The following is a 57,671-nucleotide window of genomic DNA, read 5'->3' as shown; positions in this document are numbered from 1 at the left end:
ATGGTTCCGACTGTCACAGTAACGACAATGAAAGCGGCTTCTGCACCAGGTGAACCCAGGAAACCGAGTCCCAGCACAGACAACAGCCCAATAGCCGCGCCAGTAAGGAGACAATGCACAGCACAAACCGCACTTGCAAAAGCTCCCACCTTATCTAAATTCACACGACTTATCTTGGACACAATCACAATATACCCAAGGGGGGTACCCCTGGCAAGGTCTTTTTGGATATTTGGCTCTCTTAATCCTACGCAAAACCGTAGCTGGGTATGTTGAACAAACGAAAATGATTGCGATCGCCCTCCTGAGCCTCTATCTTCAAACCAAGGCAGTGAACGTTCCTATCACACATGCCACCCAGCCTGTCAACCACGTAGTAGATGACGTTGCCGTATGGGTGAACCCAGTGGACTCCGCCCAGCTGCGCATCTATGGAACTGACAAACATGTAGCCCCCGAAGGAGCCGTCGTTGTCTTCAGTCTGGAAGGAAAAATCCTACAGCGACTAACTGGACTCAACCGACCTCATGATATTGCCGTTGAGCCACAATTTCGTAAGGGGACTCTACCGATTGCCGTGGTTGCGGAGAGCAAAGCTGGCCGGCTGCGAATCTTTGGAATCAATAAAAAGACTGGACTTCTCCGGGATATGACTGGAAATACAGCGGTAGCCATGTCCGGTCAAGGTGGCTATGGTGAACCGACGGGTGTCGGGCTATATCGGCGATCCGACGGAAAGGTCTTTGCAATCGTTAGTCCCAAACAGGGCCTCTCCGAAGGCTATTTAGAGCAATACGAGCTTCAGTACAATTCCAAAACCGAAAAGATCGACACTCAGTTCGTACGTCGCTTCGGAAAGTTCAGCGGCAAGAAGGGTGTCGTTGCCATATGTGTAGACAGTGAATTGGGTTATGTCTACTACAACGACGAAATCGCCTGTACACGCAAGTACAAGGCCGATCCCGACGCCATTGACTGCGACAAGGAGCTCGCTACGCTAAATATAAACGGCTTTCAAGGAGATCGAGAGGGGATGTCTCTCTGGAAGCGTCCCGATGGAACGGGCTATCTGATCTGTACAGACCAGAGACCTGACAACAGCCAGTTTCACGTGCTAGAACGCCAAGGAAATAACCGAGAGATCGGTATCTTCCAATGCGGCAGCGACAGCACAGACGGAATCGCCGCCGTCACTCAGTCTGCTGGCAAATTTAACTGTGGACTCTTTATCGCATCGGACGCAGAAAATAAACGATTCGTGATCGTTGATTGGCAGAAGATTGAAGTAGCCCTAAAACTCCATTCCTGAACAAAACCTTAGAGTTGCTTAAGCTTCATAACGATGATTTAACATTCGCCCGAAAGAATATGGCTTCAGCGTTATCGAACCTGGAGCAATATTCATGAAAAGAGCCTTCACCCTCATTGAGCTTCTCGTAGTCATTGCGATCATCGCGATTCTTGCCGCCATTCTCTTCCCTGTCTTCGCTCAGGCCAAACTTGCAGCAAAGAAGTCCGCCGACCTAAGCAACTGCAAACAAGTCGGCATTGGCTTGCACTTGTATCTCACGGACTCAGACGACTTCTTCCCTCCCAGCAACCACCGCATCAATAGCGACGTTCAAGAAGTTCACTGGAGCTGGATGGTGCTTCCCTACATGAAGAGCGAACAGATCTTCGTGAGTCCAGCGGATAAGATCGGAGGGTGGGCACCAGGTTGTTACGATGCGTCGACAAACAACCGAGGGTTCGGAGTCCCTTCCATTCAGCAGAACGGTTGCACCCAGCAAGGCTATCCTGCCGGGGTCTACACGCTGCAGGTTGGCCGCATCTCCTACGTAGCAAACCAATCTCTGATTGGTAGAAAGCGAGCCGACAGCGACACCGCAAACGTAGTAAGCGCAACCGCAGTCGACGACGTGTCTGGCACGATCCTCTTGGCCCCAGCCACCGAGAGTCAGAACTGCATGCGAAAGACCATTGGTGGCGAATACCGATCCTATCGCCCCGCATTCGGAATTGGAGGAAAAGGGCAGAAGACCCTGAGTGGCAGCTCTCTACCGTCGGCTTCTGAAACACCTCTCGAAGCACTTACGGCCACAACAGTTGCCAAAGTTTTTGCTTGCGACAAAGCGACTGATCCATCGACTGTTCCAGACTTCACGCTCCGTTACACCAACTCGGGCCGATTTGACAAAGGAAACAACTATGTGTTCGGTGATACAAGTGCGAAGTTCAGAACAACTTCATCGACATTTGACGTCAACCGATACGCCTGGGGCAAAAGCGCCTACTCACTGGGCGGTCTCCCAGTCGTAGATCCTGCGACCGGTCAGCAGGTTCGATAATTACACTGGAGGCAGTTCAGATCAATCTGAACTGCCTTCAAATTCACTGTCCTTGACCGAGGGAGTAACCAGCAACTCCGTCGAAGGTACAGAGATTTTCCGTCTTAATAAAGTCAATCCCTGCTTCCAAAAGAGACTGGAGCAAACTCAGAACTTCCTGGTGCTTGGTCGTTTCTTTGGCCATGAATCGACATCTCCAATGATCAGTGCAGAACGTCTCAGGCATACCGTGTGGCCAAACTTTAACACCCCGATTGGTGATCATGGAGAGTTCAAGAGAAGCGCTTTTTGCAGTCTGGATTCGATTGGCTAGACTGTCAACATCTCCATTCCAGTGAACGAACACGTCTACTCCGACGAGTTCTTTCTTGAGCGGAGCCGACCTCACAGGCACCTGAAGCGCGCGCTCCAGATCCATGGGTGTCGAGTATTGCACGGGGTTCAATCGTGTCGGGATGCTGCCAAGACGGAGAATCACTTCATCTGCAAACTCAGATGTGCCCACTAGCCTGCGACTTACTCCCTTGGTAAAGATGTCCTGAGTGTGAATGCCGTCCTCAATGGTGTTGAGCCAGGCGTTATGAACCTTCTCTGCCACATCAGCCTGACCGATATGTACCAGCATCATGACTGCTGCGAGTAACAGTCCACTCGGATTCGCGATATCCTTGCCAGCAATATCTGGAGCGCTTCCATGAATCGCTTCAAACATCGAGCAATGGGTTCCGATGTTGGCACTTGGCGCAAGGCCGACCGAACCAGCTACCTCTGCCGTTACATCACTAAGGATGTCTCCATAAAGGTTAGGAGTCACAATCACATCAAACTGTTCAGGATTACTCGCAGCAGACGCCATTCCGATATCAATGATCCGGTGCTGCTTTTCGATCTGCGGATACTCTGCACCGATCTCATCGAAAACCTGATGGAACAGGCCGTCAGTGAGCTTCATGATGTTGTCCTTGGTCATGCATGTCACCTTCCGGCGTCCGCTTGCAATTGCGTATTCAAAAGCGTATCGAATGATCCGCTCACAGCCAGGTCGACTCACGATCTTCAGACACTGAAACACCTCGTCGGTCTGTCTGTGCTCAATTCCAGCGTAGAGATCCTCTTCATTCTCGCGAACCACCACGAGATTCATCGCAGGAAAGTTCGTCTTCACAAACGGTGCATACGCTACACACGGTCGTACATTCGAAAACAGGCCTAGCGACTTTCGAATCGTAACGTTCAAGCTCTTAACTCCGCCACCCTGCGGAGTAGTAATCGGCGCCTTGAGAAAGACCTTAGTCGTTCGGAGGGAGTCCCAAGCTTCGGGTTCGATGCCAGAGGAAAAGCCGCGCTTGTATACAGCCTCCCCAATTTCGATCTGTTCTATGGCTAAACGAGCCCCCGCTTCTCGCAAGACTTTAAGCGTTGCCTGCATAATTTCCGGGCCTATTCCATCGCCGTAGGCGACGGTAATTGGCGTAAGAACGACATCTTTGGCCTCAACTGGGCTATGATTGGGTGAGATCGCGCTAACCATGACGCGACTATTATTACACGAAATTCATGTCGCATATCACTCATTCAGAAAAATTGCCCCATTGGACCTTCCTGAGTAACCACTCTCACGTGCTGATTTGCCTCGCCGGTGATCCAACGATGAGAATGCGCGACGTCGCCGCAAAGGTAGGCATCACCGAGCGGGCGGTTCAACGCATCGTAGCGGACCTAGAAGTCTCGGGAGTCCTGTCACGGGAAAAAGTGGGGAGACAAAATCGCTACCAAGTAAACCGACAATCCCCACTGAGGCATGCTCTTGAAGCACATTGCAGCATTGGAGAAATCCTCGATCTCGTCTTACCTGAGAAAAACAGCTTAGGTTAACTGATCCCGCAGCTTGCCATCACCAATTGGCGCATGCCGGAACAGCTCTTACAGAACCATGTAAGACGAGTTACTCGTAGCTGTAGCGATCCAAAATGGTACCGATCCTTTCTGGATAGCATGAACTTTGGCCAGAATTCCATCAAGACTTCATCCCGGAAAACGGCAAACTTCTAAGCAACGCTAAACTTTGGCTTCTTCACCAACCACATTAATTTCAAACACACAGATCGTTGCGATAAATCTCTTCCTGATTTCGCTTGGTCCTGTTTTAGCGTTGTCTACTACGGGCGATGCACCGTCTTGGTTAAAAGACACCACCGCATGTATGTCGTCCTCGACGGTGTAATCAAAATAGTAGAACTCGATAGACAGCTCGATGAGCCCGGTCATTTCACCTAGAGGAACTCGGACCTCATCGTTCTCATCTTTATTGATCACTATCCTCCGATTTCCATCAGCCTCTTTGACAGAAGCAATGAACGAATGACACGGCGGTTTCCGCTCACTTGGGTTACGGAAATCGGGGACCGATAGCGAGACGATGAGATCTTTAGATAGATCCGCAATCAATGTATGCATTTGTGGGTATGGACACCCGTTTTCTGATCTGGGTTGCAGACAGATTCTGCGAATCACAAATAAAGAAAGCAGGGAAAACTTCCCTGCTTTCTTTATTCTTAAGTTTGGCGCGCTCGAGAGGACTCGAACCTCCGACCCTCAGCTCCGCAAGCTGATGCTCTATCCACTGAGCTACGAGCGCGTGAGTTAGTAGTTATACCCTAACATTCTCCGACCGTGTACCTTCTGACAACATGATCCGAACAACCAACCGTGAGTTCATCCCCAGAAGGCGTGAAGGCGATGCTACAAACTCCCGCGTCCGCCACCGAAATCCTCTGACTGACCGACCCCGAATAATCCACAAAATAGGCTCCGCTCGCATTGGAAGCCGCGATCATCTGTCTGTTCGGGTGAAACGCTACAAGTGGCAATCCAGGCTCGACGGGTGACTTCATAAGCACTTTTCCACTGACCTGATCCATGACGAGCACATCGTGCAAAGTTCGTATGGCAAAGAAGGCCTCCTTGGGAGCTACGGCCATGCCAAATGCTCTCTCCTCTAGTCTAAATCTGTTGGTGCGCTTGCAAGTCACGCTGTCAAAAACACTCACGCCAAAACTATCCGTTCCAATGAGTGTCTGCCCGTCTGGCAGAAAGACAAGTTGCCTCTGAACATCGACATCCCGCCAAGTGCCAAGCTTCTCTCCGATCGGACTCCAAACTCCTACTGTCCCATTGTCGAATCCAACGGCAAGGTTTCCGTTCGCTGCCACGCTTAAACACATCGGGGAGATAATCAAGAATCCGAAAGACCTTGGGGCAACGTAAGACCAGGCCTCTTCTCCGTTCGAAAGGGAAAACGTTGAAACTTTCTCACCGGCGACAACGTGCAAGAGATCTCCCCTCGGGGAAAAAGAGATCCCCCGAATACGCTCGGTTGGACGGACTTTGTCGAGAGTACTCCCTACGGCAAATGTGTGCGTCTTCGTTCCATCGCGGAACACTTCAATATCCATGGCCACATCAGCTGTCGCCATTAACGATCCATCGCCGCTAAACGCGATATGATTAATACCTAGCTGGTGACGAGACGGAAATGGTTTACGAATTAAGGATGCGGACATATCGTTCACAAAGTTGATCAATCAAATCAGTCAAACTCAAACTATCATGGAAGAACTCGTACAAACTCTGATCACCAAACGATCTGTTCACCAGTTTCCTAGTCGAGTTCGCTCCAAGGCTCGCGACTTTGCGAAATCCGTGCTGGCAGTTCTCTTCCCTCACTTCTCGGATACGCTCAGATGTGACACCGACGAAGTTGCTGCGGAAATATCGTTCATCAAAGCCCAACTCACAGGCCTCATGTCCTCACTACCGGACATTCACACCATCCCACCTAAGGCTTCCGCAGATGAGTTCCTAACCAAACTCCCTCTACTTTACGAAACTCTTATTCAGGATGCAAGAGCAATTTATCGGGGCGACCCCGCAGCCTCAAGCGAAGATGAAGTAATCATTGCCTACCCGGGCTTCTATGCGATCGCCATTTATAGGATCGCCCATGAGCTTTATCAGCTGGGCTATCCACTTCTTCCCCGCCTTCTGACTGAACACTCTCACGAAAGAACCGGCATCGATATCCACCCAGGTGCCACCATCGGGCGATCCTTCTTTATCGATCACGGCACAGGTGTAGTCATTGGGGAGTCAGCCACTATCGGAAACGGCGTTAAGATTTACCAGGGTGTAACGCTTGGAGCGCTTTCAGTGGAAAAGGCCAGCGCCAATACAAAACGGCATCCAACCTTAGAAGATCATGTAGTGGTGTACGCCAATGCCACCATTCTCGGCGGAGACACAGTCATCGGTCACGACTCGGTGGTTGGAGGAAACGCATGGATCGTTCGATCCGTCCCACCATTCTCCAACGTAGGAAGATCCAGTGAAGTAAGACCTAGACGAGAGAACGATGACTCCTCGGTTGAGTTTCACATTTAGTAGTAGACAAATATGATAAACTTCTATCCTTCTTGGGAAATACATGGAAGTAACGTCGCCTTTCGGAGCCAAAACGCGATGAAGGGAATCCATGTCACCGGAGCTATACAGTGCGAGTAAACAATATTCTAGAAACGATTGGAAATACCCCTCACGTGCGGATCAACCGCCTCTTCGCCCCAGGCTCTGAGGTGTACATTAAGTTGGAAAGAAGCAACCCAGGGGGAAGCATCAAGGATCGTATCGCCCTCAGCATGATCGAGGATGCAGAGAAAACTGGCAAGCTGAAACCAGGCGGAACCATCGTAGAACCCACTTCCGGTAACACCGGCATTGGGCTCGCCATGGTTGCAGCAGTTAAAGGCTATCCCATCATCCTGGTCATGCCAGAGTCCATGTCCATCGAGCGCCGAAGGCTGATGGCTTCCTACGGAGCCAAGTTCGAATTAACACCAAGAGAACTAGGCATGAAGGGTGCGATCGCAAGAGCCAACGAACTACTGGCAGAGATTCCTGGAGCATTCATGCCCCAACAGTTTGAGAACCCTGCAAACATCGACGTCCACGTTCGCACCACAGCACAAGAGATCCTAAAGGACTTTCCAGAAGGCGTTGACTACGTAATCACAGGTGTAGGCACGGGCGGACACATCACCGGCGTAGCTCAAGTTCTTAAGGACAGATTCCCCAACACGAAGGTGTTTGCAGTCGAGCCCGAAAAGTCACCCGTAATCTCAGGTGGCGCCCCATCTCCTCACAAGATCCAAGGAATCGGTGCCGGCTTTATCCCTGCCAACCTCCACAAAGACCTGCTCGATGGTGTGATTCAAGTCTCCGAAGAAGAGGCATTCGAATACGCCAGAAGAGCGGCGAGAGAGGAAGGAATCTTCCTGGGAGCATCATCAGGCGGTTCACTGGCCGCTGTCGCCAAGAAGCTGCCAGAGATTCCAGCAGGAAGCACGGTTCTAACCTTCTGCTACGACACCGGCGAGCGATACTTGTCGGTCGAAGGTTTGTTCTAAACAACTGAAAGGGAGAAGCAGCACGCTTCTCCCTTCGATTATTTATGCGCTCTCGTCAGCAGCCCAAATAACAGCCCGAGAGGTGTTGACCGAGCGTTCCCAACCGTCCTTTCGGTTCCCCACTACGCGATGCTGGAGCGCATCGACAAGACCTTGCAATATCCGATTGTTAGGATAGATCTGAAGCCACTCTTTCGCGATCACGTACGATTCCTCGTATCGCTGAAGCCGGTCATAGCACTGCGCCAGTTTCACAGCAGCATCGCAAAAATTGGGATCAAGCGCCGTCGCACGCTGAAACGACTGTGCCGCCAGCTCAAACTGTGATTTGCGGAAGTGGCAGATTCCCACGTATCCGTGCAAACGCGCGTTGGTGGGTTGGTCCATCAAGGCTTGATTACAAGCCTCTATCGCGTCGTCCCATTTACCCTGCTGAAGGTGTGCCTCTATGACTCCAGGTTGCATTTGTGTTCTCCCTCACAAGCTTTAACTGTTTTGTGACGTGAACGTTTCGTTACGTTCACCACTTTTAACAAAATACTACAGGTTTTGGGTCTTTTGACCGAGGATTCCAATTGCGCCACTGTGCGTTTCATCGGAATGCTCACTCTGCAAAAACTGCTCAAACACACCGACCTAATCGTTGGTCTGGGTCTCCTAGTCATCGTCGGCATGCTCATGCTTCCATTGCCTCACTGGGCATTGGACACGGGCCTTGTCTTCGCGATGACAGCTGCTGTTGTCATCTTCCTGATGGCAGTGAACATCACAGACCCGTTGCAGTTCAGCACATTCCCGTCTGTCCTGCTCATGACGACCCTGTTTCGGTTAGCACTCAGTATTGCTGCTACCAAGCTGATTCTAGGTACTGGGCAAGCCGGACACGTTATCCAAACCTTCGGCGACTTCGTCATGGGTGGAAACGCTGTGGTAGGTTTCGTTGCGTTCCTTATCCTGGTCATCGTCCAGTTCATGGTCATCACCAATGGTGCTGGACGTGTTTCTGAAGTCGTAGCTCGCTTTACCTTGGACGCCATGCCAGGTAAGCAGATGGCAATCGACGCCGATCTTGCGGCAGGTCTTATTGATGAGGACCAAGCCAGAACCCGACGAAAAACCATCAAGCAAGAAGCCGACTTCTATGGCGCAATGGATGGTGCATCCAAGTTCGTCAAAGGCGATGCAGTCGCTGCAATCCTGATCATCGCCGTCAACATAATTGCCGGATTCGTCGTGGGATTCATGAAAGGCAACTCCGACGCCCTCAGCATTCTCAAGCAGTACACGATGCTGTCGGTCGGTGAGGGCCTCGTCTCTCAGATGCCTGCCTTGCTCATCTCCACCGCAAGTGGTTTGATGGTCACCCGCGCTGGACAAGAGAGGAGCATGGGCGGCGAAATGGCCTCCCAAGTATTCGGCCAACCAAAGGCGCTCGGAGTCGCCGGAATTGCACTCGGAGCCATGGCGTTGGTCCCAGGTTTTCCCGCCACCATCTTCCTGGCCGCATCTGGCATGTGCCTCGGCCTGTACAAGTTCTTGAAAGACACTCCCAACGCTGCAAAGGCTTTTGATGTGGCTCCAGATAAAAAGCAGGCTCCAATGGCGGCTGCTCCTGGACACGCTGGAGCACAGCAGCAAGCGGCACCTGCAGGACCTGAGTCGGTGCTCCCTCTCCTTGCCGTCGACCCCGTGGAGATTGAGGTGGGCTATGGCCTTACCAAACTCGCCGATAGCCGAGTAGGCGGAGACCTACCAGACCGAATTACGGCAACGAGACGACAGATAGCCCTGGAACTTGGCTTTGTCATGCCCACGGTCCGTATCCGCGACTCGGTGCATCTTGAGTCAACTCAATACGTCATCAAAGTCCGCGGTGAAGAGATCGCAAGAGCAGAAGCCTATCCAGGGGCGCTGCTCGCAGTCAGTAGTGGCATGATCACCAACTCGATCCCTGGAACACCCACGAAGGATCCCGTGTTCGGCCTAGACGCACTGTGGATCGACACTTCAAACCAGGAAGCAGCCGAGAGAGCTGGTTACACAGTTATTGAGACCAGCGCAGTAATCTCAACACACCTTGCCGAAGTCATCAAGTCGTACGCCTCCGAGCTGCTGACCAGACAAGACGTTCACACGCTCATTGAGAACGCAAAGCAGATGAACGAAACCGTCGTTCGAGAACTGGTCCCAGACATCCTCACTGTAGGAGAAATCCAGAAGGTTCTACAGCATCTCCTTCGAGAGCGCGTTCCCATTCGCGACCTCGTAACGATCTTCGAGACGATGGCCGACTTTGGCCCACGAATCAAAGAGCCGGATCAACTGGGTGAACTGGTTCGCGCAGCGATCTCAAGAACGATTACGCGCCAATATGTGGACCACGACAACAAGCTGTACTGCATCACACTAGATCCAGCCCTTGAGCGAGAGCTAGGTGACTGCCTCAACATCTCCAGCTACGGCAACACGTTGGTCTTGGAACCCGGCAAGCAGAACACTCTCGTAGACAAACTCCAAAAGAGTGTGGATCATGCAATGGCCCAGGGTTACCAGGCGGTGCTCATCTGCTCAACCCAACTCAGGTTGCCGCTCAGGAGAATAGTTGAGCGGCACCTACCCAATCTTCACGTGCTTGCCTACAACGAAATCGCAGCACGCGCTGATGTCGAGTTTGTAGGACAAGTCCAGGCAGCCTAACGGATCAGAAGGAGAACCGCTGAACCGTGAGGGAGGAGCAACGGAGCTTCAGATGTGGCAACAGGAACAACCCTAGTCTTAGGCTTCCAAGGATTCTTGGGACCAACGATCGAGTCCCCAAAAGTGATTCCTTTAGTAGCTTCCAAAGACGGCCCAGTTAACCACCATGCCTCCATCTTCTCAGCTCCGACACCCTTGAGAACCACATTGGCGTCTGCTTTGAGATCTTTGTTGATCACAGCAACCAATATTCCCTTCTTGGTCTTAGCCGAGTAGGCGTTAACATTGGCTGCCCCAGCTTCTACCTTGGTCCAAAGCATGTCCGACCCTGCAAACTGCTCGGCAAGCAGCATCCCATAAAAAATCGGACGAGCCGTAAAGCCAGATTCTCGATTACCCGCAATCGGAGAATAGAACGACCCCAACTTCGCTTCCGCTAAGTCGTCATCATTTCGAGCACCAGGCAAATGGTCGCCCAGTGAAGCCCCAATATGCGCACCGCCACCACCATGGAGATTCACCCCGGCCCCACCATGAGACGCCATTTCAAGGATGTAGTCGGCTCCCCACAGTGCTCCAGCCAGTGCATTGCTCACTCCTGCCTGCCCCCCACGGTAGCAGCTATTCCCTTCAGTCATCCGATAAGTAGTGCCCAACTTCTTGGCAGCCTCCCCAACCTGAGTCATCGTCTCCGCAACCCGGTTTTGACGACTAAGCAGATGGGCGATGGTGCTGCTTTTCGCCCCAGCCGGCCCCATCGCGTAGTAATGCCCGCTCAGACAGGCGAGGCGTGTTTCCAAACCAGGGCCGACCGCTTGCCCAAATCTGACGACCCAGTCGGAACTGCTGGCTACATCCGGTCCACCAAAACGTGCACTCTTCACCTTGGTCGAAACCGCATCGGCAATGGCGAGCCACTCCCGCACATAATCGTCGAAGCCCCAACCGTTCGGCCTGCCACCGTTGTCAGCAGTGGTGTACAGATCAGGTTCATTGCCGATCTGGAAATACTTCAGCCTAGACCCAACCTTCTTCGCAACGTAAGCTGCCTCTTCCGCATCCCGTTCTGGGGTGCCAGCGCCGAAGTTCAAGCCGTAGATGAGAGTCCAGCCCGTCGCTTTCAAAAATCCGGCCAAATTATCGATGGCACGTGGCGAGATGCTGTATACCGTTCGATTCGTCCACTTTCCAGCTCGACGCGAAGCAGCCTCCACCTCTGGTGGAATCTTAGAGTCCTCAGTCGGCTTCCACCAACTGAGTTCACTCGAATTACCTCCAAGCCTAAGAACTCCGTGAGGACTCAACGCCTTGAAAAGCGCCACCAGTTCCTTGTTCGATGGAGAGAAGAAGTCAGGATCAGTCAACTGCATCGACTCGTAACTGAATCCATTGGTGTCACGCGGGACAGACGCGATTACACGGCTGGCATCGACTTTGATTGAGACTGGGAATGGCCCTTGCTCAACCGAAGAAAATAGTGACGGGATTATGAACATCTGTAACACCTTCCTGGACTATGAAGACTACCTACACGCCGGAAGTTCACCACGCAAACCTACATCATCCAACTGACCTAATCTAGTCGAACTTCCCTGAGCATCTCGGTGGCTGACGCCATTGCCACCCGTGCCTATGAAAGGGCAGTCTATCAAGCAAAAAGGTCCTGAGGGCGCACCTTCAGGACCCTTGATGGTTACTTGATCTGCTTAAGCAACGCGTCAATCGCGGCATCAAGCTGAGGGTCCTCACCCGCAAAGAACTGCTCGGGAGTGATATCGACCTTAAGATCGGGCTGCTGTCCCATATTCTCCAATGGAGAACCATCGAGACGGAAGACGCCGGTTCCAGGCATTCGAGCAGAGGTTCCATCTACTAGGTTGAACCCGCCCGTATAGATCACGTATCCGGGCGTCGCCATCCCAACCAGCTTAGCAAGTCCGCGCGCCTTCATAGCTGACGGGAACATTTCGGCATTCGAGAAGCTCGTTTCACCCATCATCACGACCATAGGCATGTCGAGCGCCTGGCCAGGTCCCAGGATGGGATCCTCATCGCGCAACTGGTAGTAAGAGTTGGGCTTCCGCTCAAGAACATCGATGATCTTATCCGAAGTGTTTCCACCCCCGTTATTTCGAACGTCGATGATCAGAGCCTTCTTGCCCTCTGCAAACTGCCAAACCTGTTGGTTGAACTTGTCCAACTCACCTTGGCCCATCCCTGCGATGTGGACATAGGTGAGCTTGCCACCAGACTTGGCCTCCACATACTTGCGTCGAGCCGTGAGGAGGTTCTGGAACACTAGGTTGTTAAACTCGCCACCGCTAAGAGCACGATACTTGACAACGCGTTCCTTTCCGTCAAGCCCCTTCACATCAAAGGTAAGTTCGCGGCCCACTTGGTCGTTGAGAACATCTCTATAGAGCGCTTCATCCGTGGTAACGGGCTTGCCATTAATCTTCAGAACGATCTCACCCTTGCTAATCTTCGTCTTGGCGTAGCTTCCTGGAGCCCGATTTGGAACCAGATCAACCTTGATTCCAGGTCCATCGTAGCTGTAGTCGAAACTAAATCCAACATGTGCCGTCGTCTGAGAACTCGGGTTACCCGCTGCTGGTCCTACCTCGCTATGGCTCGACTCCAATTCGCCAACCATCATATTAAGAACGATGGCCATCTCATTACGGTGGCCTACCGAAGGCAGATACTTTTGGTACTTGGTCTTCAGAGCTACCCAATCACGGCCGTGGAAATTAGGGTCGTAGAATCCTCGGTTATAGGCACGCCAGAACTGCTCATAAGCAGCTTTGTGCTCCAAGCGAAGGTCATGAACCCACTCAGCTCGGAACCCAATGGCGCTTTGAGGGTTCCCTTGAGCCCGATGCGCCATTGTTGTCGGAATCCCGCCGCGTAGGAACACCAACTGGCTCTTGTCCTGACTAAAATCAAAGTCTCCAATTCCACCACCGCCCGTGATTCGGTGGGAACCTTCTCCTGAGTAGCTGGCCTTCCAAATGTCGCCTTCACTGAGGAAAATGATCTCTCCATTCTCGGGGTCAACCTGAATGTTTCCACCAGGCGCCTGGCTGATGAGTTTCCGAATACGATCTTCGATCCCGTCAAAGTCGATCTCAACCTTGACCTTATCTTTGGGCTTCTCGTATTTCAGCTCCAGCTCCGTAGGTTGGGCATCCTCCGCCTTGAGCGGAATGGTATAAATTCCATCTCCCTGCCGGTTACTGGCAATCAAAAGATACTTGCCGTCTGGAGTGAATCGAGGAACGGAGTGCTGCGCATTGAGCTTGGTAACATTGACGCTCTTACCAGTTTGGGTATCGAGAATGTGGACGTTCCGTCCCGAGTCCCAGAAGTAGTAGCCGCTGCGTTTGAGGACATCTCCGTAGGCTAAGTATCGGCCGTCTGGCGACCAATCATAGGCCAACGTAGGATCCTGCTCGTACTGACCACCCCGGACCAAAATTTGTGTCGGGTTGCCACCAGCAACAGGCACCGTGAAGAGTCCACCCTTTGGACCGGCCTCCCAATAACTGAATCGTGTCTTATCAGGAGTCAGCTGAAGAGCCGTGACGTCTTCGCCATGGGATACTTCCGTGACCTGCTTGGTCTCAGTATCCATCTTGAACAATCGAGCCGGACCATTTCGATCACTCACAAAGAAGAGTGTCTTATTGTCCGGAGACCAATAAGGCGATTCGTCCAGTCCAGCCCAGTCCGTTAATTGGATGGCATCGTCTGCATTCGGCCCCTTCCCTTTCTTGGTAGGCACCATCCAGATCTCGCTTCGCACCACAAAAGCAATCTTGTCGCCCTTGGGACTCAAGGACACATCTGTCGCGCCGCCAGTGAGCACGAGATGCTCTTCCTGAGTGGTCTTGTCATCAATGTTCGCGTACAGCTCAATCTTCTTCGGCTTTGAGCCGAAGGACATCGTATAAACGTCTCCGTCGTTTTCAAAGGCAGCAACGGGTGCTGAACGTGCAACGGAAAGGAAACGAACCCCAGATCCCACAAAGTTAGTCAGGCGCTTACCGGTGTTGTCGTAAACGTTTGGGGTTCGGGCAACGTTGTCCACATTCTTCCCGATCGATTTGTTCAAGTAGCTGCTACTGGGAGTCTTCTCAGATACCGTCACAAAGAGCGTCCGACCGTCGGGAGACACATTCGGCCAGAGGTTCTGAAAACCTGTATTGCGTACAACGGTCCGTTTGCCGGTTGCAATGTCATATCGCCATATCTGCGAAGCAGCCGATCCTTGATAGCGTGCCCGATAGTACGGAAAACCGAAACGCGTATAGATGATGCTTTTGCCGTCAGCCGAAAACTTCGGGTTGTTAACCGACATCATGTCCAGCATGATTTTCTTGGTCTTGCCGGTCACCACATCAATGGTGTAGAAGCCGTTGTAAGCAGTGTCCTTCTGCGCCCGTTCGATGATCGTCTTACCATCGGGTGACCAGTCACTCGGCACATCCGCACCACTGTGCCAAGTCAGTCGTTTCGTCTGACCACCATCTGCTGGAACAACAAAGATGTCGTTGTTGCCAGTTCGGTTACTGGTAAATGCGATGTACTTCCCATCTGGCGACCAGATAGGTAGGTCGTCCATCTCAATGTGGTTCGTTAAGGGAGTCGCCTTGCCACCCTCCGCCGAGCCCACCCAGATATCGCCTTGATAGTTGAAAGCAATACGCTTACCATCAGGACTCAAGGCAATGGAACGAGCACCGACCAACGGAGTTGGAGTCGGCGTGGGCAGCTGCGCTCCGGCAAAAACCGGCGCTGCAAACACGAACAAAGATAAGTGCTTCATGACAACCAAACCAACTATACCGACCTATAGCGGAAGTAAACTTCTTTCGTGGACCGTCTAAACTCCGAAGGCATTCCTCTAAGCGAATTGATGCTCACCTTGAAAGACCCAAGCAAAGTCATGACCGCGCGAAGAGTGAACAGCTGCTTTCTGTGCAAGCGACGCGGGGTCAACCTAGCGGGGCTCTGCGACGTCTGTTACGGCCTGCTCAACGGAGAGGAACTCAAGATGGCGACGCGTTGGTTTACGGGCGAGGGACCATAAATTGCTCTACATGATCGTGGGAATGTGTTTGGGCTTTGCCCTGGGTTTCGCAATCGTCTCACGCCTTAACGCTCGACCGAAATTCCTAGCACATACCGAGTTCTGGGTCTACCTCCCCACCGAAAAGCTTCCGCCACAAGAGGAGATCATGGACCGCATGATCAGAGACAACCCTTACTCGAAGGGGGCCAAAGCAGCAATAGGTCCATCCGAAGGCATTCTCTTTGCAGATATCCGACTCGATATCGCGCTCGTCCTAAGGTCAAAAAATGCACTGCTTTTTCGACCAGATTTAGCCGAGAGCCATGTCCTCCCCACAGCTCAAAAACTAGAGGCTCTAGCCAGCGCCAAGTCGTTCGCCAAACTGCGCTACATCAGTGAAGAACCTCTCAAAGATAAAAGGCATCTTCAATTCCTAACCCATGCAATCGGCGCGATCACGGGCCTGACAGATAGCAAACTCTACTACGACGTGTCCGCCGAAAAACTGGTCGACACGAGCGAGCTTCACACTTCCCTCACTGAAAACCCGGACGCAACTCGACCAGAACTCCACATTCAAGTCCTGTGGACTCAAAACGAAGAAGGAGACTATGCGGAAACAAAAGGGCTCGCCAAACTTGGTCTCAACGAAATCCGGACGGAGCGAGTCGAGCCTGATTCGCGAATCCTAGTAACCGAAATTCTAACGGAAGCTGCGTACCAAGCATGGTTTCAGGGTTCAATGCCTTTGAGCATGGAAGTTCAGGCGTTCGAAGACCAGTTTGTGATAAGCCTCCTACCCCAACGAAAAGAGCGAGTCTCCGTTGCAAGAATCGGGCGAATGGGGTCCGCATGAGCAGCATTCGGCTCATCCCCTGTCTAGACATCAAAAATGATCGCGTCGTAAAAGGCGTCAACTTTGTTGGGCTCCGAGACGCAGGGGATCCGGTAGAACTCGCGAAATTCTACGATTCGGAAGGGGCAGACGAATTAGTCTTTTTAGACATCACGGCTTCACACGAAGATCGAGCTCCTGTGATTCGATTAGCAGAGCGTGTAGCCGAACAGGTCTTCATCCCATTCACCGTAGGTGGAGGACTCCGTAAAGTAGAAGACATCCGCGAGGCGCTTCTTGCGGGAGCTGATAAGGTCTCACTCAATACCGCAGCAATTCAAAACCCAGAACTCGTGGCGGAATCCGCGTCACGTTTTGGATCGCAGTGCATCGTAGTAGCAATCGATGCCCGCAAGAACGGAGACCACTGGGAGGTTTACACTCACGGCGGCAGAAACGCAACCGGCCTCAACGCGGTCGAGTGGGCACAGAGGGTCGTATCCCTCGGAGCCGGAGAGATTTTGCTCACCTCCATGGACGGAGATGGAACCCAGTCCGGCTACGACCTGCCCCTCACAAAGGCAGTCTCCGAGGCCGTCAGCGTCCCAGTCATTGCAAGTGGAGGGGCCGGTGAACCCCAACATCTGGTCGACGCGGTGGTGGATGGAAAAGCAGATGCCGTACTGATTGCCTCCATTGTTCACGACGGAATCTATAAGATCAAAGACATCAAACAACACATGTCTGACGCCGGGCTTTCGATGCGTCTCCTCTGAGACGCATCGAAATTGCAAAATCTTTGCTTCAACCCGAGATTGTTCAATCTTAAACAGTATATAAAGAAGGCAGGATGCGTTCTTCTATGAATCGACTTGCGCTCGGGCTTTTTTGTGCCTGTAGCCTCGGTCTTAGTGCAACTTCTCAAGCACAGCGACCTTATCGTCCTAGCCACCAGGAGATCCTGGAATCTTACAAGCGTGCTGACGCGATCCCTGCACTTTTACGAGGTAAGGCACTGAACCTGACCCTCAAGGCAAACTGGATTCAAGGCGCAGAAGTTTTCACTTACGTAGCCGAGAAGCCAAACTTCGGCAAAACCTTCATGTTGGTGAACGTGGGAAGTTCTACTAAGGCACCAGCTTTCGACCACGCCAAACTCGCGACTTCCCTTTCTAAACTACTTGGAAGAGCTGTCGATCAAGACAAACTGCCCTTCAACAGCATCAACCTTGCGCCAGATCTCAAAACTGTCAGGTTCTCGGTCGAAGGCGCTGGATATTCATGTGACCTGAGCTCTTACGAAATCAAAAAACAAGAGAGAGCTAAAGCCGGTCCTCCTTCAAACCGCCCCGACGGCGATTCCAACACGTCCCCTGATAAGCAGTGGGACTTCGTCATCAAAGATGCCAACGTTTGGCTTCGAGATGTCAAATCGCGCGCTTTGACGCAGGTCACAACGGACGGCAAAAAAGGCTCAGCCTATATCGGAGCCACATGGGCACCTGACTCCAAGTCGCTCGTATGCACGCGGATGGAGGATGGTGACAACAAGAATGTCTACGTCATCGAATCATCGCCTAAGGGCGGCGGAAGAGCAATCCTCCACACACGCCAATACGATCTCCCCGGCGACAAAATGTCCATCTTCGATTTCACCATCGTCGATGTCGACTCGAAGAAAGCAACTCGAGTCGACGCTGAGCGCATCGATTTCAGCTGGGACGCACCCTGGATCAACTGGAGCCCAAACTCCAAGCACTTCCAATACGTTAAGCTTGACCGAGGACACCAACGCGACCGACTCTATGACGTAGATGTCGCTACTGGAAAAGCCAGAGTGGTTATTGACGAAACAGCCAAAACGTTCATCAACAACTACGGAACTCCGAAGGTCCACTACCTAAACAACCTGAATCAGATCGTCTATAAGAGCGAACAGGACGGTTGGAACCAGCTTTATCTGTATGACCTGACCACCGGAAACCTTATCAACCGGATTACGCAGGGTGCTTGGGTCGTTCGGGACGTGGAAACGATCGACGAGAACAGCAAGCAAATCTGGTTCAAGGCCAGCGGCGTAAACGCAGGCGAAGACCCATACAACATCCACTACTACCGATCCAACCTTGACGGTACGGGAATGGTGAGCCTAACTCCCGCAGTCGGAAACCACACAATCGAGTACTCACCAGACCGCAAATATTTCGTCGACACCTACTCACAGCCCGACACCGCTCCAACGCACGAACTCAGAAGGTCCGCAGATGGCAGCCTTGTCATGGTTGTCGAGAAAGCCGACATCTCGGCGCTCAAAAAGACAGGCTGGCAAACGCCCGAAGTCTTCACAGCCAAGGGTCGCGATGGCAAAACGGATATCTGGGGCGTTATCATCCGACCCAGCCACTTCGATCCACACAAGAAGTACCCCGTCATCGAAGACATCTATGCCGGACCACACGATAGCTTCGTGCCAAAGAGCTTCGGTCTCATGAGCACCTATCACGCAATTGCTGAGCTCGGCTTTATCGTGGTCAAGATGGACGGCATGGGTACCTCGAACCGTTCCAAAGCATTCCACGACGTCTGCTGGCAGAACGTAGCGGATGCAGGATTTGCAGATCGCATCCTCTGGATGCAAGCCGTCAAGAAGAAGTACAGCTACCTAGACCTCGACCGAGTTGGCATCTATGGCACTTCGGCAGGTGGACAAAGCTCGACCGGTGCCCTTCTGTTCCATCCAGAGTTCTACAAAGTCGCCGTCTCAAGTTGCGGATGTCACGACAACCGAATGGATAAGGAATCCTGGAACGAGCAGTGGATGGGTTACCCAGTCGGCCCTTGGTACGAAGCAAACTCCAACATCACCCACGCTAAGAAGCTACAAGGCAAATTGATGCTGTATGTGGGCGAAATGGACTCGAACGTGCCGCCAGAATCCACCATCCGACTCCTTGATGCCTTCATCAAAGCGGGTAAGGACGTGGACTTCCTCATCCTCCCAGGAATGGATCACACCGACGGTGGTCCCTATGGCGAGCGTCGGCGACGCGACTACTTTGTGCGTCACCTCTTGGGTGTAGAACCACCTGATCGAAACGCAACCAAGTAACCCCCTCAGCAGGCTTGCTCTATTGAGTTAGAGCAAGCCTGCTATCATTCCGATATCTCTCAACCATGCGAAAACTCCTAACCGCCCCCCTTGCACTCATGACCATGCTAACTGCCGCTCAAGCTCAATCCATTGACCCTTCCGCTAGCGAAGTTAAACCACTCATCGAGATGTTTCAAGCAGACCGGGGCGCGCTGGATCGCACTTATGCCCTCTCGCTTGCAGAGTCAAAATCAGCTCGCTACTCCAAGTTTTACGCCGACTATGCGGCGCGCCTTAAGAAACAGCCTTTCGAAACTTTCTCGCAGGAAGGCAAGATCGACTACATTCTCTTCAAGAACTATCTAGAGCATGAAGTCAGGCAGATCGCTCTACGTGCCAAAAAGCGCAAGGAAATTGATTTCCTGATTCCCTTCGCCAAACCCATCGTAGAATTCTCCGAATCAAGACGCCTGATGTCAGGTGTGAAACCCCAAGAATCCGCCGAGATACTCAATAAGCTCAGTGGGGACATTGCAAAAGCCCAGAAGGCCGCAGAGGCAGGCATCAAGGTCGAGAAGACCGTGGCCAATCGCGCGTTTCAAGCGGTGTACGAACTAAAAGGGGCGCTTGCCGAGTGGTTCAACTTCTTCAATGGCTACGACCCTCTCTTCAGTTGGTGGACGTCCGAGCCATACAAGGCTGTGGACAAAGCTCTAGACGCATACGCACATGTGATCCGCGAAAAGCTCGTGGGCATCAGCGCCGACGACAAAACCACCATCATCGGCGATCCCATTGGCGAAGAAGCATTGCTGAGTGAGCTCCAGTACGAGATGATCCCGTACACCCCAGAAGAGATCATCGCCCTGGCAAACAAAGAGTTCGCTTGGTGTGAGGCGGAAATGAAAAAAGCCTCTCACGAGCTCGGTTACGGTGATGATTGGAAGAAGGCCCTTGAGCACGTAAAGAGAGACTTTGTCGAACCAGGCAAGCAACCTGAAATGATTCGCGAAATGGCCCTTGAAGCCATTAAGTTTGTGGAGGATCGCGACCTCGTCACCGTGCCAGAGTTAGCGAAAGAAACCTGGCGAATGACCATGATGTCGCCTCAACAGCAGCTGGTAAGCCCGTTCTTCCTAGGTGGAGAGGTCATCCAAGTTTCCTTCCCCACCAACACCATGGGGCACGAACAGAAGATGATGAGCCTGCGCGGAAACAACAAACACTTCGCGCGAGCAACGGTTTTCCACGAACTCATCCCGGGCCACCACCTACAGGGCTTCATGCAAGAACGCTACCGCCCTTACCGCAGCCTTTTCGATACGCCTTTCTGGGTAGAAGGTTGGGCACTCTATTGGGAGATGCTCTTCTGGGATCAACACTTCCCCAAAACCCCTGAGAACAAAGTAGGCATGCTCTTTTGGCGCATGCACCGCTGCGCACGCATCATCTTCTCACTCAGCTTCCACACCAAGAAGATGACTCCGCAACAGTGCATCGACTTCTTAGTCGACCGAGTTGGACACGAAAGAGACAACGCAACCGCAGAAGTCCGTAGATCGTTCATCGGCGGCTATGGCCCCTTGTACCAAGCAGGCTACATGCTTGGCGGACTTCAAATCCGATCACTCCGTCACGATCTAGTAGACACTGGCAAGATGACCAACAAGCAGTTCCATGACGCGATTCTCAAGGGCAACACCATCACTATCGAAATGGTCCGAGCCAGCCTAGCCAATGTTCCTCTAACCCGCGACTACAAAACAAACTGGCGGTTTTACGATCTGGGGCAATAGCCGAAGACATGACTGCCTACAACAGCAAGCAGATTGAAGCACTCAACCTGAGAGCTTCTTTCCTGAGTAAGGTAGTTCTAGCAACGCTGTATGGGCGTACTAGAACTGAACGCCGTGACCCGGACGCCGCGGAAATGTTGATCAGTCAATTGCCTCAAGTAAACCGTACCGACCTTGAGGTCCTGTTTTCATGGGTCCAGGATCCTCCATCTTGGATCCTGCTCGACCCACACGTTGTTCAAAATGGTACAGATATTCTGCAAATTGACTGTCTTTCAAGGATTCTAGGTCACTGGTTTCTACAAGATCAGGAGTTGTGTGGCGAGTTCTTGCTAGAGACAGACACATCCAATCTCGCCGATCTTCTGATGATGGCAGCTTTAGATTGGACCAGGGCCGTAGAGCTCTACCCTGAGAAGTACCCGGCACCAAACGCGCAAGGCAAACTCGCTAAGTGTTTCACACAGATACTCGATAACCCTAGTAGTTTTGATTTGCTTGATGTCGCAAGTGCGTTTAACATAGCAGCTACATGGCTATCGGTCGAAGATGCAGAGTACTACTGCAATAACTTATCACTTAAGTACCAAAAACTTGCGGAATATTTATTAAGAACGTTGGAATCGAAGGGATTTGCAAATGACCAGGGTCAGTTCTATCCTCAGAGAATCAAATTAACCCCTGAAGAAGAGTATGTAATTAGGCAAAAACAGTGGGAACGAAGTGGTGAAACTTTTAAACACCTACACGAGATTCTCGAAAGCGATTAGTGAATTCTTCGCTTAGCCAGAAATACGAGCGCTAACCCAGTCGCCAGAACCAACACGGTATTAGGTTCTGGCACTGCGGCCACATCTGCACCGAACACATTCCCAATGGGTGGTGCTCCCGCATACGCCACAAACGGCGTCACCGTGTTATTCGTTGTATCGATCGTATAGATGCCCTGAGAGGCAGAGAAGCCGTACATCACTCCCTCGATCTGAGCCAACCCCAAAAAGAACAAGTTCTGTGTTCCGTTGAAACCGAGATCAACCGCGTTACCGGTGGCTTTATCCACGCTGTACAAATGTCCATGACCACCGGTCATGAACAAATTGCCGGAAGTATCAAACTGCAAGTCACCATCACTGCTGACTCCCATGTCCCCTATCGTCGTTACGTTGCCTGTAATCGGATCAATGGTGACGAGGTTCGTGCCGTTACTGCTATAGATAAGCCCGTCTGGTCCAAAAGTCGCTGCGGCCGAATAGAACCCAAGATTGGAGACAATAGAACACTGCGCGGTATTCGGGTCGATCCGATAGAGCTTGCCACCATCCAAAGCGCTGCTGTAGCTGACTCCGTAGACCTGCCCCGACTGACTTACTGCTAAATCTCCCATCGGAACGATGGAACCTGTAGACGATCGAGTGAGTCCAATGCTAGTGAAAGTTCCATCGAGCGTAATAGTGCCAAACTGTCCCGAACTGTCACAAATGTAGATGGGACCGGCCACAGCCAGACTCCCCAGTAGACTAAAAATCAGCGATAAAACCGCCGAAAAAACCACTCGTAAATTCATCTTCCCCTCTGAACTCAGCCTAGGTTAGCTTCAGAACACCCTTGTTGTCAATGATTTGCGAGTGAGCGACTTTGCGCAATCGAACCTACTAGCGAATATACCTGGAAAGTTTATGGGCGCTATTCTAACACCCATAAACTGTTTTAATTTCTGTTGTTACGTGTAACTACAGAATTAGTAAGACATCAATCCCACCAGAAGAACCAAGTAGGACTGCCCACCAGTCCCTCTGCCAGGGCCTGCAGGGTCTCCGTTCCCTGATCTACAATGTCAGGAGCATATAGGTACTGTTCTTCAACAAGCCGAACAAGTCTCTGATCATTGATAACAGGGGTCTTGACATAGACCTGAATAAGATCGTGCGCCACCACAACGATTTGAGCACCGAATTCTCGTTCCCACTTCTTCAACACCGCGATATGCTCATGCGGATAGGGGCAGTCGTTCCAACCACCGTATTGAAGGAAAGCGATCACTTCTAAGTGATTCAGTGTTGGAAACAACCCAATAGTAGTCTCTTTCTGAGGGTTCCCGTCAAGATCCACCAATCCCTGAATCCAAGCGCTGTCAAAAGGAGAGGGGGTTGTATCTTCGATTGCATCAAGATCTACTTCGCCAACCGAGTACTCTTCCGCTTCCCCCACTTCTTCAGATGTGGCCTCAGACTCAGCTTCGTCCTCACCCTCTTCATCTTCATACTCTTCAAGCATCTCTTCTCGAGACTCCCAAAAAGACTCCAGATTCTGCTCGTGAGCCGCATCCATGATCGACTTCACAGTGGTATCAGGTTCTCGTAGCTCCGTAATCATCTCCAGTTCCGAGGCATCACCAAGCACGACAGGATAGTGTCCGGTCTGCTCAACCAATGTTCTCAACCGCTGGAAGATAGCCATCCCCTGCTCACCGCCAGGGACATTGAGTGTCCAAACCGCTCCGCGCTCCGTCTCTATCCACTCGTTCAGGCTCGTCGTGTCTAGGCCGACATCAGACAGGATCTTTTGTAAACTCATGGCTAGAAGATAGCACGTACAGAAAGACCCACAACCATATTGGGGTGGGTCTTTACCGGTTTGTGACTACTGAATTGTCAGGTAGGTCGTATATTCAGTCTTCTGGCCGTTGACATCAGCCTTGAAGACAATCGGATAGGTTCCAACTGCAGTAGAAGGCACGAATAATTCGAACATGCGGCGTGTCTTCGACCGCGTGTCGCTGATCGTGAATTTCTGCTGCTCACCCCCGTTCATGATCCGAAAGCCTTCCGGAACCACAATCGTGACCTCACCCCGAACACGATATCGCGTATTGGAAGCCAAGTAGAAAGGCATTTTCAAACCTCGATCCTTGTCACTACGCTTCAGCATCGTGGTGACCAAGTCAACATCCATCGGCTGGGCAATTCGGTAGCTCACTTCCATCACCCCAGGAACGCCATCAGCCCCCGTCACTGTTGCCCTCAAGACACGGTATCCAAGTTCAGCAGAAGGAGCAACTTTCGGCAGATAATCCACAATGGCTCTACCCTTTGCGTCAAATTGCGGGAAAGGAATTCCAAGGGTTGCGGTCGAATCCTTTGCCAACCCTTCAGACTTCAGTTCGATCCTCTTAAGCCCAAGTTTGTTGTCACCGTTGAACGTAAGCCGCATGAATCCACCCTCACCTGGCACAATCGGGATCTGGTTCTTCTCAGAGTTCCATCGAAGCCCCGAAGGCAAGGCTGCTGACCGGACATCTGTCAAAACCAAATTCCCGAGGACACGTGGCTTATATGGCTCGTCAAAAGTCTCGGTAGACCCAACAACGTCTACGCGGGCAGCAATCTTTCGATTGTCCTGAGGAATCAGATTAATCCCAGGATCACCGATGCTGAGTTCATACACGGTCTGCGTTCCGTCGGTACCCACAGCAGCTTTGCTAGCCAGGGCAAAGCCCGGAATCGGAATCCAAGCAGGTCCCGCAGGATTCGTCGCATCGACCATACGCGCTGTAATCTTGGCTTTTCCGTCCACCTGCGAGACGCGAACCTCCAGATTGTCACTTCCAATGAGCCAACCGTCACCCTTAAGATCGAGTGACACGAGCAAGTCCTTCCCAGCGGGTGCAACGGCCGCAACGTGAATGAAGCCTGGCTCCCACTGAAAATAGGTCTTGGTGTCTGTTGTACTGTTCAGGAGATCCCACTCTTCTTCTTCAATCTTTCCATCGAGCTTGGGAGATCGTCTGAGGCGTGCTGGATCAGCAAAGACGGGTGCAGTCGCCAACGAGGTTTGCGGAACTGCGGTGGGTAGCGGAGCTGTGGTTTTGTCCTGCGTCGGCTCTTGGAGGCACACGTACGCAAACAACAGGCTTAACGGGATGGGCATAGTTACTATTACAGACGGCTTACCCCCGAATAAAGAAGCTAGCCTCAGCCTCCTTTGAGTCCAAATACGAAAAAGCCCCTTGTCCTTGCTCTCGCTAGGACAAGGGGCTTTGAGCTACGAATTAGCCGCGCTGTCTGTGTTCGCGGATGAAAGCAGGAATATCCAGATCGGTTTCGTCGAACACCGAGCTAGCATCAGGAACCACATTTCGTGAAGCCTGAGCGCGCTCGCGAGCCTGAGCTACGATCTCCGCACTAGTAGCTTGGGGGGCGACCGCTGGCTGCGGTGCCTGGATGGGTGCAGCAACGGCTTGGCTCTGCTGAGCCGTATAGGTTGCTTCGGCGACCTTCTTCCCTTCCTTCGAATACGGATTGAACCCAGTAGCAAGCACGGTAACGCGAACAGTACCTTCCATGCTCGGATCAACCACTGTGCCGAAGAAGATGTTGGCATCGTCAGCGTCACACAGGGCCTGGATATACTGCATCGCCTCATTGGCTTCAGCAAGTGTAAGATCCTCGCCACTTGTAACGTTGACCAGCAGACCAGTGGCGCCGTGGATCGTCTGCTCCAAGAGGGGGCTGTTTGTAGCACTCTGTGCAGCCTGTAGCGCTCGCTGCTCGCCAACTCCGTACCCGATTCCCATAAGGGCAGGTCCAGCGTTTGTCATGACAGCGCGCACATCAGCAAAGTCCACGTTGATTTGGCCAGGGATAGTAATGATGTCGCTGATACCTTGAACACCCTGTCGCAAAACATCATCAGCAACACGAAAGGCATCGACAAGCGTGGTCTTTCGCTCAACTACGCTGAGTAGCTTATCGTTAGGAATCGTGATGATCGTGTCCACACGGCCCATCAGACTCGTAATTCCATGCTCGGCAAGACGGGATCGCCTTGGACCTTCGAACGAAAACGGACGAGTGACAACAGCAACAGTCAACGCCCCAATCTCTCGTGCCAAGTCGGCAATCACTGGCGCTGCACCAGTACCGGTTCCACCGCCCATACCAGCCGTCACGAAAACCATGTCGGCGCCCTCCAGCACCTTACGAATTTCGTTCTTAGACTCCTCAGCGGCGCTCTTGCCGATCTCAGGGTTTCCACCTGCACCCAAACCTCGTGTGAGGCTAGCGCCAAGTTGCACTTTACGCTGAGCAACACTCAGGTCAAGCACCTGCACGTCAGTGTTCATCGCGATGAACTCCACGCCTTTTATTCCGCTCTCAATCATGCGTTGTACGGCATTGCTACCGCCACCGCCGACGCCGATGACCTTGATGACTGCGTTACTTGCGCCCACTTCTTTCATTACCGCTCGTTTCTGCCTCACGAATCTATGAATTGTAGAACCCCTAGCCAGTAAATGGTTGTGGATAACTTGTGGGTATCAGGAAAAGTCTCAAGTATTTGTGAAATTGCGCGTAAAACTTGCGTTTTCACTATACAGTTAGCGACCGCTTAACATCGAGAACAGGCTCTTAACGCGATCTTTCCAAGCAGTTCCACCACTCGCAGGTGCAATCTCGTCGTAACACTGAAGTGCAAACCGAGCTGCTCCTACCGAGACCGCATATCCAGATTCTTTACCAAATCGAGCAGGCAAAGCAGGCTCAGCCACACGAGCACGCATATGTTTCAGCTGATCTTCAAACAGCTTATCGATGTGCTGTAAACGAGCACCGCCTCCCGTGATCACCACGCCACCAGGAAGCAGGCCCATCATGCCACTTTTCTCAATCTGCTGAGAAACCATCCTCGCAATCTCACGCGCTCGAGCCTCAATAATCTCGCACATGACTTTCCGCTGCATCGGACGAGCCTGTGTCTGCCCCAGCTGCATCACCTCAATGGAATCGCGGTCGTCCACAAGCCTCGCAAAGGCCGAACCACATGCAACTTTCAGTCGTTCAGCTTCTTCAGGAGATGTTCGCAACAGGTTAATAAGATCGCTAGTGATATGCCCAGACCCAACCGGAATGGAGGCGCTATGTAAAATCGAGCCCTTCGCAAAGATCGCCATGTCCGTTGTGCCGCCGCCGATATCGACAACCACAACTCCTAGGTCCATCTCTTCCTGGCTCAAGACCCCGATGCCCGCCGCTAAGGGCGACAGAACCATCTGCTCCACTCGCTTCCCCGTCATCTCAACGGCCTTCTCAAGATTCTGGAGTGCAGTCGTTTGCCCCGTCACGATATAGCTCAGCACCTCAAGCTTTGCACCACTCATTCCAATGGGCTTTTTCACATCGCGGGTACCGTCCACCCGAAACTCACGAGGCAGAACTTGAATCTGTTCCCGATCCGGAGGAAGCACCTGCTGCTTGGAGTGGTTCAGCACTTCCAAAACGTCTTGGTGAGTGATCAAACGCGACCGAGGGATGATAGGCTTAAAACCTTGAGTGTTCAACCCCTCTACATGGCTACCCGATACCGCAACAATCAGTGAAGAGATCTCTTGGCCGATTTCCTGCTGCAATCGTCGAACTGCAGCGTCAATACAGCGCGATGCCTCATCGAGATCACTTAGGACCCCACGACGCATACCCTTGCATGGAACGGATACAACCGCTTCCACTTTCACATCACCCTTGCTGTCAAAACCCGCCGTCAGACAAGTTGCTCGAGTAGAGCCAAGGTCAAGCACTGTTACAAAATCGTTCTTCATCCGTTCTGCTCGGCCGCAGTCGCCGATGTCTGGGCTAAGGTCTGTAGTTTCCGCCGTTCTTGAGCGTCCTGCCACTTCGTCAGAAGAAAGCGCCGAATAAGACTTAGATTATTAAAGATTCTCTGGCCTAATACAAGGGCCACCGCGAGAAACAAGTTGATATAGATCTGATCGCCGAGCCACGCCAAGAAGAAGGCAATCAAAACGTTGGATATGAATCCCGAGGTGAATACAACGCTGTTGAACTTACCCTCAAGCCCTGCACGCACACCGCCCAGAATCGTATCAAGCCCAGCCAAACAGCCAACAGCCAGATACTGACCATTGACACCTTGAACAGGATGAACTCCAAGGAGGAGGGCAGCAACTGCCCCAACAATGAGAGCGATAATTGGCAGAATTGCCATTACTTGGATTCCTTGGGCACTTTGGCAACCTTGAAGTTAGTTCGGCCTGCGAACGCTGGCACCTTGAGGTACTTCAACGGCTCAACAACGACCATCGTGGGATCGGAACTGCGAATCTCTGACAAGATGCCACCGTTGAGATTGACGCCACCAACAAGGGTCTTAGTGTCACCAATGGCGCTGATCACAATAGGGCTCGCAATTTTCACGTCATTAACCAAAATCGTTGGGCCAACGCATCGAAAACTACTAGGCCCACTAATTCGGTGATCGTTAACTGAGACAGCCTCAGCTCCAGCAGAAAACAGTTCGTTCACGATTCTCAGCACGTCAATGTCATGAATATTGCTGTCTGGCGTGAATACAGTCTGATTGTTAACCTGCATCCCTCCCCGCGAACTGTCTTTCAAAGTAATCCTTATGCCAGGTCCTTCAAGTTCTTGTAAACCAGCAAAGATCTTTGTCTCCTGGAGACTCTCGTTGAGAAGCTGCGTTTGGCTTGTTCCTTTACCAATCGCGTTTTCCAACTTCGTCTTCTCGGACCGCAGTTTGTTCAACTCAACAGTCAGCTGGTGGTACGCATCAATATCGATCGCCGCCTCAGTTACCCGAGTCTTCTGAGTGGGTTCGAGAAGGCGGTAACGCGAGTTCCGGTTAGTCTCTGTCACCCTCGCGATGGAGATCATAAACCCCAGCACGAAGCACATAACTGTCATCGGCAGAATCCATTTCTGGTCTGTCTGCCTAAATCGCGAGACGAATGGGTTCACCGGGTGTTCTCCACTTTCTTTAACTTCGTTTTCGGAAATCGAGGGTCTTTCAATACAAGTGTCTGCTTGGACGTCCAAAAGTCCGGATGGCGGCTCAAAAAGGATTTCAAGGCAGTGAATTTAACGTCCAGTTCAAAACAAGAACCTAGCTCTACGCTACCCTCACTGATATTTAAGCATAGTGAGCCCCCTCGTTCGAGATCTATTCGTATAGGTTTTTGCGGTTCTAGCTCTTTACTCATGGCAGCAACCGCCGCTACATCAACAAGCGGCCAATCCGCGGCCACCGAGAGCATCGTTTCAGGCTTTCCTTCTGGACATCTCAATACGGGTAAACCCTCGGGAGCATTGCCCACTGGAAAGCAAACACCATCAATCGTCAACCCCACTCCAACTGGACTTTCCAGAACAGCCACAGGTCTCCGATAACCAACCCGTAAAACCGCCGTTCCAAAGATGCTTCGAGACAAATCAGCAGTCCGTACAGCTGGATTCTCGAGAACAGAAGTCTCAAACTGCTTCGCTGCCACTTGAGCACATGGAACTCCAACCAGCGTCGAAGCAATTTTCTCGATGCGCTCACTCTCAGCAGGAACTCCGCCCTCGACACGGAGTCTTCGTGTACTTGTGATCGGACTATAAATGAGACCAACAGTGATATTCATCACCAGCAATACAACCAGTATCGGCTTTATTCGGAGGGTTCTCTTCTTACGCTTTCGCCGCATAGGTCTTCAGTGCATCCATGAGCAAGCTCTGACATAGCTCATCAAAAGATACGCCCGAAGCGAGCGCACTGTTTGGCAAGAGACTCGTGCCAGTCATTCCGGGAAGCGTGTTTACTTCCAAAACGAAAATCTCTCCGTCCCGCACAATCGCATCCGTTCGAGTTGCGCCCGTGCATCCAAGCGCGAAGTGCGCCTGAAGAGCGATCTCCTGAGCCCTCTTCAACACCTCAGCTTCAAGGCGAGCAGGCACAATCTCCATGGTCGCGCCAGGCGTGTACTTGCTCTCAAAGTCATATCGACCGCTGGTAGGCGCAATCTCAACAGGCAAAAGCGCGTGGTCAACAAGAACCGGAGTGCTGATCTCCATTCCTTGGATCCACTCCTCAACCAACACACTCGTATCATAGGCAAACGCGCGCCGGATGGCTAACTCAACATCCTCGATCGACTCAACGAACGACAGCCCTACCGTAGATCCTTGTGCATTGGGCTTTACGATAAGCGGCGGCAGGAGATCCAACTCGTCTTCAGGGGAATGAAGCAAGACTCCGCGAGGAGTTCGTACTCCATGCCTCTCCAGAATCTCCTTCGTTCGCGCCTTATCCATGCACATTGCACTAGCCTGAATCCCAGAACCTGTGTAAGGAATGTGAAGCAGTTCAAGCAGCCCCTGAATAGCTCCATCCTCTGCGTGGGTGCCATGGACTGCAAGGAAAACAGCGTCCGGCCTCTCAGCGCCAACGAATCCCTTGAGATCTCCCCGACTTAGCAAAACTTCGGTCGCGTCGACCAGAAACGGCTTGTGCCCCAAACGTTCGAGTGCAGCATGAATGGCAATGCCACTGTGAAGGCTCACTTCCCTCTCGGCACTATCACCGCCAAAGAAAACCGCAACCTTCAGTCCTTTAGCCGGAGGATTCTTCGGATCAGCCCTCTGGATCTCTTTAATCAGGGAAGGAGCAAACTCCGAAATATTCCCCGCGCCCATACCCACCACAACATCACCAGGTCTTAAAACTTCACAAACCTTACGAGGCAGTAGATGGCGGCTTGGGACGTACAGTACATCCTTCTGTACAAGCTCAGCGATCCTGGATGAACTCACTCCCGGCATGGGTGCCTCGCGCGCCGGGTAAATATCCGTCAACACCACCAAGTCGGCCAGACTAAGTGCTTCGGCAAACTCTGAGATCAAGGGCGCTGTTCGAGAGTACAAGTGAGGTTGGTAGACAACAATCAGACGACCTTCCCTCTCATCTTCCTCGAAATACCTCTGACGAACCGCCTTCAAAGATGCCTGAATCTCAGTCGGGTGATGAGCATAGTCATCAATGACGGTCACGGGAGATTCAAGCAAAACCTGCAACCGTCTTTCCGCCCCACCAAACCGGAAGACTCCGTTGGCGAAAGACTCAGAATCAATGTCAGCACCCACCTTCTGAAGAAACTCGGCGACCATCAGAGCGGCCGTAGCATTGAGCTTGTTGTGCTCACCAGGAAGCGCCATCTCAGTGCGAATTCCTACCGTGTACTCCCCTTCTAACCCAAGGTTCAGCTTGTTTGAAAGTTGCCGAATCCAGCTAGAGCTGTTGCCATAGGGTAGAGCATTTACGGAAGAGAGTTCAGCGATCTCACTCGCCCCTCGATCCTCCGCACAGTAAACGAGACCACCTGTTTCAGGCACACTCTCGACAAACCTCAGGACGCTCTTGCGTAGATTTTCAAAACTGCCATGGAAGTCCACATGATCCAGTTCCAGGTTCGTCAGCACCACCAAAAACGGCTGGATGTCATGAAAGCTGTCGTAAGCCTCACAAGCCTCCACAACAGCCCACTCGCCTTTACCCTCATGAACTGGCCCCTTCCATTGCCCAATACTGGCTCCAACCACCACGAGCGGATCCATACCCGCAGCAATCATCCCCGCCCCAATCAGCCCTGTGGTGGTGGTCTTACCGTGAGTTCCGGTAACGGCAATGACTTTGTAATCCCGCAGTAGCCAACCCAAAGCCTGCGAACGACGCACGATGGCAAGTCCAAGTCGCTGCGCGGCAGCATATTCAGGGCTCACCGTTAAATCGATCGCGTCCGTCAAGACAACCGCCATTCCAGGCTGAATGCCATCACCGCTGTGCCCGATGGAAACAGAAATACCTTCGGCGCGGAGTCTCTCGGTCTCTGGAGATTCCCCAGAATCGGTACCGAGCACCTCATATCCGCGTGTCTTCAGCATCCTCGCCAGGGCGCTCATCCCAGCCCCGCCAATCCCAACAAGGAAAAAGGTTCGAACTCCGTCTAATGAATCGGTGATCGAAAAGGCTTGAGCAATCTCTTCTGGCTTTCGCATGGATACCTATCCAAAGGATGACACACCGGGCTACTTTGCGATTCTGGTTCCTGAATTGTACGGGGTATTTTGCCGCCCGCTCGACATATTCCTGGGGCAATTCATGTCCGTTTTGCCCAGCATCCCGCAGACACCGCGAGTTCGACAGTAAACTGCTGGGTTCCAATGAGCGAAGAGCTGTCCATACGTGATGTCCGACTTAATAAGCTAGCCCGCATGAGAGAACTGGGCCATGACCCGTTCAAGGTCGAGCGCTTTGAACGAACTCACACGGCTCATAAACTTCTCGAAGAATTTGAAGAAGGCAAACCTGTCACCTTCGCAGGCCGAATCGTAAGTTACCGCCTCATGGGCAAAGCCGGTTTTGCCCACATCAGCGACGGCGACGGCAAAGTCCAAGGCTACTTCCGCAAGGACGACCTAGGAGATCTAGGTTGGGAGCTGTATAACCTGCTCGACCTGGGTGACCACATCGGCGTCGAAGGCACGATGTTCCTGACCAAGACAGGCGAAAAGTCCATCCACGTCAGCAAACTGGTCCCGCTGTCCAAGGCGTTGCAATCACTCCCACTGGGTAAAGAGAAAGACGGTCAAATCTTCTCTGGACTTAGTGACGTCGAGCTGCGCTACCGACACCGCCACCTGGACCTTCTGGCAAATCCAGACGCACGCAAAACCCTGCTCAGCAGAGCAAGGATCGTATCGGCTGTACGTCGCTACTTCGACACAAACGGTTACCTCGAAGTCGAAACCCCACTCCTCCAACTGGAAGCTGGCGGAGCCGCAGCGCGTCCGTTCCTTACGCACTACAACGCCTATGAAGCAGACGTAAAGCTCCGGATCTCACTTGAGCTCTACCTGAAGCGAATCATCTGCGGCGATGTACCAGCGGTGTACGAGGTCGGTCGCGTCTTCCGAAACGAAGGAGTCAGCAACCGCCACAACCCTGAATTCACACTTCTTGAATTCTACGAAGCCTATGTGAACCTCGAAGACATGATGCGCCGAGTCGAGGAGTGCTTCGCGTTCGTGTCTCAGGAAGTCTTCGGCACCCAAGTCATCCCAGCACCAGCTCGTCATATGGAAGACGCCGACGGCATCAACCCGTCTCAGCTCTCCCCAGAGGTGCTCGACTTTTCGAAGCCGTGGAAGCGTGTGATCCTACTGGAAGAGATCGAGAAGCACACGGGTCTAACAGCCGACGACCTAAGCTCCATCGAGAACGCACAAGCGGCGCTCGGGGCAAAGGAAGTCCTCAACCCACTCAACGGCAAGCGTATCCACCCGGACGAAGAAAAGAACCTGGGAGGACTTATCGAGAAGCTTCTTGAGGTGTTCGTAGAACCCACGCTCCAAGAGCCAACGTTCGTCGTGGGCTACCCAATCGAAACGTCCCCGCTGGCTAAAAAGGACCCCAACAATCCGAAGATGACCCGGCGATTCGAGGGATATGTTCTCGGTCGTGAAGTCTGCAACGCCTTCAGCGAAATCAACGATCCAATCGATCAGCGAGAACGTTTTGAACAGCAAGTGTCGGAGCGGGCGAAAGGTGACGACGAGGCTCATCCGCTTGACGAAGAGTTCATCTACGCGCTAGAGAGCGGGATGCCCCCTACAGGCGGCTGTGGCATCGGCTTAGACCGAATGGCCATGCTCCTCACAGGCGCCGAACAGATCCGCGAAGTGCTTCTGTTCCCATTCATGCGCCCTCAACACCACGATCACGCTGAAACGGAAGCCTAACGACACCCCCTCCCTCTCATTGCAATCAATCGAGAGGGAGGCTTCGTCGCTCCACGAAATGTTAACTGAAAAACGGGAGTAATCCGACCTAAACAGTTACCCTGAGTCCAATGAATCGAATATCATTACCAACTTGAATCGTGTCAGCAGATACGAAGAGTCGGTAGATGAATGTAGAGCGATGTATTAAATGCGGTGCGGAGAATCCCGACAACCTTCCTTTCTGTGGCGGTTGCGGTTCAAAATTCGTGCCACGCCCGGCACCTGTCAATGCCGGTGAGGACGGTCTCTACTACTGCTACCGCCACAAAAAAGAGCCCACACGCCTCACCTGTGGCCGTTGCGAAAAGCCCGTTTGTTGGAAGTGCTCCGTTCCCGGAGCGAGCGGAGTCAGATGCCGAGAATGTGCCAAACACAATATCGCATTTCGCCCGGGAGCAGTCGTAAACGGATTCTCCCGTTCAGTACGATCGTTGGCAAGTTATGCAGCCAGATATCCCTGGTGCGCCCTGCTATTAGCCGGCGCAATCATTAGGCTGATAATGTCCTTTTTCTAATCTGCCCGCTTTACGGATTCGGAATCCATTTCACGTGTCCATCCGTGTAAGCCACTGCACGACCACCAGGAGCATTGACATAACCCAGCACAGTCTCCGCAGGCTTTTCAATGCTCGTCGCATTCCCGCCAGCGAACTCTAAATTAAACCGAGACAGGATGTCCCTGTCCTTCGTGTAAGGGAAAACCTTATCCCTCCAGTTGTCTGCCTTGCTGATAAAGTTATCGTCATTATCAGCCGAATACATGATCATCGCCAGCGCCGCTTGTTTCGCGTAATTAATGGCCTGCTGCTTCTGCGCTGCTAGAAGTTGTCGGTTGTACTCTTCCCGAGACACTTTAGCAATCGTCCGAACATATACCGACCCTTGACTGACGAAACAGAGTCTCTCGCCCGTTGAGGCCAGCGAGACATCCTTGGCATCAGTAGAAACAACCCCGGCGTCCTCAGCCTTCCCATCCTTGAATCCCAGCCAAACCGTGCCTGCCTTCGCCGTGTAATCACCACTCCTCACATCGAGGCGGTCGCTGAACAAAACCAGTCCCTTAGCACGCAGAGTGAAATTCCCAAATGCAAACTGGTTATGAAGTTTCTCGTCATCTCCCTCACCGGTTTCATCTCCTGGCTTGTCCAATACAGCCTCTGGCGCGATCATGGGCGACACCTTCCGACCTTGGACATCCACACTAAACCATGTGAGGGTGTTTTTGCGTCCACTTGCATCGCGTTTTGATACTACAGCGGCTGGCTTTCCAGAACCAGGAATCCAGAGAAAAGACGACTTAGGAGGCAATTCGACAGGAGGAGATACGACTCCGTCCATCCCCACGAATCTGACACTCCTCAGAGATGGATCGTGTTCAGGCAAATCCGAATCAGCGCGCCTCATGGAAACGATCGCGCACAACGAAGAAACAGGGGACATCTCGATGCGGGCACTGTCTTCGGAGGCAAATACACCGATGCTCTTAACCTTTCCGGTTGATGGAGAAGCAATGTAGAGTCCACGCCCACCAACCACCTCTCCACTTGGACGCTTCACCGATTCCGTGAGTACGGCGAGGAAGTTGTTCGATTTCGGGAACCAGATGAGATCCTCAAAGGAGGCTCTCAAACCATCTAGTTCAAACAGTACTTGAAGCTTCCGACCCTTCGCACCATACGCCACGAGCTGCGCAGGTCCCACTTCGGAGTTACGACGAAACTGAGGGAACAGATCGATAGAGTCTCCTGATTCACGCGCGACCGCTTGGGATTTCAGAACGAGTAGCCAGTCGCCCGATGGAGACCAGCCCGCTTGTAAATCTGTTCCAGCGCAGACAAACTCTTGTGGCATCATTCGAGCAACCGAGTTGCGCCCCAAAATCACATCAGGCGATTTAAGCTCTTGGGCAGAGGCAAGACCAGAGCACAGTAATACAAGCGCAATCAAACTACGTAACATATGTATGGCAACCTACCAAGGCAGGACTTCCCTGGCTCCGTAAAAATTCGAGGGAGGGACTTTCGCCCCACTCCTCAATCTTTCGACTTCAGTGAATCCGAAAACTCAAGCTGCGAGCCCTTTTTGATGCCAAACGGCTTGGACTGCCCATGCTTCAGCTCCAAAACGTATTGATAGGGGCCATCGGCTTTCACAGGAGTCTCGTTGAACGGCAAACCATCGCCTACGTTGACCACCTTCTTATTCTTATCAACATAAACGATGTCCAACCCAAGTGGACAGTTTTTCATCCAGAACCCATGTTCTTCAGCAGGCTGCACGGACGAAAAAAGGAATAGCATCCCACGGTCGTTGGGAACGTCCTTGTCAACCAAAAACATCATCCCCTCTTGTCTCTTCGAGTCGTTATCCATCAGCCAAATCTGGACTGTCTTGCCATTCACTTTGAGAGTAGATGACTCCAAATCGGCAAGCTGATTGATTCGGTTAGGGTTCGTGATCTTTGGGACTGTTTGGGTTGACCTCGCCGGTTCTTTTTCCCCAGTCTGAGCCTTCTTTGTTGGCGCCACAACGTCATCAGCAGGAGGCGTATTACATCCCACCAACACAGTCCCGCACAGAGCCAAAGCAAAGAACTGTCTCATCATGCCCTCGGTGGCACAAAAGCCACAGTTGCTGCCTCGTACTTTTCAATCTGAGGCTCGTAAACCATCGTCGTACCGATCAAGTCCCGTCCCTCAATTAGAGCAGCCTTCGTCGCTGGGTTAATGTCAAATGTGAACTTCTCACCCGCAAAAGAAATGGTCTGACCTGGTAAATCAATCGTGGCCTCTCCCCCAGAACCCAACGCAACGAGCTTCTCGTGAGCAGGCGTATCCAGTTCAACAAGCAACAACCCACAGTTGGCAGAGTTCTGCCGGAAGATGTCGCCATACCCTGGCGAATTCTCCTCTCTATGAGCAACCACGGCTTTGAAACCACCTTGCTGAATCGCCCAAACAGCGTGCTCTCTCGAGGAACCACAGCCAAAGTTGGTGCCCACCACAAGAATAGACGCATCTTTCGCCGCAGGCTGGTCCAACGGAAAAGTAGCAGATCGGACGTCGTTAAACAGAAGCTCTCCGTAACCTGCCTTACTTACTCGCGATAGGAATCGAGCAGGAATAATGCGATCCGTATCAACGCTGTCATCAGGAAGCACTGCAAGTTTGCCAGTATGGGTGGAAAAACCAGACACCCATCTAGTTTGGCACGCTTCTTGTATCAATTCAAAACAAGCGATTCGATCTACCCTCTCGAAAAAGCTGATTCAACCCCTCTAACCAGGCCCCGGGACAGTTCCGGGGCCGTTTGCATGTATTCTCTTGCAGATGTTGGTTCCATCTCGTGAAGAGTTTCTTCAAAAAACGGGCGGCTCTACGCCCATGGCGATTTACTGCGATGTCCTGGGGGACATTGAAACCCCAGTAAGCGCTTATTGGAAACTTTCACACGATGAGACGTACAGTTTCCTCCTTGAAAGTGTCACCGGCGGTGAGCAGGTGTCACGGTTTTCGATTCTAGGAGTCCGGCCGAAGGCTGTACTGCGCTCCAAAAACGGCAACGTGCGCAAAATCACAGCAGATGGCGACACTCGCACTCAGCTAGAAGAAGGAAAAGACCCGCTGCACGTACTGCAAGCCGAGATGCTTGGGCAAACTCCCATTCACATTCCAGGCTTGCCCGCCTTCTCGGGTGGCGCAGTGGGCATGCTGAGCTACGATATGGCTCGCTTCTTTGAGAAGCTCCCCGACACCACAAAAGACGACCTCAACGTAGACGACATGGCCATGATGCTCGCCGATACCGTCGTCGTCTTCGACCACGCCAAAAACCTAGTGCGCATCGTAGCCATGACCGACGGCTCCAGCAAGGACTACGACCGGGCCTCCAAAGAAATAGACGGCATACGAGAACGCCTCAAACAGCCGCTCCCACCGCTACCAAGCGAATCTTATGAGTCTCACCCGGTGGAGTCCAATCTCACGCAAGAAGAGTTTGAGCACATGGTCTCCCGCATGATCGAGTACATCGCAGCAGGAGACGGCATCCAGATGGTCCCCGCCCAGCGCTTCTCTACCAAGGTCGAAGCACACCCCCTCACGATCTACCGATCCCTGCGATCCATCAACCCGTCACCGTATATGTTCCTCATCCGCTTCGGTGACTTCGATCTTGTGGGTGCCTCGCCAGAACTTCTGGTGTCTCTCCATGCTGACAACGCAAGAGTACGGCCCATCGCCGGAACCCGATGGAGAGGTAAAGACGAAGCAGAAGATGCGGCCCTTGCCGCAGAACTCATCAGCGACGAAAAAGAGCGAGCTGAACACATCATGCTCGTTGATCTAGGCCGTAACGACCTCGGTCGAGTTTGCGAATACGGCTCCGTCAACGTAAATGAACTGATGGTCATCGAGCGCTACAGTCACGTGATGCACATCGTCAGCGATGTAACCGGCAAGCTACGTCCCGACATGAACGCCTACGACCTCTTCCGAGCCTGTCACCCAGCAGGCACAGTCAGTGGCGCCCCCAAGGTCAGGGCTATGCAAATCATCGACGAGCTAGAACCCACTCGACGAGGCACCTACGCTGGAGCCGTCGGAATGTTCAGCCACTCCGGGGACCTAGACACCTGTATCGCCATCCGGACCATCTATCTATCAGGCGGAAAGGCATACGTCCAGGCAGGTGGAGGCGTCGTATACGACTCACAGCCGACTCTCGAATACAACGAGTCCAAAAACAAGGCCAAGGCAGCCCTCCGAGCAATCGAAATCGCCCAGCAAGGCCTATGAGTGAGTGTCCCTCATCAGGGACATTCAAATAGCTGTGAGTGAATCCTCATTAGACTTCACGGTACTGCTGTTGCGGTTTCGTTTGATGAGCGGCAGTGAAGGATCGTAGGTTGCATCAACCCACCCGTCATTAACCATAGCCTCAAGCGTCTCAGGTACTTGGGGAAGCGCAGTAGCCACAAACGGATCTTCCTCGGACATTTGAACTAGGAGACTCAAGATGGCCGGATATTTTGACTCCTTCTCCAGAACATACACCATCATGAGAATTTGACTATGCAGCGGTAAGATCCTTCCGTTCCGAACATAGCAATTCTCTCGATATATTCGCCCTTGATGATATACAGCGATGTCCTTCTTCACTGCGCCCTCTAGGTTCAATCGAAATACATTGTTTTGCTCAAGCGAGAGTGTAACGTCCATGTCGCTCAGAAACTCTCCTATCTTCAGAGCGCTACCTATATTGAAACCGCCGGTGCCAATACGCAGATCAGAAGTAATGAAGCCACCCTGTGCAATCCAAGCCCATGCATTCTCTGGAGTAAGATCTAAGCCCACATCACTTGCCAACTGGGTTGTGAACTCTTTAAGATCAGTGAACTGAGCATTGGCCGTATACCAGTAGTCGCCAAATCGAATATGAGTCAGGATTCGTTCCTTTTGCCCTAGCTCGAACTGCTCCTTCAACCAGCCGGCAGCGTGCTCACCACGCTCAATCTCAGCGATTGTATAAGCCAGCTGACGGCCGCTCACATGCGCCATAGTAACGCCTGCCGATAAAATAGGATCCGCAAACCCCGCACACTCCCCAACAAGGAACCAGTTCTCACCATAGTGTCTTTCGGACAGGAAAGACCAGTCTTTAGTAGTCTGCAGCTTCCCTTCACTCGTGGCATTGCGCATCAATTCTGCAATGATCGATTCTTCAGCCAGAGCTTTCGCATAAAGTTCGGCTGGTCGCATCTCACTTTGCTTGTAATAGGCCGCAGGAACAACCAAACCAATACTCGTTCGAGTTGGCCCCATCGGAATAAACCAGATCCAGCCCCACCCAAGACTCATCACCTGAATGCGAGTCCCACCGACACCGATCCGAACCGCCCATTCCGTGTTTTGCCAGTAGTCCCAGATGGCGATATTGCGGAGCGTCGTTGGTGTGTCAGTGGGAATATCCAACGCTTTTCGCAAAACGGCTGCGTTACCAGACGCATCCACATAGTGCTTTGCTTGAATCGTCTCACCCGAATCTAACACTAATGATCGAATCGAATCTCCATCTCGTTCGACACGGGCTACCCGACAACCTTGACGAACCTCACAACCAACTTCTGCGGCTCGGTCAAGCAAAATCTTGTCGTACTTGCTGCGATCAACCTGGAACGCGGTCGCACGCCTCTGACCTTCAAACTTCGCTGGACGCTCCTCATCCACAAAGTTCTCAACTGGCAAAAAGTCGAAATTCCAGCGCTCAGACTTTCGCCCCCACCGATACGTAGCACCAATCTTGATCGGAAAATTGGCGGCCTCAACAAGATCCCATGCGCCCATCTCCTCAAGAATCAACCCAATAGGCGGTAGAAGGCTTTCACCAATATGATCGCGTGGAAAAACCTCACGCTCCAGGACGGCAACAGTCAATTGAGGCGCGTGCGTCTTCAGAAGAGTACCGACCGTTGAACCTGATGGACCACCACCAACGATAACAACATCAAACTGGGCATCTTTGCTCACTGAAACATTCTAGGCCATAGGCGACATTAGGTGAGATATTTACTTGATTGAATTCCATTTTGCTTATACTTTCACACGGATTCGCCATTCCTCTCAGATAATAGATAGACTTTCGAGAGATTCAGTGAGAAGTCGGATGCTAACAGAAAATCTATGTAGGAAAGCGGCAGTCAACGTCGGCAGAAACGGCCTAAGTCAACACTCCACTGATTCACTCTTGAGCAACATCCTACTCATTGTTTCAAACCAGTTTGAAGCAAGAGATTTCATCACAGATCTATATCCGAAGCAACTCACAGCAAATAAGCAGTCTAGCTTAATGCACTACTTGAGGGGCCACCATCCTACATGCTGCCGAATTCATATTCGTGCAACTCATGTTCATTAACTTTTGCACTTAAACCAAAGACGGTAAATCCAATGAAGCAAAAAGCATTCACACTAATTGAACTCCTTGTCGTTATAGCGATCATTGCAATACTTGCAGCAATCCTTTTCCCAGTGTTCGCGCAGGCTAAAGCAGCCGCAAAGGCAACTGCTGACTTGTCAAACATTAAGCAGATCAACCTCGGGATTATTCAGTACACTTCAGACAACGACGACACCTATGCCAGAAACTGGAATAACGATGTCTTCACTACCTACGCTGCAGGCGTAGGCCCTGACCGCTACCACTGGATGGACTCAGTCTATCCCTACATAAAGAGCGCCGCGCTCTTCCACAGTCCAACTGCCCAGATTGTCCGAGATCACGCAAACTACGTTCCACGTGATCAGATTGCTCAGCTTGGAGACGATGCCAACAATGGCCAGGGCGGCACACGCACCACAAAATTTGGTTCCTATGGAATCAATGCGGCCTACTGGGGCGGAGGAAATCAGTACGAGCCTCTGGGTTCCGCTACGTTCGGTACAGACGGTGGCACACCACGCACAACCACATCAATTGATGACAATGCAGGGACTGCGCTGCTTGTCAACGGAAACGGATCATTCCAATTCGACTGGCCAAATATCGGCTCACAGCCATCTAAAGTCGTTGGAACCGGTAACTCTCAATCCCTCAGTTGGGGCGATAACTCCTACGACTATAACAAAACTCAGGAAGGAGCAATCATGTTCCCGAATAACGGCAGAACTAACACAGGCTTTCCGGACGGTCACGCAAAGTCAGTTGCCCCTGGGCAGATGTTGAAAAAGGTTACAGATCCCTCACTTCCAACATATGGGGCGCTTTCAATGTTTACAACAACAACGGACTAACCCAACAACAAATCAACAAAAACGGCTGCCCTTTTCAGGCAGCCGTTTTTTATTAGTCAAATGCTACTGCCCAGCTGCCGCACCTGATCGGCCAGCTAGTGGATCCTTAGGAGGTGCAGCCTTGAGAGCAGGCCCGCCCGGAGTACCAGGTCTACCCGCTGGATTGCCCAATGTTGATGCTGGAGGACCAGGGGTTGCACCAACATTGGGATCGCCAGCATCGCCGCCTGCGCTACAACCAACGACTACGAACAAAGCCAGAATTCCGGCAGAGAGGAAAAGACTCTTCATGGATAACCTCATGAATTAATTCTGACCCGATTTATGGTGCAATTGCAGAGAATTCATAAAGTCTCTCAGATAATTCACGCTTTGTTTTCAAAGGTAAATGGCAACACAACCGCCCGCCAGCTTAGTAACATAGCAACAGGTTTCCATATACACGAAGGATCGACCGCATATGATTTTTTCAAGACTCCGTAACTCCACTGTTGTAGCAGGAGCGCTCTTACTGGCAGCTTCCAGTATCGCCGCCCCCCTTGAAACACCAACCGAAAAAGCGAACCGCATGAGATGGTTCAAAGAAGCTCGCTTTGGAATGTTCATCCACTGGGGTCTCTATTCAGTGCCCGCTGGGAATTGGAATGGAAAAACAGACTACGGTGAGTGGATCCTCGAAAGCGCGCACATCCCAACCAGCACCTACGATAAGTTCCGACAGCAGTTCAACCCAGTGAAATTCAATCCCAAACTCTGGGTCAAGATGGCGAAAGACGCTGGCATGAAGTACATCGTCATCACTACCAAGCACCACGATGGTTTCGGTCTCTTCCCTTCCGAGGCCGGTGATTGGAACATCAAGAACACGCCTTACAAACACGACATCATGAAAGCGCTCGCAACGGAGTGCAAGAATGCCAGTCTGAAAATCTGTTGGTACCACTCCATAATGGATTGGCACAGCCCACTCTATGCGCCACGTCGCCAATGGAACGACATGGCAACAGGCCAGCCGAACATGGACGAGTACGAGAAGTACCTCCACAAACAGGTCAAAGAGCTCCTCACAAACTACGGCGATATCGGACTGATGTGGTTCGATGGCCAATGGGAGGCAACTTGGAGCAAGGACCGCGCCGAGAGACTATACAATCTCTGTCGCTCCCTCCAACCCAATGTCATTGTCAATAACCGTTGTGGCGCAGAAGTAGGCGATTACGGCACCCCAGAGCAGTTCATTCCCGCAACAGGAATCCCTGGCAGCTACTGGGAAACCTGTATGACCATGAACGATCACTGGGGCTATAACAAGAATGACCTTGACTACAAGACCAGCACAGACTTAATTCAGAAGCTGTGCGACATCGCATCGAAAGGAGGCAACTTCCTTCTCAATGTCGGTCCAACTTCAGAAGGAGAATTCCCAAAACTCTCTCAGGATCGTCTCAAATCACTGGCCAAGTGGATGAAGGCCAACTCAGATTCGATCTACGGTACAGACGCGAGCCCATTCGAAACCCTGGATTTTGGACGCGCCACGCAGAAAGACAACACCATCTACCTGCAAGTCTTCAAATGGCCATCCAACGGCAAATTGGAGGTTCCCAATCTCGGTAGCATGCCAACCTCGGCGCGTCTACTCTCTACCAGGAAGCCACTGAAGTTCTCAACAAGTTCAGACTCGGGACTCACGCTCGAAGTCCCGAACACCGCCCCAGATGAGGCCGTATCGGTAATCGAATTAAAATTCGCCGAAAAGCCAGTCGTTTTTGTAAGCCCCGAGATCAAAGCTTCTTCCAAGCAGTTCACCGGCTCAATACAACTTGCGTTCTCAGATGCCAAACCGGGAACAGAACTGCACGTCTCGGTTCGCGCTATCAACGGAGACACAACAACTCAAGTCTTCACACCCCAGGAGAAAGAGGCCAGCCTAACCCTATCGAACTCATCCGAGGTTACTGCCCAGTTGTACGCCAAAGGCAAACCCGTCACGAAACTCGTAAGTCAGAAGTTCGAGAAGGTTAAGCCTTGGGAGCCAACTGAATTATCAAACTCAGAACCTGGACTGGTGTGCAAGGAGTTCAAGGGGAACTGGAGCAAACTTCCTGATTTCGGAAGCCTCTCTCCAACCAAGACGTCCATCGAATCGATCCCAACGGTTGAGGATGGATCCGCTGAGCGCGAGCACTTTGGACTACGCTACGAGGGCTACATCGATGCAAGCGAAGACGGTCTATACATCTTCTCTTTAGGTTCAGACGATGGATCGAGACTCTACATCGACGACAAACTCATAGTCGACAACGACGGCCTCCACTCCATGACCATCGCCCCCGGAAGCGCCCCCCTAGCGAAGGGCAAGCACAAGATTGTCCTGGACTATTTCAACGGAACTGGCGGTCGAGCACTTGAACTAAAGATAGCTCGCCTGAGCCCAGCAGGCGCGATTTCCGATGAGGCACTCGCACCAGCTGCTGTCTTCTCACACAGAAAATAGTCAATCCGGGAGCAGCAATAAGCTGCTCCCAAACCCATTAGTCCACGTCGATAAACGAAGAATCGATCTTCATTTCATCAAGCAGTCGTCGAAGCAGTTCCCGGTCATAGCGATCCATCTTTCGAGCTCGATCAATCTCCAGATCAGCTTCTTCAACCAGCCGCATTTCCCGTAGAAGGATCTCGAGCACTCCGTGATACCAATCTTTCGAAGGGTCTAAATCGCTAGCCAAGCGAATAGCCTTGACCGCCTCTTGCATGCGATTCGAGCACCAAAAAGCAACGCTGGCACGCACATAGAGATGGTCATCTCCGGGCGAAAGCTCAATCGCGGCTTGGAGAGAGTCCAACGCCTCTTCATATCGCCCCAAGGTAATCAAAATATCTCCTACCCAGTAGTGATTAAATGCGTTCTCAGGCTGTGCCATGACCGCATACTGAGCAGCTTCGTACGCCTTCTTCGGATAGCCCGCGTCGCGCAGCGTCTCAGCCAGCTTAATGCGAAGATAGGCGTTGGTCGGCTCTTTCTCAATAGCTTCCTCAAGAGTTACGATCGCATCGCGAAAGCGACCATATTTCTTATAAAGGTCACTCATCCCCAGCCGGGGTTCTAGTGCATCTTTTTGAAGCCGAATCGCAGTCTCATACTGGCGATAAGCCTGTGGATATTGATCTCCATAGTCATACGCACCCGCTAGGTCAATGCGCGCGGAGATATCGTTCGGGTCTCGCTGGGAAACAGCACGCTGAAAGTGTTTGACAGCAGCTTCAAAATCCCCATCGGTGAGGCTCTTTCGTCCGAGCGCCTCGCTTTCTTGTGCGTCACGACCTTCTTTAGTGGTTCGTTCTTCAGCAGTCTCAAGCAGCTCAGCCTCGGAAGGTTGTGCCACGGCAAAGAGGTCTGCAATTGTTTTATAAGACGGTTCCATAAATTAGCTTTTCAGAGAGTCTAACACCGGCCGAATGGTGATCGTGGCCGGATAGCTGCCTCCCGACAGCGGGAGCGTGGTGATGTCAAGCGTCTGCTTCGATCCGGGAGACATTCGAAAACGCATGATTCTCGCCTCGCCCTTAGGCTGCAGCAAAGGTGTACGTACATACTTCCCGTTCAGGAAGAAGAGTCCACCGGTGTATCCTGCGCTTGCTTCGAAAACAATCTCGACGTCCGTCGCTTCACTCGTTTTATTTTCTACGCTCGCCTTTATGTTATAGATCACTCCGAAGTTACCTTCGAGGCTTCCATCCGCATCTTGCCGAACAATCGGCTTTTGTCCAATGCGTATAAAGCCATAGCGACCTCCAACTTTATAATCTACGGTCTCAAGCTTGTAAGGGTTCGGATAGATATGCTGACTCATCGAGAACGGCGCTCGGTCAAACTCGTTGATCGGACGCGTACCAACCTCTCGCCAAGGAGTCGAGGAAAACAGAACACTCTGCCACTTAGGATCAAGAGTAAAAGGAGGCCACGCATCGGTTCGCACCAAGATCTCTTTGTCGCCCTCCACCAGACCAATGGTACAGAGCCCGCTCATCGTGTCTCCAGGCATCATTCGCCTAAGCGAGATCGGCATGGTCGAATGCGGCGGGATCGTAATAACTTCCCCACTTCCAAAGATCCAATTCCGCACGTACTGATCCGCAGCAACCAACCCCGCCAAGACCGGGTTCTTGTCCGGCTTACTCTCACCAGGAATCACAACAACGCGTGCAGGCTTGTCACTCTCATTAATCGCCTGAACCCTCAAAAACATGCTCTGAAGCGAGTCGTTGTAGTGATGGTAAAGGAGCCGGGCAGCCCCACCCACTTTCAAAGGAGCACAGAACAGCGGGCCTGGTGTCTTCACGCTTTCGGGATTGTTGCTGTACCAAAGCACATCCTCGCGAGGTTTTCTCACATGCTCGTTACGAACATTGATCTTCACGTACCCGACAGCGGGAAACGTGTTAGGCGCCTCGATCCGAACTCTAGCCGAAAACGTGCGGCTCTTACCAATCCCAAGCGCCCCAGGCTTCGGCGGCACAATCGTGAGCACCGAATCTTGGTGCATCAGCAGTTGAGTACGCACAGCACCTTCAATAGCCCCTCGAATCGTCGTCGAAGTACAAGGATTGCCAGTAACCTCAGCAGATAGCACCTGATGCAGGTCAGCTGCGAATGGCTTCACATCCATCTCAACCAACACTTCCGAGTCCTGAGACGAAATGTGCACAGCCGTGCTACCAGCCCCAGTGCAGGTGATCTTAGCGCGAGTACCTTCCTTGACGACCTTAACGACATTGACGTCGTCACTCTTGACCGCCGCAGACTTTGCCTGGCTACCATAAATTTGAACGTACTTCACCGTTCCGGTCGGCACCACAAACAGAGCATCAGACACTTTCAGGGGAGGCAAATTGACCGCGTCGCGAATGCGCGCTGCCCAAGTATAAGCAAGTCTCTCTTGAGCGGTCTTGCTTGCAACAGCGTCCTGAGCCGTCACGGTAAGAAGGTTCCTGCCGTCCAAGGAAAGCACGAAGTTCTTCTTCTGTCTAGTCACGCTTACGGCATCAACTTGCCCAACCGGACCAAGCAGGCTCACAGCATGTCGAAGGCGCTGGTGAGGAGACAGTCCACCTGCATAAGCATGCAGATTCAGGACTTTTGATTCATTGATAACAAGCGTATTGCCATCGACCCTAACTTCTGCGGCATTCGCAAGAAGAACGACTCCAAAAAACAGTAAAGAGACGAGACTGCGCAACATGAAGGAAGCCGAAAGGCTACCTCCGAAACCACACGAATTGCCCTCAAACTTGGCCCTACGGCAGGACTTATTCACCCACAAGGCGAAAGGTGGCAATACTCGGGCGTTCATGCTCAAATTGTCGGGGTCCAATCCCCATTATTCAAGCTCTTGAGGACACCAGATATCACGTCTTCCCGTATTTATCCGTGGTAAAACTCCGCCAGATGCATGAGATCTTCCTCGTAAACATCGTCGGTGTTGACCGCCCCGGTATCACAAGCGCTCTAACCGCGATTCTGGCCGAGCACGAAGTACGAACCTTAGATATCGGCCAAGCGGTGATACACAACCAACTGTCACTTGGAATGCTCTTATCACTGCCCCCAGGTCAAGGCTCATACGAAGTCATCAAAGGCCTTCTGGTTAAAGCCAACGAGCTAGGGCTTTCCATGCGCCTGACGCCCATCGAGGATCCAGCCTATCACGACTGGGTGTCTGCTCAGACACAAGAGAGGAGAGTCTTCACCCTACTTGGAAACGTCATCAGCCCCGCATCGCTCGCGAAGTTCACCTCCGTCCTAGTCCAACAAGGACTCAATATCGAGAAAATCTCCCGCCTCTCACGGCGCATATCACTGGAACCAAACGCCGGGCCAACCAACGCATGCCTGGAGTTCTCAGTCCTCGGATCCCCCAAAGACTACGACGCCATGCACGAAGACCTCATGAACATCACCCAGCAAGAGGAGGTCGATATCGCCGTGCAAGCAGACGACATGTACCGACGAAATCGTCGCCTAGTCGTGTTTGACATGGATTCCACGCTTATTCAATGCGAGGTAATCGATGAACTCGCCAAGCTAGCCGGGGTCGGCCACCAAGTTGCTGCGATCACCGAGCAAGCCATGCGAGGGGAACTCGATTTCAAGTCCAGCTTTAAGGCCCGTCTTGCCCTCCTTGCCGGCCTCCCATACTCCGAAGCCCAAGCCTTCGCCGATAGGCTGCCGCTGATGGACGGAGCAACCCGTCTCATCACAACGCTGAAGCGACTGGGATACAAGGTTGCCATCTGTTCTGGCGGCTTCACCCTGTTCGGCGAACGCCTTCAACAGCAACTTGGTATTGACTACGTTTTTGCCAACGAACTCGAAGTAGAGGAAGGTCGGTTGACCGGCCGGGTGCGGGGAGAAATCGTCGACGGCCAGCGCAAAGCAGAACTCATGCGCCAACTCGCCGCACAACTGGGACTCTCGCTTCAGCAAGTAATCGGAGTAGGCGACGGCGCAAACGATCTGCCAATGATCCAACAAGCTGGCCTCGGCATCGCCTTCCGTGCTAAACCCATTGTCAAAGCCAACGCAAAGCAAGCTCTTTCAGTCCTTGGACTGGATGGCATTCTGTATCTGATCGGCGTAAGAGATAGGGACCTCCTGGACCAGAGCCTCGTATGATTCCCGAGCCTTAACCCATCACGAATTCGGTGAGTGTCACAATGAACCGTGGAACTCCGGTACAGCGCCCTCCTTTTCGACCTCGACGGAACCCTTGTAGAGTCCATCACAGCCGTAAATAGATCCTGGACCAACTGGTGCCTCTCCCACAACCTCGACCCAGAGGTCGTCCTGTCGCAAATCCATGGGCGAAGAAGCATCGACTCCATTCGACTCGTACTTCCCCACGCCGATGCAGAAGCTGAGAATGAACGTCTCATCCAAATGGAGACAGAGGACACAGAAGGTGTTGTCCCAATCGATGGGGCACTTGAGTTCCTAGCACAGATCCCTCAAGATCAATGGGGAGTCGTCACCTCCGGCACTACCAGCGTTGCAAACGCAAGACTCAAAGCTGCCGCCATCCCAGAACCCAAGATCAAAGTGTTTGGAAACGAAGTGACCAACGGAAAACCTCACCCCGAGCCGTTCTTGCTAGGTGCCACGAGAATCGCAGTCCCACCAGCGGAGATCGTAGCATTTGAAGACACAGAAGCCGGAGTACGGTCCATCGTAGAAGCTGGAATGACGGCCATATCGGTCGGAAGACCTATCGAAGGCGCCTCCTATTACATTGAAAATTTCCATCAGATTTCAACTTCTCAGCTTGAAGAAACCATTTGGTCCCTCAAGATACGATAGTTACTTACCAACTCGAAAACTTGACGTTATACTAGCAAATGTATCGTCGTCTTTCGCGGTTAAATCTGAGCATCAAGAGTCTTGGTATGGAGCGCGGAATCTCTCAAATGTCCGCGCATTTGTGGACAAGATAGTAAGGAATCGGATGGAATTAAAGAGGCTCTACGTGGGGAATCTTCCCTATTCAGCTAACGAGGAGGACATGCTCGCGCACTTCGCGCCGTATCAACCGAGCAATCCTCGAATCATCGCAGGTCGAGGCTTTGGATTCATCGACATTGCAGCAGACAAACTAGACGAGGCTATCGAAGCCAAGCACAACTCAGAAATGGGAGGCCGCAACCTCACCGTCAACGAAGCCCGACCACCCGGATCGGGCGGTGGTGGCGGAGGCGGACGTGACTTCCGAAGCGGAGGCGGCGGTGGCCGCGACTTCAGCGGTGGAGGGCGCGACAGCGGCTTTGCCGGCGGACGCGATAACGGCTACGGCGGTGGCGGAGGCCGAGGTGGTGGCTTCGGCGGCGGCGGTGGACGCGGTGGAGCAGGCCGAAGCGGACGCGGCGGAAAACGAGAGTATTGACACACAAAAACGGGGTGCGATCAACCTGATCGCACCCCGTTTTGCTGCCTCACTCCCAAGCAACGAGACTGAATTCGCTTGGAGTATCCATGTCTGCATGGCTAGGAACAACACGAACCGTGTACCCCTGGTGACCGGTTAAATCACAGACCACAGTCCCCTCAAACACAAACTTGCCCTCTTCGTTCTTCACAAAAGTGAGGTTCTCCACGCGGGTTTTTAGCAGTTCACGATTCGGACCTGCCTTTCCAACCACCGCCTGGACCTGAACATCTTTCTCAGAAAGCTGCCCCAACTCCACAAACGCCCTAATATTGAACTCTCGTCCAAGAGCATTTGAAGTATTGGCCGTGTCTCGAACAGTGCTGATCTTCACTTGAGGCCAGTTCGCTTGGACCTTCTCTCGCCAGTCCAATGCGGCCTTAGCCCGTGCACAGTTGTCGGCGTGTCGGTCCGTATACGCAGCTGCAGCAGGCATATAGAACTTCGTCGCATAATCCTGCACCATCCGGCTCGTCGAGAATGTCGGAGCCAGCTTCATGATCGAAGCCTTCACCATCCGAATCCAATCTCTTGGCACGCCGTTCTCCACTCGATGGTAGAAAGTGGGCGTAATGTCGTTCTCCAGCAAGTGATAGAACGAACGGCTATCCAACCAGTCCTGATGACCAGCGTCTCCCGCATCGCTACGATCCCCGATCGCCCAACCAAGACCAGGCTCATAACCCTCGTCCCACCAGCCATCAAGGATGGAGCAGTTCAGTCCACCGTTAGGAACCACCTTCATGCCGCTCGTTCCACTTGCCTCATAGGGTCTGCGTGGATTGTTGAGCCACAAGTCAACACCCTGGACCATATGGCGCGCGACCTGCATGTCATAGTCCTCTAAGAACACCATCCGAGATCTCAAATCGCTGTCCTTGATGAAGTTCACCAAGTCCTGAATAATTTTCTTGCCAGCGTCATCCCTGGGGTGACTCTTACCAGCAATCAAAATCTGAACAGGTCGCTCTGGGTGAAGCAAGATCTGCTTAAGCCTGTCCCGGTCCGTAAGCATCAAAGTGCCACGCTTGTAAGTAGCAAACCGACGAGCAAAACCAATCGTCAGCACACGCGGATCAAGAATATTCCCCACTACACCAAACTCAGGAGCCTGTGCCGTGCGACGATCTTGGTCCGAAGAAAGTCTTCGTCGAACGTAACGAACGAGGTCGCCACGCTGGTTTTCCATGGTCTCCCACAGCACTTCGTCTGGAATGTGTTCAACGCCAGCCCAAGACTCAAGCTTCTCAGGGCTCTCCCGCCACTCAGACCCAAGGTAGTTGTCAAACAACTTAGCCATGCGGCGACTAATCCAAGTCATCGTATGGATACCATTCGTGATCGGCTCCACCGGAACTTCGTCTTCGGGATACCCCGGCCACCGACTCGCAAACATCGAACGCGAAACCTCAGCATGAAGTTTCGAAACGCCATTGACATGGTTGGCAGTCTCCATGGCCAGAACAGCCATGTTAAACGCTTCCGCCTGATTATCTGGCTGGAACCGGCCTAGCTTCAAGAAGTCATTAAAGCCCAGTCCGCAAGACTGAATCGTCTTGCCCATGTATCGCTCCAACATCGGAGGCTGGAAGATGTCAAAGCCAGCTGGAACAGGTGTGTGAGTCGTAAACACGCTTCCGCTAACAACCACCTGCCGAGCGGTTCGGAAATCAACATTATTGTCCAGCATGAACTGCCGAATTCGCTCAATCGACAAGAAGCCGGCATGGCCCTCGTTCATATGGCAAACGTCAGGCTGAATCCCCAACGCCTTCAGAGCCTTCATGCCACCAATTCCCAGGATCATCTCCTGTCGGATGCGCATATCCTCATCGCCGCCATAGAGCGAGTCTGTAATGCCCTGGTCGTGCGGCTGGTTCTCAAGCACACTGCTATCAAGCAAGTACAGCTGAATACGTCCAACGTCAGCTCGCCAAACCTGGCAAGTTACCGTACGGTCTGGGAACTCCACTTCAATCCGAATCGGCTTCTGCTCCGAATCACGCATCAGAGTCAGAGGCATCTGGTAGAAATCGTATTGAGGATAAACCTCTTGCTGCCAGCCGTCATGAGTCAATCGTTGACGGAAATAGCCCCGGTTATAAAGCAGACCCACCGCAACCAACGGAATGCCAAGGTCGCTCGCTGCCTTCAAATGGTCACCAGCTAGAACACCGAGACCGCCTGAATAGATCGGCAGTCCTTCCGTGATTCCAAACTCAAAGCAGAAGTAGGCAATGGTTGTCTTCGCTCGTTGCCCAGGAAACTGCTCATCAAACCAGGTGGAATCCGCCAAATACCGGTCCAAATCCGCATTCACATGCTCTAAACGAGCCAAGAATACGGCGTCGTTAACCAGCTTCGAAATACGATCCTGACCCAAATTATTGAGAAAGAGGACTGGGTTGTGCTCCGAGTCATCCCATAAGCGGTTATCAATTGTTCGAAAGATATCGCGCGACTCGTGATTCCAACTCCAACGGAAGTTGCTTGCAAGCTTCTTGAGAGGCGCAAGCACCTCCGGCAAGTCGCGGACGACCTCGAAAGCGTGAGAAAACTTTGGATGCTTCATAAAACCCAGTAAACATTGTAGGCACACATACACGATTTGTTAGGCTCTCAACCGCTTTGAATGCAAACCAAATTAACAATTTCTCTTGTGAGCAAGGTCAGAAATAGAAGAACTTCCTGAAAGATCCCAGCGATAAAGTGGCAACTTCGGGTATTACCCAACGAGTCCCATGCTTGATATTAAGGGAATTGATGTCTTTTACGGTGCCATCCAGGCACTCAATAACGTCTCGATCAACGTCCAACAAGGCGAGGTAGTTGCGATCATCGGTTCCAATGGTGCCGGTAAGAGCACCTTGTTGCGAACTATTAGCGGCTTACTCAGACCCCGCAAAGGCTCTATCCTTTTCAAAGGTCAAGACCTTTGCGATTGCGCGCCCCACGACATTGTCAAACTCGGCATCTCTCACTCGCCGGAAGGTCGAAGGATCTTCACGAACATGACCGTGCACGAGAACCTTCAACTAGGCGCCTTCATCCGGAACGATAACGAGATTGCGGACGACATGGAGAAAGTCCTAGAGCGTTTCCCTCGCCTCCGCGAGCGGTTCAAACAAAACTCAGGCACCATGAGCGGAGGCGAGCAACAAATGCTTGCAATTGGACGCGCGATGATGTCCCGTCCAGAAATTCTCCTGCTCGACGAACCCAGCCTTGGTCTCGCACCAAACCTGGTCACTGAAATCTTCAACATCGTCACCGATCTGAATGCGGAAGGAACCACCGTCCTCATTGTTGAGCAAAACGCAAACAGAGCCCTCGAAATCGCCCACCGAGCTTACGTTCTGGAAACAGGCAACATCGTGTTGAGTGATACAGGCAAAAATCTGCTCACAAACCCGAAGGTCAAAGAAGCCTACTTGGGCGGCTAAGTAAACTAATACGAAGTGGCGCTCAAAACCTTACGTTTCGAACAGATCCAGGAGTCTCATATTCCTTCCATTCTCGACATCGAGAGGAAGGCAAACACGGCTCCCTGGTCAGAACGGGGGTTTCGCAACGAACTTGATCATCCACACGGAATCTTCCTAGTCGCAATCCTAGATGGTCAAGTCGTTGGCTATGGCGGTGTTTGGCTTGTCATCGACGAAGCCCACATCACAACGGTCGCCGTCGCCGATGAGCAAAGACGCCAAGGCATCGGACGCAAGCTCATGGTAGAGCTACTCACCCGAGCAAAAGAAAAAGGCATGCTCTGCTCCACACTCGAAGTGAGAGCAGGCAACGTCGCAGCCATCGCGCTCTACGAACAACTGGGCTACAACATAGCCGCAACGCGCAAGGGCTACTATCCCGACAATAAAGAAGATGCAGTCGTGATGTGGCTGCACGAGCTTGCTACCTGGGAGCCAAAGAGCCGTTGAAGCTCTTCGAAGAACCGATCCTAGCGATTGAGACGAGCTGTGACGAGACATCCGCAGCCATCGTTGTCGGCCGCAAAGTCCTCTCCAATGTCGTTGCCAGCCAGATCGACATGCACAAGAAATGGGGCGGTGTAGTCCCAGAAGCTGCCGCAAGAGCGCACGTAGAAGCAATCATTCCAGTGCTCCAAGAGGCCCTCGCCGAGGCTTCGATGAGTCTCGATGACATTCGAGCCATTGCAGTCACCAACCGTCCAGGACTGGTCGGCGCACTGAGTGTCGGTCTTACCACGGCAAAAGCCATCGCTTACGCAAGAAACCTCCCACTGCTCGGTGTCCACCACTTAGAAGGCCACCTTTGCAGCGTCCTGGGGACCGATCAAGAAATCCCATTCCCCCACACCTGCCTCATCGTCTCGGGTGGCCACACGGAAATCGTACAGGTCAGCGAGTTAGGCAACTACGAAATCGTCGGGCAAACCATAGACGACGCTGCGGGCGAAGCATTTGACAAAGGAGCGCGCCTTTTAGGGCTGGGCTACCCCGGCGGTAAAGCCATCCAAGACGCCGCGCTCCAAGGAAACCCCAAACGGTACTCCCTACCCAGGGGCCTCAGCGGGCAGACCTCAGACTTCAGCTTCAGCGGTCTCAAAACAGCAGTCCTAAGACTCGTTGAGAAAGAGGGAGCCAACATCAACGTCGCCGACGCCTGTGCAAGCCTTCAAGAAGCCGTCGTAAGCGTATTAACTACCCGAGCCGTTGCCACGGCCGTCAGCCTCCACAGCGAGGCACTCACGCTCGTCGGTGGAGTCGCAGCAAACCTAGCTCTGCGAGAACGGCTCTCAACCGCATGTGCAAAAGAAGGCATCTCGTTTGTAACACCACCCATCAGTCTCTGCACAGACAATGCAGCCATGATAGGCCTTGCCGCTTCCGTACGCCTCGCAAGAGGTGAAAGAAGCCAAATGGATTTAGATGCCTTCCCCAATTGCGATCTTGGGCTATGATAAAAATATCATAGAAGTGTGATAAGGATACACCGGAGCCCCATGAGTGATCCAACCCCCGTCCGAAAATGTGTGTGCCTGAACGTTGCCTTCGAGACGATTCACCAAATGGGCCTCACGTCCTTGCAACAAATCCAGGAACAGCTCGGATGCTCCACCCAGTGCGGCACTTGTCTTCCCTACCTGAAACGAATGCTGTCCAGCGGTGAAACAGCCTTCGCAGTGCTCGATCCATCTACCGCCGAGGATGTGCCCTATCGTATCGGGCGCGAACTTCAGTAAGGTCCAACTGCGTGTAGATCTGCGTCGTCTCGACCGACTCGTGCCCCAAAAGCTCCTGCACCACACGCAAATCCGCACCACCCTTAAGCATGTGAACAGCATAAGTGTGCCGCAGTGTGTGAGGCCCCACATCATGCGGCAGGTCCGCCAGCTTTGCATACCGAGCCAAAACCGCATATGCCCGCTGCCGCAGCAATGGTCGCCCAGTATCTGAAAGAAGAACCAGAGAGCTCGCACGCGTTGCAAGTTTCGGACGCGCCCCCTCCAGGTACAAGGCTAGCCAGCGAATCGTCTCAGAAGGGAGAGGGACAATTCGTGTTTTAGACCGCTTCCCGATCACTCGAACAGAAGCCGATTCAAGGTCCAAACCAACCATCTCCAGCCCCACCGCCTCACTCACCCGCAACCCAGCACCATAGATCAACTCCATGAGCGCCCTATCCCGCACACCGGACGGCTTCTGAAGATCCGGGGCCTGCAAAAGAGCCTGAAGCTGCTCCGCACTCAGCGCCTTCGGCAAATGCTTGGCTTTCCGGAACCCTCCCGTCGAAGGCAAATCAGCCTTCACAAGAATCCCGTTGCGTTTCAAGAACTTTAGAAGCGATCTCAAAGCACTAATGCGCCTCTGAACCGTCGTACGAGCAACATCAGCCCCTTGCTTGGCTTCAAAATCAAACAGGACTTCGTTAGACAGCTCTTCCCAACGCCGAATCCCTTGCTTGCTCAGCAATTCGGCAGCCATCAAAAGATCATTGCGATACGCAAGAACTGTATGAGGGCTAGCAGAACGCTCAACCCTTAGATGATCGAGAAACCACTCTATCGAATCGGTTAACTCTTCCCTTTCCGCTTCCAAACGTACACCATTGGCTGAATATAGGCGAGGTCCTCGACACCCAACAGATCGTCTCCGAAATTCTTCTCGGGCTCATAGCTCTTCTCTAGAGCCGCTATAAAGGCCTTCAAATTATCCACCTGCCCCTTATACTGCGCTGATACAGCAACGTCCTTCGAGAGTAAGTGCATGGGCAGCTCTAAAGAACTAAAGCAGATCCGGTCGGGCTTGGCTTCGTTAATGAGCCGAAGATCAAAACTCGTCAACTCAGGAAGTTGAGCCGTCTTGGTATACATATAAACCAGCTTAGGATTCGTCTGAGCTTCAAGCTGCTGCATTCGAAAGTCAGGCCTCACCGATCTAGGTTCAGCTGCATCCGGGAACAGCGCAGGTGACCAAAACCAAGGATCAGAAGCCAGCCCCACCGTCCCACCGGAGGTCTTCAGGTACTTCCCTGCCTCATCACGTGGGTCCTCACTCGACATCCATCCAGTCATGGTCGCAGCCCCACGAAGACCACCACCTGGTACCCCACCAAGTGCAAGTATCCCAGCCCCGACTACCAAACGACTCCAACCCCCACGCCGATGAGCCTCCGCAATCGCATAGCCAAACCCGACGGCCATCGTCGTATAGAGTGGAAACGTGTAGCGCAAAAACTTAACTTCAGCCTTACCGATCAACAAGTAGTAAGGAACGAAGAAGGCCAACAACACCAGCACCCATTTGTGTTTGACAAAAGCAGCATGCCCCAGCCCCAGGAAGCAAAGAGGAACAGCAAGAATGCCAATCCCCAGCAACATGTTCAGCAAATGAAACACAAACCCACTGCTTGTGCCTGCAAAAACCAAACCGTGCCCTGTAGACGTGTGGTTCATCTCATACACGAAGTTCGTGATAAAGATGTCCTGCTCCAAAATGCAGCCAGGAGTCGTCACCACAAACGTCAATAGTCCCACTCCTACGCCCACAAGCGCCTCTTTAGCCCAACCCGCACGCTTGGAAATGGCCACGGCCGCAAACAGAGACAGAAGTGCCAAAATGCCCGTGTACTTGGTTCCGGCACTGAGCCCAGCAAAAAGCCCACACAACCCCGCGACTTTGACAAAGTTGACCGGTTTCTCTTCTCCATCCCTAGGAAGAAGAAGCACCGCATAGTACGTGCTACAGGTCAGGAAGAACGCGGCGACAATGTCCACCGTCTGAAATCGCGAGTGAACCACATGCGCCGGCGCAAAGGCGATCAAAAGGCCACCAAACACACCCGCCATCTCGCTATGGCACCGCCGCCCTAACAAGAACACCATCAAGGCCGTACCCGCCCCCGCAAGAGCACTCAAAATACGTCCAGCCAAGTGGCAACGCGAAACCCAGTCCCAGTCAGTCTTGTCCGGGTTAGACGCACTATAGCCACCCGCGACCTTTGGCTCGCCTGTGTAGGTGGTCGTAACATCCGACGCAACCCTCAAAATCGTGAGATACAGAGTTCCGTAGTTATAAAAATGGGGAGTGAACTGCCCCTGCGCAGGCACAATCGCCCGGCTGGCCCTCAAAATATCGGGTTCATCGGGGTGATAGCTGGCGTTGTGAAGATCGTTCTTAAGACCCCAACCGATCCCAACCAAACGCAGCCCAAGAGCAATCACAAAGATCGCAATGGGAATAGCCAACCGTAAAAGCTTTGAGAGGTCACGATTGGCTACTTTTTCCACGCTGTAAATGTACCGCTACTTAATGATTTTTGCGCCTACCAATTCCATGGTAGTTCGACCTTTGAACTTTTCCTCTTGAACGGCATCATCGCTACCATCCACAAAGATCCCATAGCCACCCTCACTCACAGCCTCGGCAAAGATCGTGTGATGCGTCTTTAAGTCGAGGTCGAAGCTGATAGTCTCCTTAAGCGTCAGA

General features: G+C 52.4%; 50 protein-coding genes and 1 tRNA gene (2 of these 51 cut by a window edge). 23 read left to right on the top strand and 28 right to left on the bottom strand.

The window, feature by feature from the left end:
• Positions 1 to 164: the 5' portion of a MerC domain-containing protein gene (locus ACZ51B_RS20080; protein ID WP_464295126.1), read on the bottom strand. The gene continues 250 nt to the left of window position 1, outside the view; 164 of the gene's 414 nt are visible here — the first part of the coding sequence; the start codon lies at positions 162 to 164; the stop codon falls past the left edge of the window.
• Between the two features lie 122 nt (positions 165 to 286).
• On the opposite strand from ACZ51B_RS20080, the gene ACZ51B_RS20075 reads away from it, so the two are divergent.
• Together ACZ51B_RS20075 and ACZ51B_RS20070 are read left to right on the top strand one after the other, a co-directional pair.
• Positions 287 to 1,309, top strand: coding sequence for a phytase (locus ACZ51B_RS20075; RefSeq protein WP_464295125.1), 1,023 nt, complete (start codon positions 287 to 289; stop codon positions 1,307 to 1,309).
• 94 nt (positions 1,310 to 1,403) lie between these two features.
• Positions 1,404 to 2,348 (top strand): prepilin-type N-terminal cleavage/methylation domain-containing protein, encoded by a 945-nt coding sequence (locus ACZ51B_RS20070; protein ID WP_464295124.1) that lies wholly within the window; start codon positions 1,404 to 1,406, stop codon positions 2,346 to 2,348.
• Positions 2,349 to 2,391: 43 nt separating this feature from the next.
• On the opposite strand, the gene ACZ51B_RS20065 is transcribed toward ACZ51B_RS20070, so the two are convergent.
• Positions 2,392 to 3,879, bottom strand: coding sequence for an NADP-dependent isocitrate dehydrogenase (locus ACZ51B_RS20065; protein WP_464295123.1), 1,488 nt, complete (start codon positions 3,877 to 3,879; stop codon positions 2,392 to 2,394).
• 26 nt (positions 3,880 to 3,905) lie between these two features.
• Between ACZ51B_RS20065 and ACZ51B_RS20060 the strand changes: the two genes are divergently transcribed.
• On the top strand, positions 3,906 to 4,223 hold the full coding sequence (locus tag ACZ51B_RS20060; RefSeq protein ID WP_464295122.1) for a helix-turn-helix transcriptional regulator: 318 nt from the start codon (positions 3,906 to 3,908) through the stop codon (positions 4,221 to 4,223).
• A 183-nt stretch (positions 4,224 to 4,406) separates the two neighbouring features.
• Here the strand turns inward: ACZ51B_RS20060 and ACZ51B_RS20055 are convergent, their stop codons facing one another.
• From ACZ51B_RS20055 to ACZ51B_RS20045, 3 genes are all read right to left on the bottom strand, one after another.
• Positions 4,407 to 4,805: a hypothetical protein gene (locus tag ACZ51B_RS20055; protein WP_464295121.1), complete on the bottom strand. Its 399-nt coding sequence runs from the start codon at positions 4,803 to 4,805 to the stop codon at positions 4,407 to 4,409.
• A gap of 105 nt (positions 4,806 to 4,910) precedes the next feature.
• Positions 4,911 to 4,986, bottom strand: a tRNA-Arg gene (locus ACZ51B_RS20050).
• 19 nt (positions 4,987 to 5,005) lie between these two features.
• A complete protein-coding gene (locus ACZ51B_RS20045) occupies positions 5,006 to 5,560 on the bottom strand; it encodes a WD40 repeat domain-containing protein (RefSeq protein WP_464295120.1) in 555 nt (184 codons plus the stop codon).
• A 397-nt stretch (positions 5,561 to 5,957) separates the two neighbouring features.
• On the opposite strand from ACZ51B_RS20045, the gene epsC reads away from it, so the two are divergent.
• Entirely contained in the window at positions 5,958 to 6,788 is an 831-nt protein-coding gene (epsC, locus tag ACZ51B_RS20040) for a serine O-acetyltransferase EpsC (protein WP_464295119.1), read from the top strand.
• A 110-nt stretch (positions 6,789 to 6,898) separates the two neighbouring features.
• Positions 6,899 to 7,810, top strand: a complete 912-nt coding sequence (gene cysK, locus ACZ51B_RS20035; protein WP_464295118.1) for a cysteine synthase A — start codon at positions 6,899 to 6,901, stop codon at positions 7,808 to 7,810.
• A gap of 42 nt (positions 7,811 to 7,852) precedes the next feature.
• Here cysK and ACZ51B_RS20030 read toward each other — a convergent pair whose 3' ends face one another.
• Positions 7,853 to 8,275: a tetratricopeptide repeat protein gene (locus ACZ51B_RS20030; RefSeq protein ID WP_464295117.1), complete on the bottom strand. Its 423-nt coding sequence runs from the start codon at positions 8,273 to 8,275 to the stop codon at positions 7,853 to 7,855.
• A 135-nt stretch (positions 8,276 to 8,410) separates the two neighbouring features.
• On the opposite strand from ACZ51B_RS20030, the gene flhA reads away from it, so the two are divergent.
• On the top strand, positions 8,411 to 10,507 hold the full coding sequence (flhA, locus tag ACZ51B_RS20025; RefSeq protein WP_464295116.1) for a flagellar biosynthesis protein FlhA: 2,097 nt from the start codon (positions 8,411 to 8,413) through the stop codon (positions 10,505 to 10,507).
• On the opposite strand, the gene ACZ51B_RS20020 is transcribed toward flhA, so the two are convergent.
• Positions 10,504 to 12,003 carry a hypothetical protein gene (locus tag ACZ51B_RS20020; protein ID WP_464295115.1) on the bottom strand — a complete coding sequence of 500 codons (1,500 nt, stop codon included), beginning with the start codon at positions 12,001 to 12,003 and terminating at the stop codon, positions 10,504 to 10,506. The genes flhA and ACZ51B_RS20020 overlap by 4 nt on opposite strands.
• Before the next feature lie 197 nt (positions 12,004 to 12,200).
• Positions 12,201 to 15,335: a S41 family peptidase gene (locus ACZ51B_RS20015; RefSeq protein WP_464295114.1), complete on the bottom strand. Its 3,135-nt coding sequence runs from the start codon at positions 15,333 to 15,335 to the stop codon at positions 12,201 to 12,203.
• Positions 15,336 to 15,383: 48 nt separating this feature from the next.
• On the opposite strand from ACZ51B_RS20015, the gene ACZ51B_RS20010 reads away from it, so the two are divergent.
• From ACZ51B_RS20010 to ACZ51B_RS19985, 6 genes are all read left to right on the top strand, one after another.
• Complete coding sequence (locus tag ACZ51B_RS20010; RefSeq protein ID WP_464295113.1) at positions 15,384 to 15,599, top strand: hypothetical protein; 216 nt, start codon at positions 15,384 to 15,386, stop codon at positions 15,597 to 15,599.
• A gap of 1 nt (position 15,600) precedes the next feature.
• On the top strand, positions 15,601 to 16,437 hold the full coding sequence (locus tag ACZ51B_RS20005; RefSeq protein ID WP_464295112.1) for a hypothetical protein: 837 nt from the start codon (positions 15,601 to 15,603) through the stop codon (positions 16,435 to 16,437).
• Positions 16,434 to 17,192: an imidazole glycerol phosphate synthase subunit HisF gene (hisF, locus tag ACZ51B_RS20000; RefSeq protein ID WP_464295111.1), complete on the top strand. Its 759-nt coding sequence runs from the start codon at positions 16,434 to 16,436 to the stop codon at positions 17,190 to 17,192. Before ACZ51B_RS20005 ends, hisF begins: the two co-directional genes overlap by 4 nt.
• An 86-nt stretch (positions 17,193 to 17,278) precedes the next feature.
• Entirely contained in the window at positions 17,279 to 19,525 is a 2,247-nt protein-coding gene (locus ACZ51B_RS19995) for a S9 family peptidase (protein ID WP_464295110.1), read from the top strand.
• Between the two features lie 65 nt (positions 19,526 to 19,590).
• A complete protein-coding gene (locus ACZ51B_RS19990; protein ID WP_464295109.1) occupies positions 19,591 to 21,303 on the top strand; it encodes a DUF885 family protein in 1,713 nt (570 codons plus the stop codon).
• Positions 21,304 to 21,311: 8 nt separating this feature from the next.
• Positions 21,312 to 22,073 carry a hypothetical protein gene (locus ACZ51B_RS19985; protein ID WP_464295108.1) on the top strand — a complete coding sequence of 254 codons (762 nt, stop codon included), beginning with the start codon at positions 21,312 to 21,314 and terminating at the stop codon, positions 22,071 to 22,073.
• Here ACZ51B_RS19985 and ACZ51B_RS19980 read toward each other — a convergent pair.
• From ACZ51B_RS19980 to murC, 9 genes are all read right to left on the bottom strand, one after another.
• The gene (locus ACZ51B_RS19980; RefSeq protein WP_464295107.1) at positions 22,070 to 22,867 is read right to left on the bottom strand and encodes a PEP-CTERM sorting domain-containing protein; all 798 of its coding nucleotides are present in this window, start codon (positions 22,865 to 22,867) and stop codon (positions 22,070 to 22,072) included. The genes ACZ51B_RS19985 and ACZ51B_RS19980 overlap by 4 nt on opposite strands.
• Positions 22,868 to 23,052: 185 nt before the next feature.
• Positions 23,053 to 23,877, bottom strand: coding sequence for a DUF4253 domain-containing protein (locus ACZ51B_RS19975; RefSeq protein ID WP_464295106.1), 825 nt, complete (start codon positions 23,875 to 23,877; stop codon positions 23,053 to 23,055).
• Positions 23,878 to 23,943: 66 nt separating this feature from the next.
• Positions 23,944 to 25,230 carry a hypothetical protein gene (locus ACZ51B_RS19970; protein ID WP_464295105.1) on the bottom strand — a complete coding sequence of 429 codons (1,287 nt, stop codon included), beginning with the start codon at positions 25,228 to 25,230 and terminating at the stop codon, positions 23,944 to 23,946.
• Positions 25,231 to 25,351: 121 nt separating this feature from the next.
• Positions 25,352 to 26,542, bottom strand: coding sequence for a cell division protein FtsZ (gene ftsZ / locus ACZ51B_RS19965; protein WP_464295104.1), 1,191 nt, complete (start codon positions 26,540 to 26,542; stop codon positions 25,352 to 25,354).
• A 138-nt stretch (positions 26,543 to 26,680) separates the two neighbouring features.
• Entirely contained in the window at positions 26,681 to 27,898 is a 1,218-nt protein-coding gene (gene ftsA, locus ACZ51B_RS19960; RefSeq protein ID WP_464295103.1) for a cell division protein FtsA, read from the bottom strand.
• The gene (locus ACZ51B_RS19955) at positions 27,895 to 28,305 is read right to left on the bottom strand and encodes a small basic family protein (RefSeq protein WP_464295102.1); all 411 of its coding nucleotides are present in this window, start codon (positions 28,303 to 28,305) and stop codon (positions 27,895 to 27,897) included. The genes ftsA and ACZ51B_RS19955 overlap by 4 nt, the downstream gene beginning before the upstream one ends.
• Entirely contained in the window at positions 28,305 to 29,075 is a 771-nt protein-coding gene (locus tag ACZ51B_RS19950; protein WP_464295101.1) for a DUF881 domain-containing protein, read from the bottom strand. Before ACZ51B_RS19950 ends, ACZ51B_RS19955 begins: the two co-directional genes overlap by 1 nt.
• Entirely contained in the window at positions 29,072 to 29,740 is a 669-nt protein-coding gene (locus ACZ51B_RS19945) for a cell division protein FtsQ/DivIB (RefSeq protein WP_464295100.1), read from the bottom strand. Before ACZ51B_RS19945 ends, ACZ51B_RS19950 begins: the two co-directional genes overlap by 4 nt.
• A gap of 46 nt (positions 29,741 to 29,786) precedes the next feature.
• Entirely contained in the window at positions 29,787 to 32,150 is a 2,364-nt protein-coding gene (murC, locus tag ACZ51B_RS19940; RefSeq protein WP_464295099.1) for a UDP-N-acetylmuramate--L-alanine ligase, read from the bottom strand.
• A gap of 165 nt (positions 32,151 to 32,315) precedes the next feature.
• On the opposite strand from murC, the gene lysS reads away from it, so the two are divergent.
• The gene (lysS, locus tag ACZ51B_RS19935; RefSeq protein ID WP_464295098.1) at positions 32,316 to 33,893 is read left to right on the top strand and encodes a lysine--tRNA ligase; all 1,578 of its coding nucleotides are present in this window, start codon (positions 32,316 to 32,318) and stop codon (positions 33,891 to 33,893) included.
• A 567-nt stretch (positions 33,894 to 34,460) separates the two neighbouring features.
• On the opposite strand, the gene ACZ51B_RS19930 is transcribed toward lysS, so the two are convergent.
• The 3 genes from ACZ51B_RS19930 to leuD all read right to left on the bottom strand — a co-directional run bounded on the left by ACZ51B_RS19930 (position 34,461) and on the right by leuD (position 37,131).
• Positions 34,461 to 35,894: a hypothetical protein gene (locus ACZ51B_RS19930; RefSeq protein ID WP_464295097.1), complete on the bottom strand. Its 1,434-nt coding sequence runs from the start codon at positions 35,892 to 35,894 to the stop codon at positions 34,461 to 34,463.
• A 74-nt stretch (positions 35,895 to 35,968) separates the two neighbouring features.
• Positions 35,969 to 36,541, bottom strand: coding sequence for a DUF192 domain-containing protein (locus ACZ51B_RS19925; RefSeq protein ID WP_464295096.1), 573 nt, complete (start codon positions 36,539 to 36,541; stop codon positions 35,969 to 35,971).
• Positions 36,538 to 37,131 carry a 3-isopropylmalate dehydratase small subunit gene (leuD, locus tag ACZ51B_RS19920; protein WP_464295095.1) on the bottom strand — a complete coding sequence of 198 codons (594 nt, stop codon included), beginning with the start codon at positions 37,129 to 37,131 and terminating at the stop codon, positions 36,538 to 36,540. The genes ACZ51B_RS19925 and leuD overlap by 4 nt, the downstream gene beginning before the upstream one ends.
• 187 nt (positions 37,132 to 37,318) lie before the next feature.
• Here leuD and trpE point away from each other — a divergent pair, with 187 nt between their 5' ends.
• The gene (gene trpE, locus ACZ51B_RS19915) at positions 37,319 to 38,731 is read left to right on the top strand and encodes an anthranilate synthase component I (protein WP_464295094.1); all 1,413 of its coding nucleotides are present in this window, start codon (positions 37,319 to 37,321) and stop codon (positions 38,729 to 38,731) included.
• A 24-nt stretch (positions 38,732 to 38,755) separates the two neighbouring features.
• Here the strand turns inward: trpE and ACZ51B_RS19910 are convergent, their stop codons facing one another.
• The gene (locus tag ACZ51B_RS19910; RefSeq protein ID WP_464295093.1) at positions 38,756 to 40,462 is read right to left on the bottom strand and encodes an NAD(P)/FAD-dependent oxidoreductase; all 1,707 of its coding nucleotides are present in this window, start codon (positions 40,460 to 40,462) and stop codon (positions 38,756 to 38,758) included.
• A gap of 420 nt (positions 40,463 to 40,882) precedes the next feature.
• On the opposite strand from ACZ51B_RS19910, the gene ACZ51B_RS19905 reads away from it, so the two are divergent.
• Positions 40,883 to 41,725 (top strand): prepilin-type N-terminal cleavage/methylation domain-containing protein, encoded by an 843-nt coding sequence (locus tag ACZ51B_RS19905; protein WP_464295092.1) that lies wholly within the window; start codon positions 40,883 to 40,885, stop codon positions 41,723 to 41,725.
• A 63-nt stretch (positions 41,726 to 41,788) separates the two neighbouring features.
• Here the strand turns inward: ACZ51B_RS19905 and ACZ51B_RS19900 are convergent, their stop codons facing one another.
• The gene (locus ACZ51B_RS19900) at positions 41,789 to 42,016 is read right to left on the bottom strand and encodes a hypothetical protein (protein ID WP_464295091.1); all 228 of its coding nucleotides are present in this window, start codon (positions 42,014 to 42,016) and stop codon (positions 41,789 to 41,791) included.
• A 169-nt stretch (positions 42,017 to 42,185) separates the two neighbouring features.
• On the opposite strand from ACZ51B_RS19900, the gene ACZ51B_RS19895 reads away from it, so the two are divergent.
• Positions 42,186 to 44,222 carry an alpha-L-fucosidase gene (locus tag ACZ51B_RS19895; protein ID WP_464295090.1) on the top strand — a complete coding sequence of 679 codons (2,037 nt, stop codon included), beginning with the start codon at positions 42,186 to 42,188 and terminating at the stop codon, positions 44,220 to 44,222.
• Between the two features lie 37 nt (positions 44,223 to 44,259).
• Here the strand turns inward: ACZ51B_RS19895 and ACZ51B_RS19890 are convergent, their stop codons facing one another.
• Both ACZ51B_RS19890 and ACZ51B_RS19885 read right to left on the bottom strand, forming a co-directional pair.
• A complete protein-coding gene (locus tag ACZ51B_RS19890) occupies positions 44,260 to 45,150 on the bottom strand; it encodes a tetratricopeptide repeat protein (RefSeq protein ID WP_464295089.1) in 891 nt (296 codons plus the stop codon).
• Between the two features lie 3 nt (positions 45,151 to 45,153).
• Positions 45,154 to 46,968, bottom strand: a complete 1,815-nt coding sequence (locus ACZ51B_RS19885) for a hypothetical protein (RefSeq protein ID WP_464295088.1) — start codon at positions 46,966 to 46,968, stop codon at positions 45,154 to 45,156.
• A gap of 206 nt (positions 46,969 to 47,174) precedes the next feature.
• On the opposite strand from ACZ51B_RS19885, the gene serB reads away from it, so the two are divergent.
• The 3 genes from serB to ACZ51B_RS19870 all read left to right on the top strand — a co-directional run bounded on the left by serB (position 47,175) and on the right by ACZ51B_RS19870 (position 49,662).
• Complete coding sequence (gene serB, locus ACZ51B_RS19880; RefSeq protein WP_464295087.1) at positions 47,175 to 48,401, top strand: phosphoserine phosphatase SerB; 1,227 nt, start codon at positions 47,175 to 47,177, stop codon at positions 48,399 to 48,401.
• A 48-nt stretch (positions 48,402 to 48,449) separates the two neighbouring features.
• Entirely contained in the window at positions 48,450 to 49,082 is a 633-nt protein-coding gene (locus tag ACZ51B_RS19875; protein ID WP_464295086.1) for an HAD-IA family hydrolase, read from the top strand.
• A gap of 145 nt (positions 49,083 to 49,227) precedes the next feature.
• The gene (locus ACZ51B_RS19870; RefSeq protein ID WP_464295085.1) at positions 49,228 to 49,662 is read left to right on the top strand and encodes an RNA recognition motif domain-containing protein; all 435 of its coding nucleotides are present in this window, start codon (positions 49,228 to 49,230) and stop codon (positions 49,660 to 49,662) included.
• 49 nt (positions 49,663 to 49,711) lie between these two features.
• Here ACZ51B_RS19870 and glgP read toward each other — a convergent pair whose 3' ends face one another.
• Positions 49,712 to 52,276, bottom strand: a complete 2,565-nt coding sequence (gene glgP, locus ACZ51B_RS19865; RefSeq protein WP_464295084.1) for an alpha-glucan family phosphorylase — start codon at positions 52,274 to 52,276, stop codon at positions 49,712 to 49,714.
• 169 nt (positions 52,277 to 52,445) lie between these two features.
• Here glgP and ACZ51B_RS19860 point away from each other — a divergent pair, with 169 nt between their 5' ends.
• From ACZ51B_RS19860 to ACZ51B_RS19845, 4 genes are read left to right on the top strand one after another with little or no spacing between them, the layout of a single operon-like run.
• Positions 52,446 to 53,147 carry an ABC transporter ATP-binding protein gene (locus tag ACZ51B_RS19860; protein ID WP_464295083.1) on the top strand — a complete coding sequence of 234 codons (702 nt, stop codon included), beginning with the start codon at positions 52,446 to 52,448 and terminating at the stop codon, positions 53,145 to 53,147.
• A gap of 15 nt (positions 53,148 to 53,162) precedes the next feature.
• Positions 53,163 to 53,639 (top strand): ribosomal protein S18-alanine N-acetyltransferase, encoded by a 477-nt coding sequence (gene rimI / locus ACZ51B_RS19855; RefSeq protein ID WP_464295082.1) that lies wholly within the window; start codon positions 53,163 to 53,165, stop codon positions 53,637 to 53,639.
• Positions 53,597 to 54,643 (top strand): tRNA (adenosine(37)-N6)-threonylcarbamoyltransferase complex transferase subunit TsaD, encoded by a 1,047-nt coding sequence (gene tsaD / locus ACZ51B_RS19850; RefSeq protein ID WP_464295081.1) that lies wholly within the window; start codon positions 53,597 to 53,599, stop codon positions 54,641 to 54,643. Before rimI ends, tsaD begins: the two co-directional genes overlap by 43 nt.
• 42 nt (positions 54,644 to 54,685) lie before the next feature.
• Complete coding sequence (locus ACZ51B_RS19845; RefSeq protein ID WP_464295080.1) at positions 54,686 to 54,925, top strand: (2Fe-2S)-binding protein; 240 nt, start codon at positions 54,686 to 54,688, stop codon at positions 54,923 to 54,925.
• Here ACZ51B_RS19845 and ACZ51B_RS19840 read toward each other — a convergent pair.
• The 3 genes in view from ACZ51B_RS19840 to ACZ51B_RS19830 are tightly spaced (at most 15 nt apart) and all read right to left on the bottom strand, a layout consistent with a single transcriptional unit that may run on beyond the window.
• Positions 54,879 to 55,781, bottom strand: a complete 903-nt coding sequence (locus ACZ51B_RS19840; RefSeq protein ID WP_464295079.1) for a tyrosine-type recombinase/integrase — start codon at positions 55,779 to 55,781, stop codon at positions 54,879 to 54,881. The genes ACZ51B_RS19845 and ACZ51B_RS19840 overlap by 47 nt on opposite strands.
• On the bottom strand, positions 55,757 to 57,472 hold the full coding sequence (locus tag ACZ51B_RS19835) for an ArnT family glycosyltransferase (RefSeq protein WP_464295078.1): 1,716 nt from the start codon (positions 57,470 to 57,472) through the stop codon (positions 55,757 to 55,759). The genes ACZ51B_RS19840 and ACZ51B_RS19835 overlap by 25 nt, the downstream gene beginning before the upstream one ends.
• 15 nt (positions 57,473 to 57,487) lie before the next feature.
• On the bottom strand, positions 57,488 to 57,671 hold the 3' end of the coding sequence (locus tag ACZ51B_RS19830) for a hypothetical protein (protein ID WP_464295077.1). It continues 818 nt past the right edge of the window; only the last 184 of its 1,002 coding nucleotides appear in the window; its start codon lies beyond the right edge, outside the window; it ends in the stop codon at positions 57,488 to 57,490.

It is taken from the genome of Fimbriimonas sp. LA-C6 (assembly GCF_055398105.1).
This window is presented reverse-complemented; position numbering and strand designations above follow the sequence as displayed.

Bases quoted from the DNA above. Each gene is read 5' to 3' on its own strand.
- ACZ51B_RS20075 (WP_464295125.1), top strand. From the start codon at position 287: ATGATTGCGATCGCCCTCCTGAGCCTCTATCTTCAAACCAAGGCAGTG.
- ACZ51B_RS20070 (WP_464295124.1), top strand. From the start codon at position 1,404: ATGAAAAGAGCCTTCACCCTCATTGAGCTTCTCGTAGTCATTGCGATC.
- ACZ51B_RS20065 (WP_464295123.1), bottom strand. From the start codon at position 3,879: ATGGTTAGCGCGATCTCACCCAATCATAGCCCAGTTGAGGCCAAAGAT.
- ACZ51B_RS20060 (WP_464295122.1), top strand. From the start codon at position 3,906: ATGTCGCATATCACTCATTCAGAAAAATTGCCCCATTGGACCTTCCTG.
- ACZ51B_RS20055 (WP_464295121.1), bottom strand. From the start codon at position 4,805: ATGCATACATTGATTGCGGATCTATCTAAAGATCTCATCGTCTCGCTA.
- epsC (WP_464295119.1), top strand. From the start codon at position 5,958: ATGGAAGAACTCGTACAAACTCTGATCACCAAACGATCTGTTCACCAG.
- ACZ51B_RS20030 (WP_464295117.1), bottom strand. From the start codon at position 8,275: ATGCAACCTGGAGTCATAGAGGCACACCTTCAGCAGGGTAAATGGGAC.
- flhA (WP_464295116.1), top strand. From the start codon at position 8,411: ATGCTCACTCTGCAAAAACTGCTCAAACACACCGACCTAATCGTTGGT.
- ACZ51B_RS20020 (WP_464295115.1), bottom strand. From the start codon at position 12,003: ATGTTCATAATCCCGTCACTATTTTCTTCGGTTGAGCAAGGGCCATTC.
- ACZ51B_RS20015 (WP_464295114.1), bottom strand. From the start codon at position 15,335: ATGAAGCACTTATCTTTGTTCGTGTTTGCAGCGCCGGTTTTTGCCGGA.
- hisF (WP_464295111.1), top strand. From the start codon at position 16,434: ATGAGCAGCATTCGGCTCATCCCCTGTCTAGACATCAAAAATGATCGC.
- ACZ51B_RS19995 (WP_464295110.1), top strand. From the start codon at position 17,279: ATGAATCGACTTGCGCTCGGGCTTTTTTGTGCCTGTAGCCTCGGTCTT.
- ACZ51B_RS19990 (WP_464295109.1), top strand. From the start codon at position 19,591: ATGCGAAAACTCCTAACCGCCCCCCTTGCACTCATGACCATGCTAACT.
- ACZ51B_RS19985 (WP_464295108.1), top strand. From the start codon at position 21,312: ATGACTGCCTACAACAGCAAGCAGATTGAAGCACTCAACCTGAGAGCT.
- ACZ51B_RS19980 (WP_464295107.1), bottom strand. From the start codon at position 22,867: ATGAATTTACGAGTGGTTTTTTCGGCGGTTTTATCGCTGATTTTTAGT.
- ACZ51B_RS19975 (WP_464295106.1), bottom strand. From the start codon at position 23,877: ATGAGTTTACAAAAGATCCTGTCTGATGTCGGCCTAGACACGACGAGC.
- ACZ51B_RS19970 (WP_464295105.1), bottom strand. From the start codon at position 25,230: ATGCCCATCCCGTTAAGCCTGTTGTTTGCGTACGTGTGCCTCCAAGAG.
- ftsZ (WP_464295104.1), bottom strand. From the start codon at position 26,542: ATGAAAGAAGTGGGCGCAAGTAACGCAGTCATCAAGGTCATCGGCGTC.
- ftsA (WP_464295103.1), bottom strand. From the start codon at position 27,898: ATGAAGAACGATTTTGTAACAGTGCTTGACCTTGGCTCTACTCGAGCA.
- ACZ51B_RS19955 (WP_464295102.1), bottom strand. From the start codon at position 28,305: ATGGCAATTCTGCCAATTATCGCTCTCATTGTTGGGGCAGTTGCTGCC.
- ACZ51B_RS19945 (WP_464295100.1), bottom strand. From the start codon at position 29,740: ATGAATATCACTGTTGGTCTCATTTATAGTCCGATCACAAGTACACGA.
- murC (WP_464295099.1), bottom strand. From the start codon at position 32,150: ATGCGAAAGCCAGAAGAGATTGCTCAAGCCTTTTCGATCACCGATTCA.
- lysS (WP_464295098.1), top strand. From the start codon at position 32,316: ATGAGCGAAGAGCTGTCCATACGTGATGTCCGACTTAATAAGCTAGCC.
- ACZ51B_RS19930 (WP_464295097.1), bottom strand. From the start codon at position 35,894: ATGTTACGTAGTTTGATTGCGCTTGTATTACTGTGCTCTGGTCTTGCC.
- ACZ51B_RS19925 (WP_464295096.1), bottom strand. From the start codon at position 36,541: ATGATGAGACAGTTCTTTGCTTTGGCTCTGTGCGGGACTGTGTTGGTG.
- trpE (WP_464295094.1), top strand. From the start codon at position 37,319: ATGGCGATTTACTGCGATGTCCTGGGGGACATTGAAACCCCAGTAAGC.
- ACZ51B_RS19905 (WP_464295092.1), top strand. From the start codon at position 40,883: ATGAAGCAAAAAGCATTCACACTAATTGAACTCCTTGTCGTTATAGCG.
- ACZ51B_RS19900 (WP_464295091.1), bottom strand. From the start codon at position 42,016: ATGAAGAGTCTTTTCCTCTCTGCCGGAATTCTGGCTTTGTTCGTAGTC.
- ACZ51B_RS19895 (WP_464295090.1), top strand. From the start codon at position 42,186: ATGATTTTTTCAAGACTCCGTAACTCCACTGTTGTAGCAGGAGCGCTC.
- ACZ51B_RS19890 (WP_464295089.1), bottom strand. From the start codon at position 45,150: ATGGAACCGTCTTATAAAACAATTGCAGACCTCTTTGCCGTGGCACAA.
- ACZ51B_RS19885 (WP_464295088.1), bottom strand. From the start codon at position 46,968: ATGTTGCGCAGTCTCGTCTCTTTACTGTTTTTTGGAGTCGTTCTTCTT.
- serB (WP_464295087.1), top strand. From the start codon at position 47,175: ATGCATGAGATCTTCCTCGTAAACATCGTCGGTGTTGACCGCCCCGGT.
- ACZ51B_RS19870 (WP_464295085.1), top strand. From the start codon at position 49,228: ATGGAATTAAAGAGGCTCTACGTGGGGAATCTTCCCTATTCAGCTAAC.
- glgP (WP_464295084.1), bottom strand. From the start codon at position 52,276: ATGAAGCATCCAAAGTTTTCTCACGCTTTCGAGGTCGTCCGCGACTTG.
- ACZ51B_RS19860 (WP_464295083.1), top strand. From the start codon at position 52,446: ATGCTTGATATTAAGGGAATTGATGTCTTTTACGGTGCCATCCAGGCA.
- ACZ51B_RS19845 (WP_464295080.1), top strand. From the start codon at position 54,686: ATGAGTGATCCAACCCCCGTCCGAAAATGTGTGTGCCTGAACGTTGCC.